The organism is Pseudonocardia hierapolitana (genome assembly GCF_007994075.1).
GTDB classification, from domain to species: domain Bacteria; phylum Actinomycetota; class Actinomycetes; order Mycobacteriales; family Pseudonocardiaceae; genus Pseudonocardia; species Pseudonocardia hierapolitana.
This window is the reverse complement of the sequence record NZ_VIWU01000001.1, coordinates 4,583,329-4,640,999: the sequence shown is the minus strand read 5'-3', so window position 1 is coordinate 4,640,999 and position 57,671 is coordinate 4,583,329. Positions and strand designations below refer to the sequence as shown.

Here is a 57,671-nt window from a genome sequence, read left to right as displayed (position 1 = left end):
TGATGATGAAGAAGTGGAAGTGGGCCTCGATGCTGCCCGAGGTGAGCACCACGAGTCCCGCCGAGCAGAACACCAGGCCGCCCGTCACGCAGAACGACGCGAGCCTGCGGGTGCGCAGCACGTGCCCGAGCACGAGAAAGCCCACCGGCGCGAGCAGCGTGTAGCCGACCACGAGGGGCGTGTTCTGCAGCGCGAGGCCGAGCACGGCCATCGCCGGCACGTGGATCGCCAGTACCCACTTCAGCAGCCGGTGGCGCCGCTGCCAGGACTTGTCGTCCAGCGTGTTGCCGCGCGGCAGGTAGGCGAGCAGGCGGTTCACCGCCCGGCCCGTTCGATCGGTTCCCTCCTCGGGAGGGCCGATCGGCGCACTGGTCTGCATGGAGGTCTGCTCCGTCCGGTCGCCAACGCCATTTCCGTGCTCCTGGAGGGCGGAACGGTACATCGCGATCCGCGCCGCTCGGCGATGGTCATCAGGCCGATGCGCGAAATGGCCTAACCGCTGAACCGCTCGACTCCGACATTCGTCCGTTCGGCTCACTCCGACCTCGGCGAGAGGACGGTTAGCAACCAGGGCCAATTACAGGTAGCAGGCATGCCAGTGCGTTCCGTGACGACCTACTGTCCTTGAGCGCGGAAGAACTGCCGCTGGGCGCGCTGTAGTGAACTGGATGTACTCGATGCCTTCGGAGTAACTGCACTACCCCGAACGGCCGCTTGAGAGCGGCCATTCGGCCCGACGCCATGCCACCACCGGGCGGTTACAGTGCGATCACGCACCCCTTCCCCGCCGATACAACGATCGACCGGCCGGGAGGATGCGCGCGTCAAGGGCCGACGCATCACGAGCGCATCACGCTTGGTTAGCCGCTTCTCGGCGAAACCGTCGTCGCGCTGTGCACGGAAATCGCTACCACGGAGATCGGCGTGAGAATCCTCCTGTTGTGCTCGTCCTTCAACGGCCTCACCCAGCGGGTGTGGACGGAACTGCTGGCAGATGGACACGAGGTGGTGCACCGAACGGCCGACTCCGAAGACGCCATGCGGGCGGCCGTCGCCGCCTTCGACCCGGACGTGATCATCTGCCCGTTCCTCAAGGAGCGGATCCCGGAGGACATCTGGACCTCGCGGCCGACCGTCGTGCTCCACCCGGGCCCGGAGGGGGACCGCGGGCCCTCGTCGCTGGACTGGGCCATCACCGGTGCCGAGCCGGAGTGGGGGGTCACCGCCCTCGGCGCCATCGGCGAGATGGACGCCGGCCCGATCTGGGGCACGCGCACGTTCCCCCTCCCCGCCGAGCCGCCCCGCAAGAGCGCGCTCTACTCGGGCCCGGTCACCGAGGCGGCCACCGCGCTCGCCAGGGAGGTCGCGCTGAAGGTGAGCGACCCCGCGTTCGTGCCGCGACCGCTGGACTACTCCCGTCCCGGTGTCCGCGGCCGGCTCCGGCCCACGATGCGCCAGGCGGACCGGGCCTTCTCCTGGTCCGACCCCACCGAGCACGTGCTGCGGCGCATCCGCGCGGCCGACGGCTCACCGGGCGTCCGCACCGAGCTCGCCGGGCTCCCCGTGTCGGTGTTCGACGCGCACCGCGGGCCTGCCACGCCCGGCGAACCGGGCACGATCGCCCTGCGGCGCCACGGCGCGGTGCTCGTCCGCACCGGCGACGGCGCGCTGTGGATCGGTCACCTCCGCCGGGTCGGAGACGGCCCCCGGATCAAGCTGCCGGCCACCACGGTGCTCAGGGACCGGCTCGCGGGCGTCCCCGAGTCGCTCGAGCCGCTCGGCACGCCGGGCGCCGGCTACCGGGAGATCACCTACCACCGCCACGGCCCGGTCGGCGTCGTCGGCTTCGACTTCTACAACGGGGCGATGTCCACGGCGCAGTGCCACCGGCTCGCCGCGGCGCTGAGGGCCGCGGCGGCCCAGGACACGTCGGTGCTGGTCCTGCGCGGCGGGCAGTTCTTCTCCAACGGCATCCACCTGAACGTCATCGAGGCCCGGCCGGACGCGGCCGCGGAGGCGTGGCGGAACATCAACGCGATCAACGACGTCTGCCGCGAGATCATCACCTGCACGCACCAGCTCGTCGTCGCCGCCATCGGGGGCAACGCGGGGGCCGGCGGCGTGATGCTCGGCCTGGGGGCCGACCAGGTGCTGGTGCGCGCGGGCGTCGTGCTCAACCCGCACTACCGGACCATGGGCCTGACCGGGTCGGAGTACTGGACCTACACGCTCCCCCGCCGCGTCGGGGCCGCCGAGGCCGAACGGCTGACCGGGGAGTGCCTGCCGGTCGGCGCCGCAGAGGCGGCATCCATCGGGCTCGCCGACGCGGTGCTGCCCGGCGCGCCCGACGAGTTCGATGCCACCGTGCTGGAGTACGCGTTCCGCCTGGCCACCGCGGACGGCCTGGCCCAGCGCCTCGCCGCGAAGGCGGCGGTGCGGGCGGCCGACGAGCGGCACCGGCCGTTGGAGACCTACCGGATCCGCGAGCTGGCCGAGATGAGCCGCGACATCTTCGACGACCGCCACGGCTTCGCCGCCGCGCGCAGCGCCTTCGTGACGAAGCAGCGGCCGTCCACCGCTCCCGCGCCGCAGCAGGAGGCCGCGCTCACCCGGAGCGTGGCCTTCTGAGCCCCGGCTCACCACACCTCTGACGCTGCCGCGGCACTGACCTGCATCAAGATCTGCCCAAGAAGCTGGCGACCCTGCTGTGACCGCACCCACACTCCGATGTGGAGCCGGGAGCAGCCTTCCCGGCGCGGGGGGTTCTCGTGGGCGTCGGAGCAGGTGTCCTCATATTGCTGTCCGCGCTGATCGTGGTCGTCGGGCTCGGCCTGGCGACCCGTCCGCCGCGGGCGACGCTTCGTCCCGGGGCGCGCAGGCCACGGCTGGCGGTCCGGGTCCGCCGCAGACGGGACCGGGTGACGACGCGGCTGCGGAGCGGCTGGTACGCGGCGACGACGTGGTCCACCGGCTCGGACGGGAGCGCCGACGGCTCGTCGAACCACGACAGCTCGTCCGGCTACGACGGCTCGTCCGGCCACGACTTCGGCGGAGGCGGCAGCTTCGGCGGAGGGGGCGGCGACAGCGGGGGTGGGGGCGGCGGCGGCTACTGAGGGCCGCGGCCGCCGGGCGGTGGGTCTCGTAGGCTGACCCGCCGTGCGTGTCGTGCTGGCCTCCGCCTCCCCCGCCCGCAGGGCGGTGCTGCAAGCCGCGGGCATCGACCCGCTGGTCGAGATCGCCGACGTCGACGAGGAGGCGCTGCTCGCCGCGATGCCGCAGGCGTCCCCCGCCGAGAAGGTCACCCACCTCGCCTCGGCCAAGGCCACCACCGTCGCCCGGCGCATCGGCGACACCCACGCGGACGCCGTCCTGATCGGCTGCGACTCGATGCTGCACATCGGCGGCGAGCTCGTCGGCAAGCCGGGCGACCCGGACACCGCCCGCCGCCGCTGGAAGGCGATGGCGGGCGGTACCGGCGAGCTCGTCACCGGCCACGCGGTGCTCCGCCTTGCCGACGGGGAGATCGATCGGGTCGCCGAGGGCCACGCGGTCACGACCGTCCGGTTCGCCGAGCCGTCCGACGCCGAGCTGGAGGCCTACCTGGCCACGGGCGAACCCCTCGTCGTCGCGGGCGCGTTCACCCTGGACGGCCTGGGCGGCTGGTTCGTCGAGGGCATCGACGGCGACCCGTCCAACGTGATCGGGATCAGCCTCCCGCTCGTCCGGCGGCTCCTGGCGGCCGTCGGCGTCCGGGTCACCGACCTCTGGCCCCCCACCACCGCCTGAGCCCGCGATCGGCGCGGAACGCAAGACTCGCCGGACCCGAATGCAAGACTCGCCCGTCCAGGGCCTCACGCCCACAGGCGAGTCCGACATCTCGCCACGGCGAGTCCAGCATTCCCACACGGCGAGTCCGACATCTCGCCACGGCGAGTCCGGCGTTCAGCTCGGCTGAGTCTCGCGTGCGGCCACGGCCGGGACTCACGCTCGGGCCGGTCCGGAAGGCGGGGCAGGCTGTGCGGGTGGAGGTCCTGCTGCTCGTCGTCGGGCTGATGCTCGCGGCCGTGCTCCTGGTCGGGGTGGGCGATCGGCTGCGGCTGCCGTGGCCGGTGCTGATGGTGCTGCTCGGCGTGGTGGTCGCGGCCGTACCGGGGCTCCCGGACGCCTTCGACCTCGACCCCGACCTGATCCTCCCGCTGTTCCTCCCACCGCTGCTCTTCGCGACGGCGCAGCGCACGTCGTGGGCGCTGTTCCGGGCCCGCTGGCGCAGCATCGCGCTGCTCGCGGTCGCGCTGGTGGCCGTGACGATCGCGGCGGTCGCCGGCACCGCGCTCGCCCTCGTCCCCGGGATCACGCTCACGGCCACCGTGGCGCTGGGCGCGATGGTCGCGCCGCCGGACCCGGTTGCCGTCGAGGCCGTCGCGGGACCGGTCCGGATGCCGCGCCGGTTGCTGTCCGTGCTCCAGAGCGAGGGCCTCTTCAACGACGCCACGGCGCTCGTCGTGTTCCAGACCGCCGTGCTCGCCACCGTGCAGGGCAGCGAGCTGTCGGCGTCCGGGCTGGTGCTGCGGTTCGTGCTCGGTGCGCTCGCGGCGGTCGTGCTGGGGGTCGTGTTCGCCCGCCTGGCCCGCCACGTCATCGACCGGGTGGCCGACCCGACCGGCCGCAGCGCGCTCACCCTCGTCCTCCCGTTCGCGGTCTACCTCGCCGCCGAGGAGCTGCACGCGTCCGGGGTGGTCGCCGTCGTGGTGGTCGCGCTCGAGCTGCGGTCGGCCAGCGCGGCGGACGAGGCGGCCGATCGCATCGTGCAGCGCTCGTTCTGGAACGTCGTCGAGCTGCTCGTCACGGGTGTCGCCTTCGGCCTGATCGGGCTGGACCTGCGCCAGGTGGTCGAGGCCGCCGGGGCGGACCTGCCGCGGATGCTCGCGCACGCTGCCGCCGTCTGCGCCGTCGTGATCGGGGTGCGAGCGGTGTGGATGACCGGGGCCTGGCTCGTGGTGCGCCGCTCCCCCGATGCATCGGCCGCGCCCCGCACCGGCCGGGAGGCCGTGGTGCTCGGCTGGTGCGGGATGCGCGGTCTCGCGACGCTCGCCCTCGCGCTGGCCCTCCCGGCCACCACCGTCGACGGGGCGTTCCCGGCGCGCGCGGAGCTGGTCGTGATCGCCTGTTCGGTGCTCGTCGTGACGCTGATCGGGCCGGGTCTCACGCTGCCGCTGCTCGTCCGGCTGCTCGGCGTGCAGGCCGACGCGGACGCGGAGCACGCGGCCGAGAAGGAGCTCACCCTGCGGGCCCGCCGCGCCGCGCTCGCCCGGATGACGCAGCGCGAACGCTCCGAGGAGCTGCCGGAGGAGGCGGTCGACGCGCTGCACGAACGCATGGGCCGGCTCGAGGCGCTGCTGCGCGGCGATCCGCCGACGGCCGAGGAGCGGGACCGGTTCGAGGCGCTGTGCCGGGGCCGGCGGCTCATGATGGAGGTGCAGGCCGACGCGCTGGCCGCGGCCCGTGAGGAGGTGCTCGCGGCCCGCCGGCAGCCCGGCGTCGACCCCGAGGCGGCCGACCGGGTCCTGCGCCGGCTCGACCTGCGCACGGTCCTGCTCGACTGATACGAGAGGACTAACCTCTCCGGGTATGGGACTGCCGAACGACCCCGACTCGAAGCTGGCTGCGTACGCGCACCCCGAGCGCCTTGTCACGACGGAGTGGCTCGCCCAGCACCTGGGCGACAGCGGGCTCGTCGTCGTGGAGTCCGACGAGGACGTGCTGCTCTACGACACCGGGCACATCCCGGGCGCGGTGAAGGTCGACTGGCACACCGAGCTGAACGACCCGGTCACCCGCGACTACGTCGACGGCGAGCGCTTCGCGCAGATCTGCGGCGAGCGCGGCATCACCCGCGACACCACGGTGGTGTTCTACGGCGACCGCAACAACTGGTGGGCCACCTACGCGCTCTGGGTGTTCTCCCTGTTCGGGCATCCGGACGTGCGGATCCTCGACGGCGGCCGTGCCAAGTGGGTGGCCGAGAACCGCGAGATGACCACCGAGCAGCCCAAGCCTCCTCAGGTGGACTACCCGGTCGTCGAGCGCGACGACACCAGGATCCGGGCGTTCAAGGAGCAGGTGCTCGCGCACCTCGGCAAGCCTCTCGTCGACGTCCGGTCGCCCGGTGAGTACTCCGGCGAGCTGCTCCACATGCCCGACTACCCGCAGGAGGGCGCGGTGCGCGGCGGCCACATCCCGGGCGCCGCGAGCGTGCCGTGGGCGCGTGCCGCCGCCGAGGACGCCACGTTCAAGCCGCGCTCAGACCTGGAGGCCATCTACCAGCAGGAGCAGGGCCTGTCCCCGGACGACGACGTCGTCGCGTACTGCCGTATCGGCGAGCGGTCGAGCCACACCTGGTTCGTGCTCACCCACCTGCTCGGCTTCTCGAAGGTCCGCAACTACGACGGCAGCTGGACGGAGTGGGGCAACTCGGTCCGCGTGCCGATCGTGCAGGGCTCGGAGCGCGGGTCGGCATGACGGATTCGATGTCGCGCACCCTGCCCCCGCAGCTCGCGGAACTGGTGGACGACTTCGCGGGCGTCGGGCCGAAGGACCGGCTGCAGATGTTGCTGGAGCTCTCGCGGGAGCTGCCCGAGCTGCCGGAGCGCTACGCCGACGCGGCCGACACGATGGAGCAGGTCCACGAGTGCCAGTCGCCGCTGTTCCTGGCGGTCGAGGTCGACTCCGACCCCGAGCGGCGTGTGCACCTGTTCTTCTCGGCCCCGCCGGAAGCACCCACCACCCGCGGGTTCGCGTCGATCATGCACACCGGCCTCGACGGCGAGGCCGCCGACGACGTGCTCGCCGTGCCCGACGACTTCTACACGGCCCTCGGTCTCGGTGAGGCCGTGAGCCCGCTGCGGCTGCGCGGCATGGCCGCGATGCTCGCGCGGATCAAGAAGCAGGTCAGGGCGGCCACCGCCGCCTGAGCGGCATCTCGCCGCAACCTCAAGTCCTTGTGAAGAACGTTCCGTACGCCCGGTGTGGGCCGCGACACTGTGAGCCGTCTCATGAAGACGGCTCAGGAGGTGTTCGATGGCCCTCGCAGCAGCTACCGCTGAGACCTGGGGCATCACCGGCACGACCTTCCTGCCTGCCTACGTCCTGATCGCGTTGACGGTCGGGACGGCTGGCATCTGCACGCGAAGAGCGCTCGCCGAGCCGGGTGCCACGACACCCGTCGACGACATCACCTCCCATCCGCACGACGTCGCGTACCTCGCCGGCGGCAACGAGCTGGCGATCTGGTCGGCGCTGTGCGCGATGCACCTGCGCGGCACGCTCACGGCGGCCGACGGCACGGTGCGGGCGATCGGGCGGCCCGACGCCGACGCCGACACGCTCGAGAAGGCCATCCACGCCACCGCGGGCTCGCCCGTGGGGCACCGGCGGCTCATGTTCCACCGGTCCGTGCGGCCCGCACTGGCCACGATCGAGGAGCGGCTGGTGGCCGCCGGGTTCCTGCTGTCGGAGAACCGCCGCAGGCGGATCCGCCGGGTCGGGTTCTGGATGCTCGCGGTCGCCGTACTCGGGCTCCTCCGGGTGCTCGCCGACGTCGCCGAGGCGCGGCCGGTCGGGCTCCTCGTCACCGCGCTGCTGCTCGTCACCGCCACGGGAGTGATGCAGATCGCCCTGGCTCCACGGCGCACCCGGCGTGGTAACCGTGCGCTTGCGGCGCTGCGTGAGCGGCACCGTGCACTCGCTCCGGAGCGGGAACCGGACTGGCGGTCGCACGGCCCGGCCGGCGCCGCGCTCGGAGTCGGCCTCTTCGGGACGGGGGCGCTCGCGGTCTCCGCGCCCGGTTTCGCCCGGCAGATCGCGCCGCAGGTGACGGGCCCGGACGACGCCGAGGGCTCAGGTCTCGCCGTCAGCGGAGGGGGTGACGGCGGAGGTGGCGGTGGCGGCAACCGGGGGGTGAGCCGCCACCGCCTGACGGATCGGTCGGGGTGATCGCGATCGCCTGACGCAACCGGACAGGGGCGATCGAGGCAATCGCCTCGCCCCCGCAGCGCCGTCTCGAGGGGTGACGGAGCTGCGGGGGCGGGCCCACATCGGTCACACCACGGCCCGGTGAGCAGGCATCGGTCCCTAAACTCCCGGGTAACCACTGCGCCGGGGCACAGGTCCCCCGGGGCACGCCACTCCAGGAGGCTGACCGTGCCGCGCTTGAGCAAGGTCCTCGTCGCCAACCGCGGGGAGATCGCAGTCCGGGTCGTCCGGGCCTGTCGCGACGCCGGGATCGCCAGCGTCGCCGTGTACGCGGACCCGGACCGCGATGCACCGTTCGTGCGGCTGGCCGACGAGGCGTTCGCGCTGGGCGGCAACACGGCGGCCGAGTCCTACCTCGACTTCGACAAGGTGATCGGGGCGGCCCGGCAGGCCGGCGCCGACGGGATCCACCCCGGCTACGGATTCTTGAGTGAGAACGCCGACTTCGCCCAGGCCGTGATCGACGCCGGCATCACGTGGATCGGCCCGACGCCGCAGGCCATCCGCGACCTCGGCGACAAGGTCACCGCCCGCCACATCGCAACGCGCGCGGGTGCTCCGCTCGTTCCCGGCACCCCGGACCCCGTCTCGGGGCCGGAGGAGGTGGAGGCGTTCGCCGAGCAGCACGGCCTCCCGATCGCGATCAAGGCCGCATTCGGCGGCGGCGGGCGCGGCATGAAGGTCGCGCGGGAGAAGAAGGAGATCCGCGAGCTCTACGAGTCGGCGGTCCGTGAGGCGGTGGCCGCGTTCGGGCGCGGTGAGTGCTTCGTCGAGCGCTACCTCGACAAGCCGCGCCACGTCGAGGCGCAGGTGCTCGCCGACACGCACGGCAACGTCATCGTCGTCGGCACTCGCGACTGCTCGCTGCAGCGGCGGTTCCAGAAGCTCGTGGAGGAGGCGCCCGCCCCGTTCCTCACCGGCGAGCAGCGCGCCACGATCCACGAGGCCGCCAAGGCGATCTGCAAGGAGGCCGGCTACCACGGCGCAGGCACCGTCGAGTTCCTGGTCGGGCAGGACGGGCTCATCTCGTTCCTGGAGGTCAACACCCGGCTGCAGGTCGAACACCCGGTGTCGGAGGAGACCTCGGGGCTCGACCTGGTGCGCGAGCAGTTCCGCATCGCCGAGGGCGAAGTGCTCAACCTGCTCGAGGACCCGGAGCCGCGCGGGCACTCGATCGAGTTCCGGATCAACGGCGAGGACGCGGGGCGCAACTTCCTGCCTGCCCCCGGCACGGTCACCGCGCTCACGTTGCCGTCCGGGCCGGGGGTGCGGGTCGACGCGGGCGTCGAGGCCGGTTCCGTCATCGGCGGACAGTTCGACTCGCTGCTCGCCAAGCTGATCGTCACCGGCTCCGACCGCGCCCAGGCCCTCGAACGCTCGCGGCGGGCGCTCGCCGAGTTCCAGGTCGAGGGCATGGCCACGGTGCTGCCGTTCCACCGGCTCGTCGTCGACGACCCGGCGTTCGCCGAGAACTTCACCGTCCACACGCGGTGGATCGAGACCGAGTGGAACAACACCGTCGAGCCGTTCACCAGCGGCGAGGGCGCTGACACCGACGAGTCCCCGCGCCAGACGGTGGTGGTCGAGGTGGGCGGGCGGCGCCTCGAGGTGTCACTGCCCGGCGACCTGACCATCGGCGGTGGCGCCGGTGCAGGCCCGGCCGCCGCGGCCAAGGCCCCTCCGCGGAAGCGGGGCAGCGGCAAGGGCGGCTCAGCGGTGTCCGGCGACGCCGTCACCGCACCGATGCAGGGCACGATCATCAAGGTCGCCGTGTCCGACGGCGACACCGTCTCCGCAGGCGACCTCGTCGTCGTCCTCGAGGCGATGAAGATGGAGAACCCCGTCACGGCGCACAAGGCCGGCACGATCACCGGCATGTCCGCGGTGCAGGGCAGCTCGGTGTCCCAGGGCACCGTCATCTGCGAGATCAAGGACTGAAGGCCGCGTCCTGCGGGTCGTGGCCGCGCTCTTCGCGCCCAGGATCACGAAGCCCATCGACCACGACCCACAGGACACGACCTTTGGACCCCGTAGAGATCAACGCAGGTCTCTGGTACCTGCGCGCCCTGCGCTGCGACGACAGGGTGGACGACCGGCCTGCGGTGGTCGCGTCCAGCCTCGACCCGGAGATCGCACGGTGGCGGCACCGGCCGCCTGCGGACCTCGCGGACGCGGACGCCTACATCCGGCGGCGGGCCGCGGAGTGGGTGCGCGACGAGCGGTACTCCTGGGCCGTGTGCGAGCCGACCACCGGCGAGATGCTCGGCGAGATCGAACTCGCCGAGCTGGACCTCTGCCACGGCGCCGCCGCCGTCGCCTGCTGGGCGCTCCCGGCCGCGCGCGGGCGGGGGATGATCACGACCGCGCTCTCCGCCGTCCTCCGGTTCGCCTACGGCGGGCTGGGCCTGCACCGCGTGACCTACGCGTGGGCCGACGGCAACACCGCGTCCGCGCGCGTCGCCGAGCGGTGCGGGTTCCGGATCGAGGGGCGCCCGCGCGAGGCGTGGGTGGTGGACGGCCGCCGGGTCGACGTGCACATCGCAGGCCGGCTGGCGACGGATCTCTGATCCGACACGGCAGGGAGTGGATCTCTCCCGCCAGTGATGAAAATTTCTTGCTTGGCGTCTAGCGATCAAGCCGCTCAAACAATAATCTCTTGCAGGCCAGGTCGGGGTTCACGGCGGTCGAAGGAGATCGGGTGATCGGACGAGGAAGGGCGGGAACGCCCACGCGGCGGCAGTTCCTGGCGGGGTGCGCGGGGCTCGCGTCGGCCGCGGCGCTGGGTGGGTGCAGCGCAGGCAGCGGGGCGACGCCGCCGAACACGCTCAACGTCTGGGGCGGCGTGCCGCCCGGATCGGGACCGGCCGCGCTGATCGACGCCTTCACCGCGGCGCACCCGGGCACCGAGGTCGCCTACACCCGCTTCGTCAACGACGACCGGGGCAACCTCAAGCTCGACACCGCACTGCAGGGCGGCGTCGACATAGACGTCTACTTCACGTACCAGACGAAAGCGCTCGCGCTGCGGGCCGAGTCGGGCATGACGCTCGACATCACCGACCGCCTCGCGGACGAACCGGAGCTCGCCCCCTTCCTCGATCGCGACAACCCGACCGCCTACTGGGACGGGGACCGCGTGCGGGCGCTCGCCACCGCCGCCGAGCCGTGGTTCGTCCTGTTCAACGAGGCCGCGCGAGAGCGCGCCGGGATCCCGCTGCCGACGCGCTGGACGGTGCAGGAGTTCGAGGAGATCACGCGCGAGATCCGCGCTGACGGCATGTTCGGCACCTACGAGGTGCCCGACTCCGCCCGCATCGCCCTCGGCCCCGACTACTGGTACACGCCCGACGGCGGGTCCAATTTCTCCGACCCGCACTTCCTGGAGTGGCTCGAGCTCGGGCAACGCATGATCCGCGACCGGGTCGCCTACCCCTGGACGGAGGTGCTCGCCCGGAACCTCGACGCCTACCAGCACACCGCGTTCGTCTCCGGCGAGTTCGCCACCTGGGTCAACGCGCCGTACAGCCTGCGCTACCTCTACAACGAGAAGGACTACCCGCACGACTTCCGCGTCGCGGCCGCCCCGTTGCCGACCGCCGCCGACGGCACCGGCTGGAACCAGGGCCAGTTCAACAACTTCATCATGATCAACCCGCAGTCCCCGCGGCAGGACCTCGCCTGGGAGTTCGTGCGGTTCTGGGTCACCGAGGGCTCGAAGCACATGGCCGTCGGCGGCAAGATCCCGACGCTCGGCAACGTGCCCCAGGAGGAGATGCTCACAAGCCTGCTCGGGCCCGATCCGGACCGGTGGTTCGACGTCGGTTCGTTCCGGCGCGTCCTGTTCGAGGAGCGGCCGCACCTGTACGTCGACAGCGACCTCACCGCGCTCCCGGAGATCACGCTCGCCGTCGAGCAGCAGCAGGACCTGTGCTGGATCGGCGAGCGGTCCCCCGCCGACTCCATCGCGTCCATCGACGCACAGGCCGCTGCGGCGATCGACCGCTACCGGAAGGCGGCGTGACCATGACCGTGACCGCTCCGACCGGCATCCCCACCGGCGCTCCCGCCTCCCGTACCGGCCGCGCCACCCCGCCGGCCGCATCCGTCGCCCAGCCACGGGCGTGGGTCGGCTGGCTGTTCATCGCCCCGAACCTGGTGGGCGTCGCCCTGTTCACGCTCGTCCCGCTCGTCTCGGTGGTGCTGCTGTCGTTCACCGAGTGGAACCTGGTGTCCGGCTTCGGCGGGATCGAGTTCGTCGGGCTGGAGAACTTCGTCAACGTCTTCCGCGACCCCGGCTTCTGGAACAGCGTGGTGCTCACGCTGGTCTACGCGGGCGTCAGCGTGCCGCTCACGACGATCCTCGGCCTGGCACTGGGCCTGGCGTTGAACCGCGACATCCCGGGCCGGGCAGCCCTGCGCGCGATCTTCTTCGTGCCCTACATCGTCAGCGTCGTCGCGATCGGCATGACATGGCTGATGTTGATGAACCCGTCGTCCGGCCTGGTCAACCAGGTGCTCGGCGCCCTCGGTCTGCAGGACGCCCCCGCCTGGTTCGCCTCGTCGTACTGGGCGCTCCCGGCGCTCATCGTGATCGCGGTGTGGGGCGGCGTCGGCTACGCCGCGCTCATCTACCTCTCCGCGCTGCAGGACGCGCCCACCCAGCTCTACGAGGCCGCCGACCTGGACGGCGCAGGCGTCTGGACGAAGTTCCGGGTGATCACCTGGCCGTCGCTCGTGCCGACCACGGTGTTCCTGCTGGTGACGCTGTTCATCGGGGCGTCGCAGGGGTTCGGGCTGATCGCCCTCATCACGGCGGGCGGGCCGGGCGACGCCACGACCACGCTGCCGTACTACATGTACCAGACGGGCTTCCAGTTCTACCGGTTCGGCTACGCGTCGGCGATCGGCATGGTGACGTTCCTCGGCGTGCTGGCCCTGACGCTCCTGACCTGGCGCGCGCAGCGCGGGAGGGCCCTCCATGACTGACATGATCCGCTCCTCGCGCGCCCGCCGGCAGCGTTGGCTGTGGGGCATCCCGCTCTGGCTCCTCGCACTCGCCTTCCTCACGCCGTTCGCCTGGATGCTCTCGACGGCGTTCAAGCGCGACGCCGACGCGTTCACCGTGCCGATGGACTGGATCCCGGACCAGGCCACGTGGGACGCCTACGCCGCCGTCCTGTTCGGCGAGTCGTCGATCGTGCCGGCGTTCGCCAACTCCGTGTTCGTGGCGGCGTTGCGGGTGCTCGGCGAGGTGGTGACGGCGACGATGGCGGGCTACGCCTTCGCCCGCATCCGGTTCGCGGGCCGCGACACGGTGTTCCTGCTCTACCTCGCGACGGCGATCATCCCGGCCCAGCTGTTGCTCGTGCCGCGGTTCGTCTACTTCCAGACGTTGGGGCTCTACGACACGCTGTGGGCGCTGATCCTGCCCGGCATGTTCACGGTGCTGGGCACCTTCCTCATGCGCCAGTTCTTCGTGAGCCAGCCCGCCGAGTTCGCCGAGGCCGCCCGTATCGACGGGGCGTCGGAGTGGCAGATCTTCTGGCGGATCTACGTGCCGATGGCCACTCCCGTGATGAGCGCGCTCGGCATCCTCGCCTTCGTCTGGTCGTGGAACGACTACGAGGCGCCGCTGGTGCTGATCTCGAGCCCGGAGACCTACACCCTTCCGCTCAGCCTCTCGAACTTCACCGACGAGCAGGGCTCGCTCTCGCCGAGCCTGTCGATGGCCGCGTCGGTCGTGTCGATCGTGCCGGTGTTGATCGTGTTCCTCGTGCTCCAGAAGCGCTTCGTGCAGGCGATGACCCACACCGGAATCAAGTGAGGGACGAAACCATGATGCAGGTCTCCGGGGTGTTCCCCGCGCTGGCGCAGGTGGGCGACTTCGGCCCGCCGCGCAGCGAGCTCGGCGTGGGGGCGCTGATGCCCTGGAACGGCAAGCTCTACGTGCAGAACTACAACTCGCACCGGGCTGCGAGCGGCGGCGGCGTGAGCCTGCGGCGGATCGACGCGGACCTGTCGATGGAGGTCGTGCCAGAGACGCTCGGCGTCGACGGCACCTACACCAACCGGTTCGTGCACTTCCCCACCAGCACCCTGGTGATCGGCCCGCACGTGGTGTCCGCCGACCACACGATCCGCACGGTGCCGGAGCTGGTTCCGATGCGGGTCTGCGGCACCACCCGGCACCTGACGAAGCCGGACACCCACGTCTACGTCCTCGCGATGGAGGGCGAGGTGTTCGAGCTGGACGTCACGACGCTCGGGTGTCGGCAGGTGTTCGACCTCAACGCCGAGCTGGGCACCGACGGCGAGTGGAAGGTGCACTACAAGGACTGCTACACGAGCTTCGGCCGCTTCGTCGTCTGCTCCAACGAGTACAGCGAGGACGACTGGGCGGGCAAGCAGGCCCGCGGCAGGCTCGCCGAGTACGACGGCGAGCGCTGGACGGTCCTGGCCCGCAAGCCGTTCACCGGGATCGGCGGCCGCCACGAGTTCGGCGGCACGATCTTCGCGACGGGCTGGGATCGGGCCTCCGCGATCCTGGAGGTCTTCACCGACGCCGACGGGCGCTGGACCCGTTACCGGCTTCCCAAGGCATCCCACACGTTCGACCACAAGTGGCAGACCGAGTGGCCGCGCATCCGCGAGGTGGAGCACGAGCGGCTGCTCGTCGACCACCACGGGATGTTCTACGAGCTCTCGCCGTGGGCGTACGGCGGGCGGGTGTGGGGCGTGCGGCCGGTGTCTACGCACCTGTGGGTGCTGGGCGACTTCTGCTCGTGGCGCGGCATGTTCGTCGCCGGGGCGGACAACGCGTCGCCGAGCCACGGCCTGAACCCGACCACTGCGGAACCGCAGTCCGGCATGTTCTTCGGCAAGACCGACGACCTGTGGGGATTCGGCAAGCCGGCCGGCTGGGGCGGGCCGTGGTGGGAGGAGGAGGTCGGCGCCGACGTCCCGTCCGACCCCTACCTGATGACCGGTTTCGAGCACAAGTGCCTGCACCTGGAGAACCAGGGGCGGACCCCGATGAACGTCACTGTGGAGATCGACTTCCACGGGCACGGCCGGTTCGGCGCGGTCGAACGCATCGAGGTCGGGCCGGGCGAGACGCGCACGCACGTGTTCCCCACCGGGTTCAGCGCCCACTGGGTCCGGCTCGTCAGCGACGTGGACACTTCCGCGAGTGCCCAGTTCGTCTACACCTGAGGACCCGGTGACGGTCCCCGTTCCCCACGACGGCGCGCCGCGGCGCGCCGACGAGGCGAGTCCGCTGCAGCAGATCCGCGACGCGCTGGGCTCGCTCAGCGGCGCGACGCGGCGGGTCGCCGAGACGATCCTCGGCTCGCCCGCCGAGGCCGGCCGCAGCTCGATCACCGTGCTCGCCGCGCGGGCGGAGGCCTCGGCCGCCACGGTCACGCGGCTGGCCGCGCTGCTCGGCTACTCCGGCTACCCGGCGCTGCGCGCCGCGATCGCCACCGAGTACGGCCGGGGCGTGCAGGGCGGGTGGGACCGCGACCTCGGCTCGGTGATCCAACCTGCCGACCCACCTGAGCAGGTGCTCACCGTGCTCGCGACCGCGCAGTCGCGGGCGCTGCGCAACGCGATGGGCTCGATCGACCTCGCCGTCGCCGCACGGGTCGCGGACCGGATCGCCGCCGCGCCGCGGATCCACGTGTTCGGCGAGTGGGGCGACGCGATCCCGGCGCGCGAACTCACCATCCGGCTGCTGCGCATCGGGCGCCCCGTGTGGTTCTTCGAGGGGCAACGGGAGTCCCACGTCGGCACGAGCCTGCTGCACCGCGGCGACGTCGCGCTCGCCGTGGACCGCTCGGGGGACGACGCCGTGGCGCGGGCCTTCCTCACCGACGCGGGCGAGCGCGGCGCCTTCACCGCGCTGATCACCGGGATGCCGGACTCGCCGACCGCGGCCGAGGCCGACGCGGTGCTGTTCACCGGCACCCGCGAGACCAGCACCTGGACCGACTACTTCGCAGGCCGCTCCAGCGACACGCTCGTGGCCAGCCTGCTCTGGGTGCTCGTCGCCCAGCGCACCCCGGAGGCGCTCGCCGAGGCCTTCGTGAGCCTGCACGGACCTGCTCCCGAGCCGGAGCGGTAGCACCAGGAGAGGACACGCATGCGCACCGAGCACGTCGAGTCGGACCTCACGGTGATCGGTGGTGGTCTCGCGGGCTGCTGCGCCGCGATCGCCGCCGCCCGCCAGGGCGCGCGCGTCGCGCTCGTGCAGAACCGGCCGGTGCTCGGGGGGAATTCCTCAAGCGAGATCCGGGTGTGGGTGTGCGGGGCCACCGCGCACGGCGCGCAGCGCTACGCCCGCGAGACCGGGATCATGGGCGAGCTCTTCGTGGAGAACCAGTACACGAACCCCGACGGCAACCCCTACTACTGGGACCTCGTGCTGCTCGAGGCCGTACGCGCCGAGCCGAACCTGAGCCTGTTCCTGAACACCGACGTGCGCGACGTCGAGGCCGACGGGCCCGCCGACGCGCGCGTGATCCGCTCGGTGACCGGCTGGACGATGGGCTCGGAGCGGGTGGTCACGTTCACGAGCCCGGCGTTCGTCGACTGCAGCGGCGACGGCCTGGTGGGGCATCTCGCGGGCGCCGAGTACCGCACCGGGCGCGAGGCGCGCGCCGAGTTCGGCGAGTCATGGGCCCCCGAGGTGCCCGACGAGGTCATGCTCGGCAGCACGATCCTCTTCTACTCCACCGACGCCGGGCACCCCGTGCCGTTCGTGCCGCCGTCCTTCGCGAAGGACATCCGGAAGACCTCGATCCTCGACCGCCGCGTCATCCGCGCCGACGCCAAGGGCTGCGCCTTCTGGTGGATCGAGTGGGGCGGCGAGCGCGACATCGTGCACGACAACGAGGAGATCCGCGACGAGCTGCAGGCCGCCGTCTACGGGATCTGGGACCACATCAAGAACTCCGGCGAGTTCGACGCGGACAACCTGACCCTGGAGTGGATCGGCTCGGTACCGGGCAAGCGCGAGTACCGGCGGTTCGTCGGCGACCACGTCCTCATCCAGCACGACGTGCTCGAGCAGACCGAGTTCCCCGACCGGGTCGCCTTCGGCGGCTGGTCCATCGACCTGCACCCGCCCGGAGGCATGTACGCCACCGAGCCCGGGTCCCGGCACTGGCACCCCGACGGCGTCTACCACATCCCGCTGCGCTGCCTGTACTCCCGCAACGTCACGAACATGTGGATGGCCGGGCGCACCATCTCGGCGTCGCACGTCGCGTTCGGCACCACGCGCGTGATGGCGACCTGCGCCGTCGGCGGCGAGGCGGCCGGCACCGCCGCCGCGCTGGCCGTGCAGCGCGGGCTCACGCCCCGCGAGCTGGCCACCGAGCACATCGACGTCGTCCACCGCGCCCTCACCCGCGCCGACGGGCCGCCGCTCGGGGTGCCCGCAGACGACCCTGCCGACCTCGCGCTGACCGCCCGCGTCCGCGCGTCGTCGCAGCTGCGGACACCGGCCGTCGAGGTCTCGGACGGCACCGAGCCGCTCGACGAGGCGCTCGGGCTCGTCCTGCCGGTGCACCCGTCGCTCGGTGCGTTGGAGCTGCTCGTCGACGCCGACCGGGACGCCGAGCTCGTCGCCGAGGTGCACGCGACCGGCAAGCCGCAGAACTACCTGCCCGCCCGCCTCGTCGCGACCGCAACCGCGGCCGTCCCCGCCGGGGAGAAGCAGTGGGTGCGCCTCGACGTCGGGTGGCGGCCCGACACCCCGCAGAACGCGTTCGTCGTGCTGCGGGCCGACCCATCGCTCGCCGTCCACCACAGTGCCACCGCCGAACCGGGCACGCTGTTCTTCCGCCACCGCGAGCCGACCCCCGACGAGCGGTGGACCGAACAGTGGCGGGCGTGGAAGCGGATCCTGCAACGCGAGAGCCTGTGCTTCCGACTGGTCGAACCGACGTCCGCGTTCGCCCCCGCCCGAGTCGTGGGCGGCCATGCGCGGCCGTACGGCGGCCCGCAGATGTGGGTGTCGGAGCGGCTCGACCACGACCGGGAGCCGTGGGTGGAGCTGCGTTGGGACGAGCCGGTGACGGTGGCCGAGGTGGCGCTCGTGCTCGACGACGACGTCGAGGAGGACCTGATCAACCTGCACCACCACCACACACCGTTCCGCGTGCTGCCGACGCTCCTGCGCGACTACGACCTCCAGCTCGATGACGGCGGGGGGTGGCGCACGGTCGCCCGCGTGATGGACAACCGCCGCCGGCACCGGGTGCACACGCTCGACGCGCCGGTCAGCATCGGCGCACTGCGCGTCGTTGCGAGGGCGACGAACGGCGCTCCCCGCGCGCACGTGGTGTCGGTTCGGGCCTACGGCTCGGCGACGGACAGTTGACGATCGACTACACGGCGATTTAACGTCAGCGGGCCAGGTGATTCCACAGCGAACCGCACCGTGCTGAACAAGTGCATAGCGGAAGCAGTGACAACCCGTGTGACAACCGACCACGGGGCCCGGTGATCCCGCCACGCGGAACGCCGCGCCGCGGATCCGTTCACCACGCTGGCTCAGGCCGCGCCGTGAACACGCCAGCACGTCCACATCGGCGACCAGGATCCGTCATGCCCCCCGACACATTCATCACGAGTCACATCCATACCGACGGGCCGATACCCGGCCCCCACTCCCTGCTCACCCTCGTCTCCGCTGCGTACCCGCGCAGCGACGGGCGACCGACCTCCGTGTTCACCACCAACGTCCGAGAGCTGCCCGGAGCCACCCTCCACCCGCTCGCCCTCCAGTCCTGGAGACGTCGGTCGGAGGACTGGCTCTCCACCCGGCGGGCAAGCCGACCCCCTGCCCCTGCGATGAGCGCCTACGCCAGCTGGGTCCACCGGCTGCCTGGGCGTCCGGTGTTCGTCACCGACACCGCTGACCCCGACTACCTGTTCCTCTACTGGTACCTGCAGCGGTTCACCGGGGACTGGCCCTTCGCCAGCACCCGGGGCGATGCGGAGCTCCGCCGCCGCCTCGCCTGCACGACCCTCTGCCCGCTCACCGGGTGCCGCACCGCCGACGCGGCGCTGGCCCGGACGAGTTGACGGAGTTCCCCGACGGCCGGTGCGTGGGCCCCCGCACCGGCCGTCGGTGTGTCCGGGCCGTTCGCACTCGCACACGTTTCGCGTCGAACGGCCCCGCCGGTCCGCGGCCGCGCCATAGCGTCCCGCCCGTGACCGAAACCGTCTCGGCTGTTCTCGACACCCGCCGCCACATCCTCACGACCGCGGAGTTCGACGTGCTGTGGGAGTGGCTCGGGTTGGCCGCCACCCCCGTCGTCCTGCAGCTCGCGTCGCCGGGGCGCACCCACACCGAGCGGCGCGCGATCCAGGCCGACGCGTGGCGGGGCCTTCGGGGGCGGGAGCTCGCCGGGTCCGACGGGCCCGACCCGGAGCTGGCGCGGCTCATGCACCTGCTCGCCCGGCCGGAGGAGCAGCTCGAGCTGCGCGCGTGGTGGGGCCGCGAGGTGCGGGCCCTCGCCGCCGCCCGGCACGGCGCGGGCGCCCTCGCGCTGCGCGAGGCGGACAGCGTGATCGTCACGGCGTGCGGCTCGCTCCCGTCCGCGCTCCTCGGCACGTTCCCCCCGGCCGAGCGCGGCCCGGGACGCGCCTGCACGGTGCCCAGCTCCGTCCTCGCGGCCGCCCCGACCACCGAGCTGCGGCCCGTGCTGCTCGGTGCGGGCGTGCCGTCGGCCGAGGCTGCGCTGCTCGAGACGATGGTGGCCGGCACCAAGCGGCGGGCCCAGGTGGTGGGGCTCGCTGCCGATCGGTGGGGCGTCCTGCGGCGGGCGGGCGGCGTGCTCGGTGTCCTGGACGGGCCGCGCGGCCGCTACCTGCTCACCCGCAGCACGGGCGATGACGGCGTCGAGTGGGCCACGGTCGCCCCGGCCGACGACCGGCAGCTGCGGCACCGGATCTCCGACCTGCTGGCCACCGCGGTCGCGGCCGCCGGCGCCTGAGCGGCTACTTGTCGAGTCGCCCGGTCACCCCGCGACCGGCGACGGCCCCGGCCACCCCTGCGAGCACGGTCAGCCCGGCGAGCAGCACGGTCACCCACCCGAGGCCGGCGACGAGCAGCCCGACCCCCGCCGACACGGCGCCGACGGCGAGCCCGGTGCGGGCCACACCGGCCCCGGTGCGGTCGCGGGTGACGAAGCGAGCGGCGCCGGCCGTGAGCAGCACGGCGAGCAGCCCGCTCAGCGGAGCCAGCAGCGCGGCCGGCGGGAGCACGAAGTAGGCGAGGTCGTCGACGAACTGCGCGCCGACCCCGGCGAGCAGCGCGGCGCCCACGGGCACGCGGGACGTGGCAGGCAGGGTGGTCATGCCCCGATCGTCCGCGGAGCCCCACCCCAGGGCATCGGGGATCCCCCGGACCCACCCCCGACCCCCGCGAGTCCGGCATCCCGCCGGCGAGTCCGACGTCCGAACACGGCGAGTCCCACGTTCAAGCACGGCGAGTCCGACAAACGAGCACGGCGAGTCCGACAAACGAGCACGGCGAGTCCGACAAACGAGCACGGCGAGTCCGACAAACGAGCACGGCGAGTCCGACAAACGGGCACGGCGAGTCCGACGTCGAGCACAGGTCGCGGAGTGAGTTGTCCACATCAGCAGTCGTGCATCCACAACTCGGCCGTTCGTCGGTCCGGGAGCGTCGGGAGGACGCATGGTGCAGGTATGGCTCTTCCGACCAGCGGTCTGCACGGCGCCCACCTCCGCAGCGATCTCGAGCGGGTGCTCGGCCGAAGACGTGTGACCAATGCGGTCACCAGCAAGGAGGTCATGCCGCTGTGGCGCGGGGTTCTCGTCGAGAGCGCCCGGTTGTTGGATCCCTGGACACGCGCCAGCGCGGCGCTGCTGACCGCGGGCCCGCGTGCCGTGGTCTCGGGGGTCACCGCCGCTCACCTCCACGGGTGCCGCGCTGTCGAGTCCCCTGCGGTCCACATCCTCGTCCCGTACGGCTGCGAGACCCGCAGTAGGGACGGGCTGGTCGTCCACCGCGGCAGGGCCTTCGCCGACGACTCGGTCGAGCTAGATGGTGTGCGCGTCCTCCCGCTGGACCGAGTGATCGCCGACATGTTGTGCACGCTGCCGGCCCGTGACGCGCTGGCACTCGCGGACGAGGCGCTGAGACTCGTCGGCGATCCCGCAGACACGTTCCGCAAGCAGGTCGCGCGCCGGATCGAACGACGGCACGACCCTCGGGGCACGGTGCGCGCCGCCGGCCTGCTGGACCTGACGTCCGCTGGCGTCGACTCTCCTGCCGAGAGCTGGATCCGCCTGATGATCGTCGAGCAGGGCCTTCCCGTCCCTGAGGTCAACTGGGAGATCCGGGGTCTCGACGATCGGTTGCTCTATCGCCTCGACCTGGCCTGGCCGCAGCTCCGCATCGCGCTCGAGTACGACGGGTACGCGGCCCACGCCGGGCACGAGGCGGAAGACCGTGCCCGGCGGGCAGACCTCGAGGCACGGGGGTGGATCGTCGTGGTCGTCCGGAAGGAGGACCTACGCGTCTTCACCCCGGTCATCACGGCCTTGCGCGCTGCGTTCGCGCGTCGCGGCTACACCGGGTGATGCTTCGCGCGACTCGCCGCGCCGATACGCCGGACTCGCGGTCAGAGGGACTTGCGGCTGGGGCGGCTGCGCAGGGCGGCGACGTAGTCGTCGGGAGCACCCGCCTGTTCGGCGGCGTCCGCGATGACCCCGAGGTAGCGCGCGCTGGGGAGTCCGCCCTCGTAGGCGTCGAGCACGTACACCCAGGCGAGGACGTCGCCCTCCAGGGTGTGCACCCGTAGCCGCAGCTTCTTGTGCAGGCCGAGCTCACCGCCCTCCCAGCGGTCGAGCTGGGCGGTGTCGAGGTCGGAGACGTCGTAGAGCACGACGAACACCTGCGAGTCCGGGTCCTCGACCACTGTGGAGAGCGCGCCCTCCCAGCCGAAGTCCTCGCCGCCGAACGTCAGCCTCCACCCCATGAGCCACCCGGTACCCGCCATGGGCGAGTGCGGGGCACGCTCCTTCATCTGGGCGGGATCCATGTTCGACCCGTAGGCGGCGTACAGCGGCACCGCAACAGAGTAGAGCGACGCCTCCCGCGTACGGTGCTCGGGGAACGTATCGGACGAGGAAGGGCGTGCTCCGGTGACGCGGATCGTGATCATGGGTGGCGGGCCGGCGGGCTACGAGGCCGCCCTGGTGGCGGCCCAGCACGGCAGTGACGTCACGGTCGTCGAGCGCGACGGCATGGGCGGAGCCTGCGTGCTCGACGACTGCGTGCCGTCGAAGACCTTCATCTCGTCGGCGGGTGTCCGCGTCGACATGCACCGCGCCCCCGACCTCGGAGTCACCACCGACCCGCACGCGATCGGCGTGGACCTGCCCACCGTGCACGCGCGGGTCAAGGGGCTCGCGCTCGCCCAGTCGGCGGACGTCCGGGCGCGGGTCGAGCGGGAGGGCGTGCGGATCATCCGGGGCACGGCCGCCTTCACCGACGAGTCCTCCGCCCATGCGCCCCACCTCGTCGAGGCCCGCACGCCGGACGGCGGCCGGGAGGAGCTCCCCGCCGACGTCGTGCTCATCGCCACCGGAGCCACGCCCCGGGTCCTGCCCGACGCGGTCCCCGACGGCGAGCGGGTCCTCACCTGGCGGCAGCTCTACGACCTGCAGGAGCTGCCCGATCACCTGATCGTGATCGGTTCCGGCGTCACGGGCGCGGAGTTCGTGTCGGCGTACGTCGAGCTCGGCGCCCGTGTCACGTTGGTGTCCAGCCGCGACCGGGTGCTGCCCGGCGAGGACGCCGACGCGGCCGCAGTGCTGCAGGACGTCTTCACCGAACGCGGGGTCCGGATCCTCTCGCAGGCCCGCGCCGACTCCGTCAAGCGTGACGGTGACGGCGTCGTCGTCACGCTCGCCGACGGTCGCACGGTCACCGGTTCGCACGCCCTCATGACGGTCGGGTCGGTGCCGAACACCACCGACCTCGGGCTGGAGAAGATCGGCGTCGAGACCGGACGAGGCGGCTTCATCCCGGTCGACCGAGTGTCACGCACCTCCGTGCCGGGTGTGTACGCGGCAGGCGACTGCACCGGGCTGCTCATGCTCGCCTCGGTGGCGGCGATGCAGGGCCGGATCGCGATGTGGCACGCCCTCGGCGAGGGTGTCGCGCCCATCAAGCTCAAGACGGTGGCGGCCGCGGTGTTCACCCGCCCGGAGATCGCCACGGTCGGGATCAGCCAGCGTGCGATCGATGCGGGTGAGGTGCCGGCCCGCACGATCATGCTGCCGCTGTCGACGAACCCGCGCGCCAAGATGCAGGGGCTTCGCCGCGGGTTCGTGAAGCTGTTCTGCCGCCCGGCCACCGGGGTCGTGGTCGGCGGTGTGGTGGTGGCGCCCGTGGCGAGCGAGCTGATCCTGCCGATCGCCCTCGCCGTGCAGAACGGGTTGACGGTGGCCGACCTCGCCCACACGTTCTCGGTCTACCCGTCGCTGTCGGGGTCGATCACGGAGGCGGGGCGGCAGCTCATGCGCCACGGCGACCTCGACTGAGCAGTAGCGCCAGACTCGCCCTGCACGAACGTCGGACTCGCCGTGCCTGGACGTCGGACTCGCCGCGCTTGAACGCCAGACTCACCGCGCTTGAACGCCAGACTCACCGCGCTTGAACGCCAGACTCACCGCGCTTGAACGCCAGACTCACCGCGCTTGAACGCCAGACTCACCGCGCTTGAACGCCAGACTCACCGCGCTTGAACGCCAGACTCACCGCGCTTGAACGCCAGACTCGCCGCGCTTGAACGCCAGACTCACCGTGCCGGACGTCGGACTCGCCGTGGCAGGACGCTGGACTCGCCGTGCGCGGATGTCGGACTCGGCGTGTGCGAATGCCCGACTCGCGGATGGGTCGGCCCCGCCCGGACCCGGAGTCGCGCGTTGGGGTCCGGGTCCGGGCGGGGTTGCCGGCCGTCAGGTGGTCAGGGCGGTGAGGGCGGCGTGGGTCAGGACCCGGACGCCGAAGGGGAGGGCGCGCTCGTCCAGGTCGAACGTGGGCTGGTGGATGTCGCGCATCGGGCCGTGGCCGGGCCAGACGCCGAGGCGTGCCATCGCACCCGGGACGTGCTCGAGGTACCAGGCGAAGTCCTCGCCGCCGCTGGACTGCTGGGTCTCGGCGGCGGCCTCCGGGCCGCCGACGGTGACGGCCGCGCCGGCGAGCATGCCGGAGCTGACCGCCTCGTTGACGACCGGCGGGACGCCGCGGACGTGCTCGAGCTCGTAGGTGACGCCGGTGGGGGCGAGCACGGACTCCACGAGACGCTGGACGACATCCTCCAGTTCGCCCCAGGTGGCGTGGTCGGCGGTGCGCAGGGTGCCCCGCAGGACGCCGTGCTGCGGGATCGCGTTGGCCGCCTCGCCTGCCTGCACCGCACCCCACACGAGGACGGTGCCGGAGCGGGGGTCGACCTGCCGGGTGAGCAGCAGCGGGATCTGCGTGATGAGCAGGCCGATGGCCTCGACGAGGTCGGCGGTGAGGTGCGGGCGCGAGGTGTGGCCGCCCGGGGAGGTGAGCCGGACCTCGAGCACGTCGCATGCGGACGTGATCGGGCCGACCCTGGTGCCGAGCCGACCGACCTCGAGACGCGGGTCGCAGTGCAGCGCGAAGATCCGGTCGACGCCCTCCATGGCGCCGTCGGCGACCACGTCGATGGCGCCGCCGGGCTGCACCTCCTCGGCGGGCTGGAAGATCAGCCGGACCCGGCCGGGCAGCGCGGGCGCCGCCGCCAGCGCGAGGCCGGCGCCGAGCAGCATGGCGGCGTGTGCGTCGTGGCCGCAGGCGTGCATCACGCCGTCGACGGTGGAGGCGAACGGGAGGCCGGTGTCCTCGCGGAGGGGCAGGGCGTCGAGGTCGGCGCGCAGCGCCACGCAGCGCTCGCCGAACCCGATGTCACAGACCAGACCGGTGCCGCCGGGGAGGGTGCGGGGCTCGAGGCCCGCTGCCATCAGACGCTGGGCGATCATCTGCGTGGTGCGGATCTCGGAGCGGCCGAGCTCCGGTACCGCGTGGAACGATCGACGCCAGCCGACGAGGTCGGCGCGGTGGGCGTCGAGCCAGGCGTCGAGCCACGCAGGGCCGGTTCCCGCACCGATGTCGGGAACGGGGAGATCGGCGACGGCGAGGTCGGGGTTTGCCTCCAGGAGGGTCACCGGGCACCACCGGCCCGGCGGACCCTCGGTCGGCCCGCCACGGCGCGGTGCGTCAGCGGACCGCGCATCGAGGCTGCTCTCACGTGCATCTCCCAATCGTGCTCACCCGGACGGCGGTAGACCAACCAGAACTGGGCCTGATTCCGGTTTCGGCGCCGAGGTGTTGCCGATCTGAGGCGGGCGGGCACGTAGCTGCTGACGAGCGGTCGCCACACCGCGCGCCGAACGGGGACTCGCGCCGTTCGTCGCATGTGTTACGCGCGCGACGGCCCCCCGCCCGAGGGACGGGGCCGCGCCTGCAGAGCCCGTACATGAATGGTCGTTACCCGCTGGAGGCCCTGGAACGCGTGGTGGCACCGACACCACCTGGAGAGGTGATCCGGGGGTCGGAAGCGCAGCGTGAGCCCGGACTGGCCAGAATGGGTGGGTGGGACAGGGTGGCTCGGACTCCGAGCAGGTGCGGCGGATCGGTGGCCGCTACACGCTGTCCGGGCTGCTCGGCGCGGGTGCGATGGGCACGGTGTGGGCGGGCTTCGACGAGGTGCTGCAGCGCCGGGTCGCGGTCAAGGAGCTGAAGGTCCCTCCCGGTGTGCCCCAGCACGAGGCGGCCGAGGCGCGGGAACGGATCATGCGCGAGGCGCGCGCACTGGGCGGCCTGTCCCACCCCAACATCATCACCGTCTTCGACGTGGTCGACGTCGACGGCGAGCCCATGGTCGTCATGGAGCTCGTGCCGTCGCGCAACCTCGCCACGATGATCAGCGAGCACGGCACCCTCACGATGTCGCAGGTCGCGGTCGTCGGGTTCGCGACGGCGGGCGGATTGCGCGCCGCGCACCGCAGCGGGATCACCCACCGCGACGTGAAGCCGGGCAACGTCCTGATCGCCGACGACGGCCGCGTCAAGCTCACCGACTTCGGCATCGCCCGCAACGTGGCCGACGCGCCGATGACGAGCGCGGGCCTCGTGCTGGGCTCGCCCGCGTACATCGCGCCCGAGGTGGCGATGGGCAAGGCGGTCACACCCGCGGCCGACCTCTGGGGCCTGGGCGCCACGTTGTTCGCCGCCGTCGAGGGCCGCCCGCCCTACGACGTGGGCGGTGACCCGGTCGCCACGATCACCGAGGTCGTGGACGGCGACGTGCCGCGTCCCCGCGGGTCCGGCCCGGTCGTGGACGTGATCGCGGCGCTGATGCGCAAGGAGCCCGAGGCGCGGATGTCGCTCGAGGAGGTGCGCCAGCGCCTGCGGCCGCTCATCGAGGACCCGGACGACCCGGTCTACCCGGGCTCACCGGACGCCCCGACGATCGGCGCCGGCATCCACGTGCCTGCCCCGGCCGCGCGCACCGAGATGTCCGGCTCCCGTCCGGCGCCCCTGCCGCCCAGCCCGACGGGTACGCGGGCCCCGGTCGGCGCGGCACCGCTCGCGCCGTCCCCCGGCCCGCTCCCCGGGATGACCTCGCCCCCGGTGCGCGCGCTGGCGCCGGCTCCGCGCGCCACGGTGACCGGTGTGGCGGCACTCGGGTACGTCCTCGCGGGCGCAGCCGTCGTGCTGGCCGGGATCCTGGGCGGCTGGAGCGTCACCCGCGTGCTGGGCGGCCAGTCCCCGGGCACCACGGTGAACGTGACGTCCGCGAGCACCGAGCTCGCGCAGCACACCGACCAGCTCGGCTTCACGATCCCGGTGCCGCGGAACTGGGCCGCCTACCCGCACGAACCCGTCGACGGTGAGCCGTCGATCAGCTTCGTCAGCCCGGACGGCAGCGAGGAGCTCACGGTGCAGCGGGCCGCGTCCGCCGAGGCGGCCCAGTCGGTACCCGGCATCGTGTTGGTTGGCCCGACACCGACCTCGGACGGAGCCGTCGTGCTGATGTACACCGACGCCGAGCGCACCTCGTGGCGGCACGTCGAGCCGGCGGGCAAGGGGGCGTGGACGGTCACCCTGACCGTTCCCCGGTCCGCCGCCGGGGACACGTCCGCCGACCTCTTCGAACTGCTCGTGGACGGGTTCGCACCGACCACCGCTTAGGCTGCCGACCATGAGCGTCGACGACCCCGCCGCCGCCGCGGCGGCCATCGCGAAGGCCACCGGTGTGGACAGCCACGACGTCGCGGTGGTGCTGGGCTCCGGGTGGCGCCCGGCCGCCGACGTCATCGGCGAGCCGGACCACGAGCTCGCGATGGCCGACCTGCCGGGCTTCCGGCCGCCCGGGGTGGAAGGGCACTCCGGCACCGTGCGGTCCGTGCCCGTGGGAGATCGCCGGGTGCTCGTGCTGCTCGGCCGCACCCACCTCTACGAGGGCCACGGCGTCGAGCCGGTGGTGCACGGCGTGCGCACCGCCGCGGCGGCGGGCTGCCGCACGCTGGTGCTCACCAATGCCGCGGGTGGGATCCGCGAGGGCATGCACGTGGGCGAGCCGGTGCTCATCTCCGACCACCTCAACCTGACCAGCCTGTCGCCGCTGTCCGGGCCGCGGTTCACCGACCTGACGGATCTGTACTCGCCGCGGCTGCGCGCGATCGCCCGCGAGATCGACCCGGAGCTCACCGAGGGCGTTTACGTGGGCCTGCCGGGACCGCACTTCGAGACCCCCGCGGAGATCCGCGTGTTCCGCCTGCTGGGCGCCGACCTGGTGGGCATGTCGACCGTGCTGGAGGCGATCGCGGCGCGCGCCGAGGGCGTGGAGGTGTTCGGGCTCTCGCTGGTCACGAACCTCGCCGCCGGGATCACGGGCGAGCCGCTCGACCACCACGAGGTGCTGGCCGCGGGTGCCGCGGCGGCCGGGCGGATGGGCGCGCTGCTGCGCGACCTGATCGAGCGGGCATGACGCTGCGTCCGGATCTGCGCGACGCGGCGATGCGCTGGATCGCCGACGACCCCGACCCGGACACCCGCACCGAGCTGCAGCAGGTGCTGGCCGGGGCGATGGTCGGCACGGCAGGCGCGGTCGAGGAGCTCGCCGATCGCATGTCCGGGATGCTCCGCTTCGGAACCGCGGGGCTGCGCGGCCCGGTACGGGCCGGACCCGCCGGGATGAACGTCGCCGTGGTGCGGCGGGCGACGGCGGGGCTCGCGTCCTGGCTACTTGCAGGCCGGAGCGAAGCGGAGGCAATCGAACACAGCACGGTCGTGGTCGGGCGGGACGCGCGGCACGGGTCGGCGGCGTTCGCGACCGCCGCGGCCCAGGTGCTCGCAGGCGCCGGGTTCGCGGTGCGGGTGCTGCCCGGCCCGCTGCCCACGCCCGTGCTCGCGTTCGCGGTCCGGGAGCTGGGCGCCGTGGCCGGCGTGCAGATCACGGCCTCGCACAACCCACCTGCCGACAACGGCTACAAGGTCTACCTGGCCGACGGCGCGCAGCTCGCCCCGCCGTCGGACGCCGAGATCGAGGCCGCCATCGCCGCGGCGCCCGCCGCCGTCGCGATCCCGACGGCCACCACGGCCACCGAGGTGGACGTCACCGACGCCTACCTGGAACGCGTCGCGCGGCTGCCCCGCGGGACGGAGCGGGACCTGCGCGTGGCGCTCACCCCGATGCACGGCGTCGGCGGTGCCACCGCCGTGCACGCGCTGCACCGGGCCGGCTTCACGAACGTGCACGTCGTCGGGTCGCAGGCCGCGCCCGATCCCGACTTCCCCACGGTCACCTTCCCGAACCCGGAGGAGCCGGGGGCCACGGACGCGCTGCTCGCGCTGGCCGCCGACGTGAACGCCGACCTGGCGATCGCACTCGACCCGGATGCCGACCGCTGCGCCCTCGCCGTGCCGACGGCGAGCGGCTGGCGGCAGCTCACCGGCGACGAGACGGGGGTGCTGCTCGGCGACCACCTCCTGCGGTCCGGCGGTTTCGCGGACCCGCTCGTGGCGACCACGGTCGTGTCGTCGTCGATGCTGCGCCTGATCGCGGCGGGGTACGGCGCGCGCTACGCCGAGACGCTCACCGGGTTCAAGTGGATCGTCCGCGGCGGGCCGGGGCTCGTCTACGGGTACGAGGAGGCGCTGGGGTACTGCGTCGACCCGGACACCGTGCGCGACAAGGACGGCATCGCCGCGGCCGTGCTGGCCTGCGATCTCGCGTCCACGCTGAAGGCGGCGGGGCAGGGCTTGCCCGACCGGCTCGACGAGCTGGCCGTCGCGCACGGGGTGCACCTCACGGAAGGGGTGTCGCTGCGGATGGAGCCCGCCGCGCGCGACGCGGCCGCGGCCCGGCTCCGCGCAGCCCCGCCGGAGGGCTGGACGGGCGAGCTGCCTGCGCCGGACGTGCTGGTGCTGCGGCGCGGCGGCGAGCGCCTCGTGATCCGCCCGTCGGGCACGGAACCCAAGCTCAAGGCGTACCTGGAGGTCGTGGAACCGGTGCCGGACGCCGCCGCGCTCGCCGCGGCGCGGACGACGGCGCAGGCGCGCCTCGACGCGCTGCGGGCCGAGGTCACGACGCTGCTCGGAGCCCCGTGACGTCCAGGATCTGCCGCTCCCACATCGCGGCGATCAGCCGGTAACCCGCCGCGTTCGGGTGCAGGCCGTCGGCCACCTCCTCTGCGTCCAGCAGGTCGGAGGTGTCGGCGTAGCGCATCGAGTGGCCGCGTTCCTGGAAGCCCGCGACGACCACCCCGCTCAGGCGGTTGAACTCCGCGCGGTCCCGCAGGTCGCGGCTGAGCGGCGCCCACACGCCCGCCACGATCACGTGCGCGTCGGTCACCGCCACGATCTGGGAGAGGACTCCCTCGAGGTGACGGGCGGTCTCCTCCGCCGAGCTGCCTTTCAGGAGGTCGTTGGTGCCTGCGTGCAGCAGCACGACGTCCGGGTCGGCGCGGCGCACCCACCCGGCGACCTGAGGCCTCATGTCCTCGAGCGTGAGCCCGCCGTAACCCTCGTGGTCGAGGTCGGCCACCGTGGCGGGCCCGTCGCGCTGCGACCCGACCATGTCGACCGTCACGCCGTCGCGCGCGAGCAGCCCCTGCAACGGCCCTCGATAACCCGCTGTCTCCTGGCTGCCCTTCCCCACGGTGCTCGACGCGCCCAGCGGCATGACCCGCAGAACGACGGGCGCAGGCACCGGCGCAGCGGCGGCGCTGCGCTGCACCGGAACGGCACCTGCGCTGACGCCCGCCAGGACCGTCAGCAGGACCACCATGACGAGCACCCCACGACCGAACCACGATCCGACCCCGGCCATCCCGCCCCTTCGTCCCTCGGCAAGGTCAATCTAGCCGTTGCCGGGGGTGGGAGCATGCTGTTCGTGGCCCGGTTGTTGATCGTCCATCACACGCCGTCGCCCGCCACGGCCGAACTCCTCGACGCGGTCGTGCGCGGGGCGTCCGACCCGGACATCACCGGCGTCGAGGTCGTCCGCCGGGCCGCGCTCGCCGCGACGGCCCCCGACCTGCTCGCCGCCGACGCGGTCGTGCTCGGCACCCCGGCCAACATCGGCTACATGTCCGGCGCCCTCAAGCACTTCTTCGACACCGTGTACTACGTGTGCGGCGACGACACGCGCGGCCTGCCGTACGGCTGCTACGTGCACGGCAACCTCGGTGTGGAGGGCGCGGTGCGGGCCATCGGGTCGATCGCCGAGGGCATGGGCTGGACGCGCGCGGCGGAACCCGTGGAGGTCATGGGCGCGCCGGACAAGGCGGCGCTGGAGGCGTGCTACGAGCTGGGCGCGGTCCTCGCCGCCACCGTCATGGCCGACTGATCCTCAGACCGCCCCGAACTGGCGGTCGCCCGCGTCACCGAGGCCGGGGACGATGAACGCGGAGTCGTTGAGGCGTTCGTCGATGCTGGCGGTGATCACCCGTACGGGCAGGCCGCTGTCGCGCAGGTGGCCGATCCCCTCCGGCGCGGCGAGCACGCAGATGGCGGTGACGTCCGTGGCGCCGCGCTCGGTGAGCAGCCGGATGGTGTGGGCCATCGAGCCGCCGGTGGCGAGCATCGGGTCGAGCACGAACACCGGTCGACGCTCGAGCGAGGCGGGCAGCGACTCCATGTACGGCACCGGGCGGTGGGTCTCCTCGTCGCGGGCGAGGCCGACGAAGCCCATCTGCGCCTCCGGCATGAGGCCGAGCGCCGCGTCCGCCATCCCGAGCCCGGCCCGGAGCACGGGAACCAGCAGCGGCGGGTTCGCGAGCCGGTAGCCCACGGTGCGCGCAACCGGCGTGTGCAGCGGGGCCGTGGCCAGCGGCGCGTCGCGGGTGGCCTCGTAGATGAGCATCAGGGTGAGGTCGGCGAGCGCCGCGCGGAAGGCGGCGTTGTCCGTGCGCGCGTCGCGCAGCTCCGACAGCCGGGCCTTGGCCAGTGGGTGGTCGACGACCTGCACGTCCATGGGCAAGAGGCTAATGCCCGTGGCCCGGAGCGGGTGCGGTCCGCGCCGCCGAGCGGTACAGGCCGACGGCGAGCCGGCCGAGGCCGATCGCGGCGAGCACGAGCCCTGGGCCCAGCGTCGCATCGGGCAGGATGCCGCGCAGCCCGACCGCCACCGCCCCCGTCGCGTACAGCCCGACCGCCACGGGCGGGAGCCCGCCGCGCGCGAGCGCCGCGGCGAAGAGCAACGCACCGGTCAGGAACACGGCCTGGGTACCGGTGAAGACGGCGCCGGCGAGCCCGTCGAGCAGGTCGGCGACGGTCGCCGGCGGCACGTACGGGAGGACGAGGTTCACGATGTACTCGCAGCCGACCAGTCCGGCCAGGCCGAACGAGTTGAGCGCGTACCCGACGAGCCCGAGAGATCCGGTCCGCGCCCGGATGCTCGCGTACAGACCGGTCAGCAGCCACAGCCCGAACAGCTGGGCCAGCGGCGCCGCGGCACGGGCGAGGTCGGTGCTCGGCACCAGACCGCCACGGCGAGCGACGTTGAAGCACAGGGCGAACGCGCACAGCACGCCGGCGGCCGCGGCCAGCCGGTGCAGGGTGGGAACGGGCACTTCGATCTCCTATCCGGATGCGCTCGGAGCGCGCGAGGACGATCAGAGCGCGAGTCGCGCAGGAATCGCCCGTCCCGGGCGGCCGGGCCAGACATCGACAAGAGTTCTTGCGCTTCGGTGGCGTACCGGCCGATGACGCGGGCGCGTCGCCCGCTCGGCCTAGGCTCGGCCGCGTGACCAGCGGGAGTGGCTCGCGCGTGCTCGTCGTCGAGGACGACGCCACGCTCGCCGAGGTGGTGGGCATCTACCTGGGCCGCGCCGGGCTCACCGTCGAGCACGTCGCCGACGGCGAGCAGGCGCTCGTGGCATGCGCGCTGCGGCGGCCCGACCTGGTGGTGCTCGACCTGATGCTGCCCGGCGTCGACGGTCGCGAGGTCTGCCGCAGGCTGCGGGCCACCTGGCCGATCCCGGTGATCATCCTGACCGCCCTCGGGAGCGTCGCCGACCGCGTGTTGGGCCTCGAGCTGGGCGCCGACGACTACGTGACCAAGCCGTTCAGTCCCCGCGAGCTGGTGCTGCGCGCGCAGGCGGTGCTGCGCCGCACCGGAGCGGGCAGCGTGCCTGCCCCGCTGGTCGACGGGGACCTCGACCTCGACGTCGTCGCGCGCAGGGCCCGCCGCGGCGGCCGCGACCTGCCGATGACCACGCGCGAGTTCGACCTGCTCGCGTTCCTGCTGCGCCATCCGGGCCAGGCGTTCACGCGTGACGAGCTGCTGCGACGGGTGTGGGGCTGGACGGTCGGCGGGCACGCGACCGTCACCTCCCACGTCCGGCACCTGCGGGAGAAGGTCGAGGAACAACCGTCCCGGCCGGAGCGGCTCGTCACGGTGTGGGGCGTCGGCTATCGCTGGGAACCGGCCCGCCGTGCGTGACGTACTGGTGTCGGCGGCGATCGCCGCGGGCTACAGCCTGCTGGTCGGCGGCATCGGCGCGCTCACCGTGCCGCTGCTCCGCCGCCGCTCGATCGGCTCGGCGCTCGCCATGGCGGTGCTGACGAGCCAGCTGGCCGTCGTCGTGGCGGTCGCGGGCACCGCCGCCGGGATGTTCGTCGTGGGCTACGACGTCGCGGTGGTCGCGGTGGCGTGCGCCGTCGCGACCCTCATCGGGCTGGCGGTCACCGGAATGCTGGCCCGCCAGGTCGCGGGCGGCGCCGAGGAGCTGCGCTCGGCCGTGCGCGACCTCGCCCGCCACGGTTCGTTCACCGCGCCGCCGGACCCGGCTCCCGAGCTGGCCGCGCTGTCGGCCGAGCTGGCCCACGCCCTCGACGAGCTGGACGCCGTGCGGCGTGCGCGCCGCGAGCTGGTGGCGGGCCTTTCGCACGACCTGCGCTCGCCGCTCGCCGGGATCCGCGCCATGGCGGAGGCGCTGGAGGACGGCGTCGCGCCCGATCCGGCCCGCTATCACGAGACGATCCGCCGCGACGCCGATCGGCTGACGGCGATGGTGGACGACCTCGTCGAGCTGGCTCTGCACGACAGGGCTCTGGCACCTCGGACGGACCTCGTACCGGTCTCGCTGACGACGCTGGCCGCGGACGCCGTCAGCGCGGCCGAGGCCGTCGCCGCAGAGGCGGGGGTGCGGGTGCACGCATCAGGGCCCGCCGTGACGGTCGCCTGCGATCCCGACGCGCTGCGCCGGGCCGCCGGGAACCTCCTGCAGAACGCCATCCGGCACACCCCCGGCGGCGGCACTGTCGCGGTGACCGTCGGCTCCGACGGGCCGGACGCCCTGCTCAGCGTCACCGACGGCTGCGGGGGGATCCCCGCGGAGCACCTGAGCCGGGTGTTCGACACCGGCTGGCGCGCGAGCCGGGCCCGCACCCCGGACGGCGGGGCCGGCCTCGGCCTCGCCGTCGTGCGAGCCGTCACGCGTGCCCACGGTGGCTCCGTCGGCGTCCGGAACGTACCGGGCGGCTGCCGCTTCGAGATCCGGCTGCCCCGCGCTCAGGGGGAGACGGGCTCCGAGGCCCGCGTGTCGTAGGCGCTGCGGGCGGCGGCGATCTCGCGCTGGTGGCTGTCGGTCCAGGTCACGAGGGCCTGCACCGTCTCGTGCAGCGAGACCCCCAGCGGCGTGAGCTCGTAGTCGACGCGGGGCGGCACGACCGGGTGGACGGTGCGGAGCACCAGCCCGTCGCGCTCGAGCTGGCGCAGCGTGACGGTGAGCATCCGCTGGCTCACGCCGTCGATCTGGCGGCGCAGCTCGGTGAAGCGCATCCGCCGCCGGTCGAGCAGCGCGATGACCAGCAGGGACCACTTGTCGGCTATCCGGTCGAGGATCTGGCGGACCTCGCAGTCCTCGCGGGTGTCCCACTGGTAGGCGTCGTCCCACTCGCAGCACGAGTCGGCGGTCACGGTGCCGTGGGAGTGCGTCGGTGACTTCGAAGTGCCTTCTTCCACAGTCGTCGATGGTGACGCACGATGCGGTCGGTTACAAGAAGGAACCGAAAAAGGGAGAAGACGCCGTGTCCGCACCATCCGCCCCGCCGCGCGCCGAACGCATGACCGCGCGCGCGTGGGGCCTGCTGCTCGTCCTGTCCGGGGCGATCTTCCTCGAGGGCATCGACGTCTCGATGATGGGCGTCGCACTGCCGTCCATCCGCGCGGAGCTGGGCATGTCGACCAGCTCGCTGCAGTGGGTCGTCAGCGCGTACGTCCTCGGCTACGGCGGGTTCGTCCTGCTCGGCGGGCGCGCCGCCGACCTGCTGGGCCGACGCAGGATGTTCATCGGCTGGCTGGTCGTGTTCGTGGCGTTCTCCGGGCTCGGCGGGCTCGCCGAGGAGGGCTGGGTGCTGATCGTCGCCCGGTTCGTCACCGGCGTCGCCGCCGCGTTCCTCGCCCCGGCGGGGCTGTCGATCATCACGACGATGTTCGCCGAGGGGCCGGTCCGCAACCGCGCGGTGCTCGTCTACGCGGGGGCTGCCGCCGGAGGCTTCTCGCTCGGCATGGTGACCGGCGGTCTGCTCACCGCCGTGCACTGGCGCTGGGTGTTCTTCGCACCGGTGGTGGTGGCGGCGGCGATCCTCGTGGCGGCGATCGTCCTGATCCCCCGGGAGGAACGGCGCGAGCGCAGGACGGGCGGTTTCGACATCCCCGGCACGCTGACGCTCACCGGCGCGATGCTGCTCCTGGTGATCACGGTGGTGCACGCGCCCGAGGTCGCCATCGGCACCACTCTCGCGACGCTGGCCGGCGCAGCCGTGCTGCTCGCGGCGTTCGTCCGGATCGAGCGGCGCTCGGCCTCCCCGCTCGTCCGGCTCGGGATCCTGCGGTCGGTCCCGCTGCTGCGGGCCAACGCGGGGGCGGTGCTGCTGCTCGCCTCGTTCATGGCGTTCCAGTTCGTCGCGGTGCTCTACCTGCAGGAGCTGCGGGGTTGGTCCACGGTGGAGACCGGGCTCGCGCTCGCGGTGCTCGGCATCGACGCCGTGCTCGCCCCGACGCTGACCCCCGTGCTCGTCGCCCGCTTCGGCAACTCGCGGATCGTGGTCGCGGGGATGGTGTTCGCCGCGCTGGGATACCTGCTGTTCCTGCCGGTCGGGCCGGAGTGGGGCTTCCTCACGATGTTGCCTGCGTTCCTGGCGCTCGGCCTCGCGTTCACACTCGCGTACGGGACGCTGACGATCGCGGCGACCGACGGCGTCGCCGACGAGGAACAGGGGCTCGCGAGCGGGCTCCTGACGACGTCGTTCCAGTTCGGGGCCGCGGTGGGACTCGCCGTCGCCACCGCGGTGATCGTGGCGGCCACCACGGGCGATACGCCGCAGGCCGTGCTCGAGGGCTACCGGGCGGGTCTCGTGGTGCCTCTCGTCGCGGCGGCGCTCGGCACGGTGCTCGTGGCGACGGGCCTGCGCCGCCGCAGCCCGGTACCCCAGGCGTGATCCGACGAGCGGCGCTCTCGTGTCACTGACGGCTGCGCGCGTGCTTCGCGGCGCGCGCAGCCGTCAGACATGCATGGCGTCAGTACCTATCCGACGAACGGGCCGCTCGTCGGAATGGGTGCCTCACGGGACCGCGCGGCCGGGGGTCTCGCTGTGCCACTCCCACCGGCCGTCCGCGGCGCGGACCGCCCGCACGCGGTCCTCGAGCACGGGGTCGAGCTCGTGCTCGCGGCAGCCGGTGGCAGCCCAGCAGGAGATGACGATCTCGTGGCCGGAGACGTCCAGCCGCAGGAAGCTCTTGAACTGCGGCACGGCGTTCGAGTCGAACAGCAGCGACATCAGGTTGTGCGCGGGCGCGGATCCGCGCGCGGGCAGCGGGTGGACGCGGTCGGCGGCGCGGCGGGCGCGGGCGCTCACGGCGCCGGGCGACGGGCGCGGCGGCGTGATCCCGATCCGCTCGGCCATGATCGTCGTGGCCTCCTCTGGGGAGATCACCAACCGGCCGAGCCCGAAGCCCAGCAGCTTGTCGTAGCGGCGGCTGAAATGCGCGAGCGAGTCGCCGCGCAGCGGGTAGCAGCGGAAGTCCTCCTCGTGGACGGCCGGGGCGAGCCGGTCGACGTTCGGGATCTGGTGCGTGGCCGACAGGTAGGCGCCGGACCCGCCTGCCACCACGTACTGGATGGTGCGCCCGTCGCGCTGCAGCACCGGGTAGCGCTGGTAGTTGTGGTCGTCGCCGCCGATGCAGGCCACGTAGTTGAACGCCGGGTCCGTGACGATCTCGTTGACGTCACCGCCGCCCTCGACGGGGCTGTCCTGCCGGTGCGCGTACGTGTAGATGGGGCGGCCCGTGAGCAGGATCTTCGGGCGATCACCGGCGGAGATCTCCCGCAGCCACTCCGCCTGGTCGCGGTCGATGTGCCCGTCGATGCCGGTGTCGATCAGCACCAGCCGCACGGGGCCCGCGTCGATCGCGCAGTAGGGCCCGGGCTGGCCGCCCTGCTGCGACTCGGCGTCGCGGTACCAGCGCATGTCGGCGACGTCCTCGACCGTGGCCGACGGCGCCGGGCGCCAGAGCAGCTTGCACAGCAACCGCCGCCACCACGAGCCGGTGAACACCGGCCTCGGGGCGCCCGCGTCCGGCGGGGCGTCGCAGAAGGCCGTCATGAAGCCGGCGAGCCCGTCGTACCAGTCGTGGTTGCCCGGCAGCGCGTAGATCGGGCCCGGGTAGTCGGCGTACGGGCGGTAGAAGCGGTCCGCGTAGGCACGCACCCCGCCCGCGGGATAGACGACGTCGCTGCACAGCACCGCGAAGTCCGTGTCGCCGGCGACCCGGTCCAGCACCGGCACCACGACGTACTGGGAGGCATCTCCCTCGCCGGGGTCGCCGAGCACGGCCACCGACACGCGCTCGCGGTCGGCGAAGCGGGTGATCAACCGGTCGCGGGGTGGGAGGGGCGCGCCCGCGGCGCGGGCGTACTCGTCGAGGCGACGAAGCCACTCACGGCGCTGCTCGTCGGTCGGGTCGCCGAACCTGCGGGCGAGGATGTCGTTGCGCGACTGGATCAGCGGGCCGGGGCGCAGCCATGAGAAACGGCTTTCCCGAGGCGCGAGCCGGGCACCCAGCCCGGGCGTCCGGCATCCCCAGCCCGCGCCCCTGGTGGAGCTGCGAGAGGGTCCGGCGGCTTCGGAGGTGGGGAGCGGGCGCATGCCGCGATCCTGGCAGCGCGGCCACCCACCGGTCACCCTTCGCAACCAGAGTGACACCATGCGACGGCGTCCGGGACGCCGTCCACGGGCTCCGCGAACGCACTCACGGGACGGTCACACGACGAACTGCACCCCGGGGCCACGAGGCCGCCGAGGGATCACCGAGCGTGCCGCGGACGTGACGGAAACGGCCTACTGATCCCGTGGCCCGTGCCCTCGGTGCCTTTTGCAGCACAAAGGGTGATCAAGTCGAACTTTCACCCTGACCCGAACGGGTGGTCTGGCACGAACACTGTCACGCGGAGAGCCCCGCCGACGCTGTACTTAGTGACTAGGAGGTGATCCGGTGCCGGAGAACACGACTTCCGACGAGGCGACGCTGGTCGCAGCGGCGGAGAAGCTCACACAGTGCGACGGATACGTCGTACTCGCCGTCGACCCCCAGACCGGGGAGGTCGACGCACACGGCCCGTTCGACGGGCTGACGGCCACCGTCAAGGCCGACCAGCTGCGCCGCGACTTCGACCGCGGTGGCCTGGAGGACGTGACCGTGGGTGTCGTGCGGCTGCACAGCTCCACCTGACCAGACAGGAAGAACTGCGCAGCTCCCCGTTGGCGTAGAAGCACGGCCGCATGACAGCACGACAGAATTACGCTCGCTCCCCCTGCACTCATCCCCGCCCGCCGCTCCTCCCGCGCGGCGGGCGGTGTGCTGTCACACGGCCTCCGCTTCGCTCCGGCGGGATCGACGAAGGCCTCTGCGCTGCCCGTCCGCGCATAGACTCGCCCGCGTGACCACGACCGTTACCGCGGGACGCACCGCAGGCGGCCGCGAGGGGGCGTTCGCCGACGCCGTCCGCGACGAAGCGTCGCTGCGACGGTTCCTGCACGGCCTGCCCGGCGTCGACCACGTGGGCGTCGAGCGACGCGCGGCGACGCTGGCCACCCGGAGCATCAAGAAGGAGTCCAAGCTCCAGGCCCTGGACATGGCGGTCTCGATGATCGACCTGACCACGCTGGAGGGCGCCGACACCCCGGGCAAGGTGCGGTCGCTGTGCGCCCAGGCCCGCAGGCCGGACCCGGACCACCCGGACGTCCCGTCCGTCGCCGCGGTCTGCGTCTACCCCGACCTCGCGGGCGTCGCCGTCGAGGCGCTGAAGGGTTCCGGCGTCGCGGTGGCGGCGGTCGCCACCGCGTTCCCGTCCGGACGGTCCTCGCGCGCGGTCAAGCTCGCCGACACCGCGCTCGCCGTCGAGGCGGGCGCGACGGAGATCGACATGGTGATCGACCGCGGCGCGTTCCTCACCGGGCGCTACGGCGCGGTGTTCGACGAGATCGTCGCGGTCAAGGAGGCCTGCGGCAGCGCCCACCTCAAGGTCATCCTGGAAACCGGCGAGCTCGCCGGTTACGACGACGTGCGGCGCGCGTCCTGGCTCGCGCTGCTCGCGGGCGCCGATGTCATCAAGACCTCCACCGGGAAGGTCTCCCCCGCCGCCACCCTGCCGGTGGTGCAGGTGATGCTGCAGGCCGTGCGCGACTGGCACCGCGCCACCGGTGAGCACCGCGGCGTCAAGGCCGCGGGCGGCATCCGCACGGCGAAGGACGCGATCCGGCACCTCGTGGCCGTCAACGAGGTGGCCGGGCCGGCCTGGCTCACGCCGGAGCTGTTCCGCTTCGGCGCGTCCTCCCTGCTCGGCGACCTGCTGCGGCAGCGCCGCACCCAGCTCGAGGGCCACTACACCGACCGCGACCACATCGGAGGGGCCTGATGACCTGGGAGTACGCGCCCGCGCCCGAGTCGGCCGCGCTCGCGAACCTCAAACCGGCCTACCGGCCGTTCGTCGACGGGGAGTTCGTCGACGGCGGCGGCGAGCCGCTCAAGACCCTCAACCCGGCCACGGAGGAGGCGCTCGCCGAGGTCGGCACGGCGAGCCCGGAGGACGTCGACCGGGCCGTCGCGGCCGCGCGCCGGGCGTACGAGCAGGTGTGGGGCCCGATGCCCGGCGCGGAGCGGGCGAAGTACCTGTTCCGGATCGCGCGGGTCGTGGCCGAGCGCGCCCGCGAGCTCGCCGTGCTGGAGACTCTCGACAACGGCAAGCCCATCCGGGAGTCGCGCGACGTCGACGTCCCCACCGCGTCGGCGCACCTGTTCCACCACGCGGGCTGGGCCGACAAGCTCGGCTACGCGGGTCTGGGCCCGGACCCGCGCCCGGTCGGTGTGGTCGGCGCCGTGATCCCGTGGAACTTCCCGCTGCTCATGGCCGCCTGGAAGATCGGGCCCGCGCTCGCATGCGGCAACACGATCGTGCTCAAGCCCGCCGAGACCACCCCGCTCACCGCACTCGTGCTCGCCGAGATCGCGGCCGACGCCGGGCTCCCGCCCGGGGTGCTCAACGTGCTGCCCGGCGCCGGGGACGTGGGCGCCGCCGTGGTGGGGCACGACGGCCTGGACAAGGTGGCCTTCACCGGATCCACCGATGTCGGCAAGGAGATCCAGCGCCGGCTCGCCGGCACCGGGCGCAGGCTCACCCTGGAGCTCGGCGGCAAGGCGGCCAACATCGTCTACGACGACGCGCCGCTCGACCAGGCGGTCGACGGCGTCGTCGACGGGATCTTCTTCAACCAGGGCCACGTCTGCTGCGCCGGCTCTCGCCTGCTCGTGCAGGAGTCGATCGAGCACGAGTTCATGGAGCTCCTGCGGGCGCGGATCGAGACCCTGCGCGTCGGCGACCCGCTGGACAAGAACACCGACGTCGGAGCGATCAACTCCCGCCCGCAGCTGGACCGGATCGTCGACCTCGCCGCGGCCGGTGACGCCGAGGGCGCCACCCGCTGGACCAGCTCGTGCCCGCTGCCCGAACGCGGCCTCTTCTTCCCGCCCACCGTCTTCTCCGGCGTCGAGCAGACGATGCGGGTCGCGCGGGAGGAGATCTTCGGGCCCGTTCTGTCGGTGCTGACGTTCCGCACGCCCGACGAGGCGATCGCGAAGGCGAACAACACCCCGTACGGCCTGTCGGCGGGGATCTGGACGGAGAAGGGCTCCAAGGCCCTGTGGACGGCCCAGCGCGTGCGGGCCGGAGTGGTGTGGACGAACACCTTCAACCGGTTCGATCCCACGGCGCCGTTCGGTGGCTATCGCGAGAGCGGGTTCGGGCGCGAGGGCGGGCGCGTGGGGTTGGAGGCGTACCTGGAGGCGTGAGCACTCCCAGCGCTCGCTGATCCCGGATGGATCGGTCCTACCCGTCGCCGGTGACCGCCAGCAGCTCGCCATCGGCGGCGAGGTAGGCGACGCGGCCATGAGCGGCGATCGGCGTGCCTCCTCCACGGCTCCACAGCAGGACACCGGTCGCGGTGTCGTAGGCGCAGGTCGATCCGTCGCGGAGGGCCATGTACACGCAGTCCTCGGTGATGACCGGAGCGGTGTCCACCCGCGACGGGGGCGTCGTCCAGAGGGCCGTGCCACTCCTCGGATCCAGGCCGCGCACCACCCGACTCTCCCCGTCGCGCCCCTCCTCCTCGAGGAGCACGCCTCCGGCGGCGATCACCGAACGGGCCGGCCAGCCCACCTGCCACCGCTGACGGCCGGTGGCCGACTCGAGCGCAGTCAACGCGCCCAGCAGCACGAGGTCCTCGGTGGCGGCGACCACGGCGGCGGTCGGGGCCGGCGCGGACCAGCGGATGCTCCCCGTGCGCAGCTCCCGGACGACGAGTCGCCCGTCCTGGCAGTAGGCCGCCACTCCCCCGCCTGCGACCACCCGCAGCCCACCCGAGAACTCGTACCGCTCCCCGGTCCAGAGCCGCGCACCCGTGGCGGCGTCCAGGCCGACGACGTTGATCGGCCTCCCGAGCACATCGGAAGGCTCACCCTCCTCGACCACGGCGACGACGGTGCCGTCGCTCACGTCGACCTGGGAGTCGGGCGACGGCCGGCGGCCCATGTCCCAGATCCGGCGGCCGGTCCCGGCGTCGAACCCGGCGAGCATGCCGGCCGCAGCGGTGATCAGCACCCCACCGTGCGGAACCAGCGTGTCCGCCGGGCCGTCGGCGCTCCACCGCTCGGCCCCTGTGGTCGCGTCCAGCGCACGGACGTCGCGGTTCATCCCGGTCGTGTAGAGGGTCCGGTCGTCGGCGGCCCATGCCGTCTGCACCCCGACAGCACCCGAGAAGGGAATCCTCCACCGCACGTGTGGTGCCGGCGGCGCGGGAGCGGGCTGCGGTGCCGTGAGCGCGCTGACGCCCCACGCCCCCGCCACCGCGGCGGTCACGGCGGCGGCCGCCGTGACCAGCACCGTGCGCCGGTTCGTGCCGCGGCGGCCGGCCACCTCCTCCGTCGGCGGCTCGTCCAGCAGGGTCGGCGCGCCCTGCTCCGGCGCGGCGGCGAGCGCGGCAACCGCCGGCGGCAGCCAACCGCCCGGGGAACCCGCCAGCGGCCCGAGCATCCGCCCGAGGGTGGCGGGATCCGGCCGATCCTGCGGCCGCTTGGCCAGGCACACGGCGATCGGATCCCGGAGTGCATCGGGCAGACCGTCGAGGTCGGGCTCGTCCCGCGTGATCCGCAGCATGAGCACGACGGGCGCGACGTCACCGAACGGGCTGCGCCCCGTCGCTGCGAAGAACAGCACCGAGCCGAGCGAGAACACGTCCGATGCCGGTCCGACGTCCTCCCCGGCGATCTGCTCGGGTGACATGAACGCGGGAGTGCCGATGACCACCCCGGTGCTCGTCACCCGGGTGCCGTCGACCGCCCGGGAGATGCCGAAATCGATCAGGCGGGGGTGATCGGTGTCGAGCAGCACGTTCGACGGCTTGAGGTCCCGGTGCACAAGGCCCCCGTCGTGGACCGCGCCCAGCGCGAGGGTGAGCCCGTGCGCGAGCGCGTGCACGGTACCGGCGGGAAGCGGGCCGACCTCCTCCACGACCGTCCCCAGGTCCGGGCCGCGCACGTACTGGGTGGCGAGCCACGGCAGTTCCGCGTCGGGGTCGGCGTCGACGACCGCCGCCACCCAGGGACCGGCCACACGGCTGCTGACCTCGATCTCCCGCCGGAACCGCGTGCGGAAGCGGCCGTCGTGCGCCAGGCCGGGGTGCACGACCTTGATCGCCACCGGCGTCCCGTCACGGGAGGTCCCGAGGAAGACCTGCCCCATCCCGCCCGCGCCCAGCCGCGCCCGGAGCCGGTACGGCCCGATCCACTCCGGATCCCCCGTCTCGAGCGGCTGCACCACGGCCCCCCTGCCCGTGCCGACGCGAACGGCGCGAGTTTATGGGAGTGGCTCGACGCACCGATCGATCAACCGCAGCCGCACGTGCCCCCTCGGCCGGCAGGCCGGGCAACAGCCCAGAGCCGGTCCGCCCACGTCGCGCCCGGGGGCCGCGATCACCACATACGGATCGGCGGGTCGAGGGGTGTGTGTCGTCGGGCCGCGACCGGCCGTCCGTCACGTGATGGTGAACGCCTCGATCTGACTCCCGGCCACCACGTAGACGTCACGCCCGCGAGCGGCGATCACCGCAGCCCTGCTGTCGGCGTGTTGCCCGCGATAGGTCCACCGTGTCGCCCCCGAGGCCGCGTCGAGGGCGACCGGGGTTCCCCCGGACTGCGAGACGTACACGTAGCCGTCGCCGGCGACGATGTCGAAGTCCGGGTCCCACTCCGACGATCCGACGGTCTGTGACCAGCGCACGGAACGATCGGCCAGATCGACACCCTTCACCTCCGCGAAGGTCCACCCTTCCTCGAGGTGCACGAGCACGTCACCGACGACGGCGAAACCGACGGCCCAGGTCTTCGAGAGCCGCCGACCGGTCGCCGCCTCCAACACGAGGCTCCCCTCGGGGGCGCTGGCGACGACGACACGATCGCCGCTCGGCTGGATCCGCATGCCGGCCGAGCCGAAGCTCTCCTCGACATCGGTGCTCGTACTCCACACCGGCTGTCCGGTCCGCAGGTCCCACGAGTCGATCCACGTCATGGAGTGGAGCCCGGATTCCGTCCTGAGGAGGTGAGCGTTCACCACGACGCACATCCCGTTGTGCGCCGCCACGTCGGCCGACGTCTTGGCCGAGTTGTCGGGTGACGTGAGCTTCACGTTCCAGAGCAGGTCTCCCGTCCGGACGTCCAGCGCGATGACACCGTCGGAGGACCTCGTCACGACGACGCCGTCCGCGACGTCCACCGCAGCAGATGCCGGGACCTGCCACCGCAACGTGCCGGTCGCCGTGTCGTGCACCGACACCGTCTCACTCGTACCGACGACGAGGTCCTCACCGGCCGCGATCATGACCACGTCCCCTTCCCGCGGCGTGTCGAGGCGCGTGGTCCATCGTTGCGCGCCCGTCGCGCCGTCCAGGGCCAGCAATGTTCCGGCTCCGCCGTGGTCGCGGACGTGAACGTAGAGCGTGCCGTCGTCCGCTGCGGCCGATCCGTAGCCCGCCGGCGCCGGCAGCGGAGCGATCCACCGCGGTCCCGGAGACCTGAGCCCGGTGGCCAGCGCATACCCACCGACGGACAGGAGTCCCAGGGCCCCGACCATCTTGAGCCACGACCGGCGGCCGAGCCGCCGCGCGTCGGTCGAACCCTCGAGCTGGTTCGGTTCGTGCACTTCGAGCTGATCCATCGCGGCCCCCCGGTTCGAGATGTCCTCGACGGAGAAGACCGCCCAGAAGCCGTGGGCGTTGGGGGCTTGAATCGTCCACTCGTCGGGCGGTGTCGCACAGATCTCCGCGCCCCGACGCACATGTCCGGGCATGTGTGCCGAGTACCGGAGGTGTGTGCCACGGACGGACTGTCAGGCGGGGCCGAACTCCCCGCCTCGCACGCGGCTCGGGAAGGCCGCCCATGCGGCAGCCCGCGCGACAGGGCTGATCTCGGATGGATCTCGTCACCGATCGAGACCCGCTCGCGTTCCGCGGAACGCAGGGTGCGTGCGGATGGAGCCTCGACCTAGCGCGGATCGAACTCCCCGGCGCGCACACCTGCCAGGAACGCGCCCCACGCCGCCGCCCTGTGGACGTGCGGTGCCCGGGAACGGGCCTTCGTGTCCCGCACCGCGACCTCGCCGTCGGGGAGGAAGGCGACCTCGACGCAGTTGTTTCCGTCGTCGCTGTTGCTGAAGCTGCTGGTGCGCCACCGGACGCCGTTGAGGTCCACGGCACACCTCGCTCTGTCCGCTACGTCTCGGCGGCCACTCGCTGGATCAGCGCCACTGACGCGTCGGGGTCCAGCGCGAGCGACCGCAGCCGGTCGAACTTCAGTCTAGCGACCGCGACCTCCTCCTCCTTGCTGATGTGGACCGCGCCTATCGGATGCTCGACATAGACCATGTCGCCGAAGTCGATCCCGCCGAACGTGAGCAGCGTGAACGGGGCCGAGAGCCCTGGGTGGGCGCCGAGGCTCATCGGCAACACCTGCAGCGTCACACGATCCAGGGCCGCCGCCTCAACGAGATGTGCGAGCTGCGTGCGCATCACCGCCGGGCCGCCGACCGGACGGCGCAACACAACCTCGTCGACGACCGCGACCAGTTCGAGCGGATCCTCCAGGGAGGTCAGCCGCTCCTGGCGGATCCGCCGCACAGCGGTGAGGTTGTCGAGCTCGGCGTCGGTCCGTTGGTGAATCGCGAACACTGCTCGCGCATACGCCTCGATCTGCAGCAACCCGGGCACGTAGGCGGTTGTCGCTTCCCTGACCAGGGTGGCCTCCGCCTCCAGCGGGACATACCCCTTGTCGTCCAGACCGAAGGCCCGCCACCAGCCCTTCTCCGACACGGATCGCGTGAGGTCGAGCAGCTCGTCCCACTGCGGCCCGACGACGCCGTAGATGTCCATCATCGTGCGCACGCCGTGCACGTCGACGCCCTGGCGCCCGTTCTCGATCCGGCTCAGCTTGCTGCTCGACCAGTCGAGGGCCGGCGCCGCGACCTCGAGCGACAGACCGGCCTCCTCCCGCAGCTCCCGCAGGATGCGGCCGAGGTGCAGCCGCCGCACTACAGCTCCGTTCGGTCCGGCCACGGCGCTCCGCTTTCATTCGACGACGCCAGGTGATCGCAAGAAGGATGCCAGGTGGGCAGCTGGAAGTGGGTTGCCCACATTTCGGCAGCACGAGGTGTTGATCGCTTCGAGGAGCACACCACGGTCGTCCCCACTGCACTCACGTACTTCTCGGACAGCTCGGCGACGGATGATCGCCACGAGCGGTACATCGGAGCGGCCCGATCAGCGGTGGCGTGCTTCTCGGGTTGATCATGAGTCAGTCGATCAGCCGCAACCGGCCGTCCCAGCCGTCGGCCAGCAGGCCGGGCAGCAGCTCGGCGAGCTGGAACGGATAGATGGTCTCGGTGGTTGCGCGCAGGTCGTCGGTGCTCCACCAGCGGTGGCCGCGGACGGTCCGGTTCTCCAGCTCGGTGAAGCCCGCCGTGTCGACCTCGGCGGCGCCGGTCAGCCTCGCCAGGAAGAACCATTCGTCGCTGTCGTACTCCACGCCCTCGAAGCTGAACCGCACCCGCCGCAACCACACCGGCCCGAGCAGGCGGTCGGGCGGCAGCCGCAGGCCCGTCTCCTCCTGCAGCTCCCGCCGGGCCCCGGCGAGCAGCTCCTCCCCCGGCTCCAGCCCGCCGCCCGCCGTGAACCAGAACGACTCGCCGGGCACGTGCGGGTCGAACCCCTCGAACAGCAGCAGCCGTCGCGCCGCGTCGACGAGGAGCACGCGCGCGGCCACCCGCACGCCGGGCCGAGGGCCCAGATCTGCGACCGACTCCCCCACGGCCCGGACGCTACCCCTGTGATACAGAGCACATTTCGGAGAACATCGTGTCGAGAACCGCCGACCGGCTCCGTCTGCCCCACACACGTTCACCACGACAGGAGGACGACCATGGACCGCAGCGACGTCGCCGAGGTGTTGGACAAGCCGATCTCCCGGGAGCTCCTCGCATCGTCGATCCCGGCACGGCTGGCGTACACCGCCGTGGACGGCGACCCGCGGGTGGTCCCGGTCGCGTTCCACTGGAGCGGCGAGCAGCTACTGGTCTTCACCGTCCCCACCGCGGCGAAGGTGCGGGCGCTGCGGGAGAACCCGCGCGTGGCGATCACGATCGACACTCAGGAGCAGTGGCCGCCTCGGGTGCTGCTGGTCCGGGGCGCCGCGAGCCTCGAGCCCGTCGACGGCGTGCCGGACGAGTACATCGAGGCGTCCCGCAAGGTCACGCCCGCCAAGGTGTTCGAGGACTGGGAGGCCGGGGTGCGCGGGCTCTACGACCGGATGGTGCGCATCACGATCGAGCCGGACTGGGCGAAGCTGCTGGACTTCGAGACCACCATCCCGAAGGCGGTCGAGGACCTGATCCACGCGAAGACGACGCAGCGCTGATCCCTCAGACGTGAACCGCCTGAGTAGTTTCGCGGATCCGCCGCCGGCCGCGCGCGGCGAGTCTGATCGACATGACGAACGCACTGACGTCCCCGCGGAGCACGGCGGGGCTCGCCGCCGCGACCCCGGCCGACCGGGACCGGTACGCCGACCTGCTCCGGCTGTTCTCGATCAGCATGGTCGTGCTCGGGCACTGGGTGGTCGCGTTGCTGACGACGCACGGCGCGGGCGCGGTGACCACCTCGCTGCCGCTGATGCTCTCGACCTGGGTGTGGCAGGTCATGGGGCTGTTCTTCTTCGTCGGCGGGTTCGCGCACGCCCGCGCGCTGCGCCACCGGCCGCCCAGCGGTGAGTTCGTCCGGACGCGCGCGTCCCGGCTGCTGCCGCCTGCGCTGGTCATGCTGGCGGCCTGGACGCCGCTCGCGGTGCTGATGCACGCCGCCGGGCTGACCAGCGGCCAGTTCGCCGTCGGCCTGCAGCTGATCACGGTGCCGCTGTGGTTCCTCGGCGTCTACCTGGTGATCGTGCTGGCGGCGCCCGCGATGATGCGGCTGCACGTGCGGCACGGGTTCTGGCCGGTGCTGGGGGCGCTCGCGGTGGCCGTCGCGGCCGTCGACGCGGTCAGGCTGGCCACGGGCGTGCAGGAGGTCGGGTACGCGAACATGCTGTTCGTCTGGCTCACGGTGCACCAGCTGGGATTCGGTTACGCGGACGGGACGCTGCAGCGCGGCGGTCGCCGGCTGGCGGGGCTGCTCGCGGGCGGCGGACTGGCCGGAGCGGCGCTGCTGGTCTTCGGCACCTCGGCCTACCCGGTGCTGATGGTCGGGCTGCCCGGCAACGGCGCGTCGAACTCCGCGCCGCCCAACCTCGCACTGCTGGCCCAGAGCCTGTTCCTGGTCGGCACCGCGCTGCTCCTCCGCCGGGCGGGCAGCGCGCTGATGGACCGACCGAGGGCGTGGTTCGCGGTGGCGACGGGCAGCTCGATGATCATGACCGTCTTCTGCTGGCACCTCACCGCCTGCTACCTGGTGCAGGGCGCGTTGCTGGTGGCAGGCACGCGGCTGCCGGCCGCCGACTCCCCGCTGTGGTTCCTGGCGCTCGCGGGCTGGCTGACCGCGTGCTCACTGGCCTGCGCCGGTCTCGTCGCGCTGTTCGGCCGGTTCGAGCGGTCGGCAGGCGCGCCGGGGCGCGGCCCCGTCCGGACGCCCGTCGCCGTCGCAAGCGCGCTCGCCGCGGCGGTGGGGCTGTTCGCGGTGTCGGAGGTCGGGCTCGACGGGCTCCTGACCGAGCAGGGCCTCCCCGGCGCCGCGGTGGTGCCGCTCGTGCTGGTCGCGGCGGGCGCGTTGGCCCTCCGCCGCGCCACGAGCCCGGTCACCTGACTGATTCGAGCGGGTGCCCTCCGCTCCTAGCGTCGATCACGTCCGACCGACGAGAGGAGCAACCGATGGAACCGACACCGCTGCGGCTGGTCGTCGTCATCGCCAGCACGCGGGAGGGCCGCTTCGGCCCGACCGTGGGGAACTGGTTCGTCGAGCAGGCCCGCGGGCACGCGGACCTGGACATCGACGTGCTGGACCTGGCCGAAGCCGCCCTGCCCGACCGGCTCACCGGGTACGGGTCGCCCACGCCCGACGCGGTCGCGGCCGTGACGACCCGCCTCGCGGCCGCGGACGCGTTCGTGATCGTGACGCCCGAGTACAACCACAGCTACCCCGCGCCGGTGAAGACGCTGATCGACTGGCACTTCACGGAGTGGCAGGCGAAGCCGGTGGCGTTCGTGTCCTACGGCGGGCTGTCCGGCGGGCTGCGGGCCGTGGAGCACCTGCGGGGCGTCCTCGCCGAGCTGCACGCCGTGACGGTGCGCGACACCGTCAGCTTCCACGGGGCGTGGGACCGGTTCGGGCCGGACGCGCGCCCGGTGGATCCGGCGGAGTGCACCGCTGCTGCGAAGTCGATGCTCGACCAGCTCGCCTGGTGGGCCCGCGCTCTGCGCGAGGCCAGGGCGGTTCGCCCGTACGTCGCGTCTTGACCTCGACCGAACTTCAACTCTTAGCGTCGGTCCGACGCGGCGACGGAAGGTAGGACGATCATGGTCACGGAGGCGGTGACGCCCCAGCGCACGAAGTGGGCGCCGGTGGCGGCACTCGGGCTCGCGATGCTGGTGGTCACGTCGGAGATGACCATCCCGGCGGTGACGCTGCCCGGCATCGGCGCCGATCTCGCGGTCTCGCCGTCGGCGACGGCGTGGGTCCTGCTCGCCTATGCGCTGCCGATGGCGGCGCTCGCGATCCCGGCCGGACGCTGGGCCGACGGGGCGGACGTGCGGGCGGCGTTCGCGCTGTCGATGACAGGGGTCGCGGTCGCGAGCGTGCTCGTCGGCCTGGCGCCGACGTTCTGGCTGGTCGTGGCCGGGCGGCTGCTGCAGGGCGCGGCGGGCGCACTGATCGTCGCGGTCTACATGCCGATCATCACCACGAGCGTGCTGGCCGCACAGCGCGGCCGGGCGATCGGGTTCGTCATCACGATCATGACGGTGGGCGCGATGGCCGGTGTCCCGCTCGGGGGCCTCGTCGCGGACCTCTGGGGCTGGCGTGCGGTGTTCCTGGTGAAGCTGCCGGTCGTCGCCGCGGTGCTGTGGGTGGGGCTGCGCACGATCACGCGCATCCCGGGCCGCGGCCTGCCCCGCCCCGGCGCGGCCCTCCTGCGCGAGGCGGTCCTGCTGGGCGGTGCGGTGGCCGTGCTGCTGCTCGCCTTCGAGGAGGTGGACGGGAACCCGCTCGTCGCCGCGGCGCTGGTGGTCGGCGCGATCGGGCTGGCGACGTGGTGGTCCCGGCTGGCGGCCTCGCGCCCCGTGCTCGGGCTCGTGCGGACCCCCGCGTTCGGCATCACCCTCCTCTCGCTCCTGGCGGTCACCTTCACCGGTGGGTTGGTGGCGTTCCTGCTGCCCTACTACGTGTCGAACGTGCTGCACGCGGGCCCGGACGTCACCGGGGTGGCGCTGCTGTTCTTCGTCGGGGCGATGGCCCCGCTCTCGGCCGCGGCGGGTGCGCTGGCCGACCGGTTCGGGAACCGCGTGCTGGCCGTGGCCGGCAGCGCGGTGAGCCTCGTCGCGATGTCCCTGATGCTGACGCTCGACGAATCGTCCGGGCTGGGCGACATGGCGTGGCGGCTGGTCGTGCTCGGCATCGGAGCCGCGCTCTTCAACCCGGCGATCAACGCCTCGATGCTCGCGGCGGCGCCCGCAGGCTCGGAAGGCGTGGTAGGTGGCGCGGGCATGACGGTCCGGACGATCGCGATGACCGTGGCTCCGGCGGCGTCCGCGCTCGCCTGGACGGTGGCGGGCGGCGGCATCGCCGGCTTCCGCAGCGGGATCGTGATGATCACGATCGCGGTCGCGCTCGGGCTGCTGGTCCAGCTCGTCCCGGTGCGGCGGCCGTGATCCCGATGCCGGAGGCACCGCGGCTCCGCGGCCGCGAGGCCGAGCTGGCGGTCGTGGACCGCCTCCTCGCCGCGGCCCGCGACGGGACCAGCGCGGCCCTCGTGGTGCGGGGAGAGGCCGGGATCGGGAAGTCGGCGCTCCTCGGGCACGCGGCGACGCGGGCCACCGGCATGCGGGTGCTGCTCCAGATCGGCGTCGAGACCGAGATGGAGCTGCCGTACGCCACGCTGCACGCGCTGTTCGCCGAGGACCGCGACGCGTTCGACCGGCTGCCCGGCGTGCAGGCGGACGCGCTGCGCGTCGCGCTCGGGCTGGCGGCCGGTCCGCCGCCCGACCGCTTCCTCGTCGGGCTCGCCGTGCTCAGCCTGCTCGCCGAGCTCGCGGCCGAGCGGCCCGTGCTGTGCGCCGTCGACGACGCGCACTGGGTCGACCGGGCGTCCGCCCAGGCGCTGCTCTTCGCGGCGCGGCGGCTGGGCAGCGAGTCCGTCGTACTGCTGTTCGCCGCGCGCAGCGGGCTGGCCCCGCAGTTCCCGGCCCCCGGTATCGCATCGCTCGACCTCGCGCGGCTGGACGACGCGAGCGCCCGCGAGGTGCTGGACGCCGAGGCGGGCGACCTGCCGCGCCCGGTGCGGGACCAGCTCCTGCGCGAGGCGGCCGGCAACCCGCTCGCCCTGCACGAGCTGCCCGCGGCCCACCGGGCGGGCCGCGCGCCGGTCTACCCGCTCGGTCCGCCCGACGCAGGCCGCGGTGGGATCGCCCCGACGCACAGCCCCGTCGAGCGGGAGTTCGCGGCCCGCATCGCCGCCCTTCCCGAGGCGGCCCGCACCGCGCTTCTCGTGGCCGCCGCCGACGGGACGTGCGACACGCGCGTGGTGCTCGCCGCGGCCGCGCGGCTCGGCGCCGGGCCGGCCGACGTGGAGCTGCTGGAGCGGGAACGGCTGCTGATGTTCAGCGAGGGGTGCATGGGGTTCCACCACCCGCTGATCCGGACCGCCGTCTACGGAGCCGCGACCATGGGGGCTAAGCGGGCGGCGCACCAGGCGCTGGCGGACGTGCTGAACGGCCGGAACGAGGAGGACCGGCGCAACTGGCACCTGGCGGCGTCGAGCCTCGGCCCGGACGAGGCGGTGGCCGCCGCGCTGGAGGAGAGCGCGTTGCGGGCCCGCGAGCGTGGCAGCCACGAGACGGTGGCCGCGGCCTTCGAACGCTCCGCCGCCCTCACCCCGTTCGGCGGGGAGCGGACGCGGCGCATGGTGGCGGCGGCCGAGGCTGCGGCCGAGGCCGGGCACCGCGAATGGGCGGCCCAGCTGGTCGGCTGCACGGCGCCGGTCACCGACGATCCGCAGCTGCGGGCGCGGCTCGCCCTGGTGCGGGCGCAGCTCGCCGACGCGGACGGCGACGTCCCGGAGACCCACCGGCTGCTCCTGGACGCCGCCGGACCTGCGGCGCGCGCGGCACCCGACCTGGCTGCCGAGATGCTGCTGTGGGCGGTCGAGGCCGGGTGGTCGGCCCGCGACCGCGGCATGGTGGAGCGGGTGGCCGAGACCGCGGCCGAGCTCGGTGTGCCCGGTGCCGACCACATCCGCGCCTACGCCGCGCTGGCCGCGGCGCAGCTCCCCGACGACCCGGACGCCCCGCTGCCCACGGCGGCCGCCGCGCTCGCCGAGATGGCCGCGTGCCGGGGCGAGGGCGAGCCGCGCGCCACCGCGAGCCTCGCCGCCTGGTACCTCGTGGCGGGCGAGGACACCACCGCGCTCACCCTCGCCGCGGCCGCAGAGCGGGAGGCCCGCTCCACCGGCGCGCTCGGCGCCCTGCCCCGGGTGCTCGCCGCCCTCGCGACGAGCCGCTGGCACCTCGGCCACTGGCGCGACGCCGCGGCCGCGGCCGCCGACGGCCTGTGCATCGCCCGCGACGTCGGACAGAACCAGGTCGTCGACCAGCTGGCCGGCGTGCTGGCCCACGTCGCCGCGGCGACCGGCGACGAGATGCGGTTCACCGCCGCCCTCGGCGAGCTGGACGGGCGGCGGCCGACCGCGCGCTCCGTCGGGATCACCGGGTCGGCCCGTGGCCTGCTCGACCTCGGCCTCGGCCGGTTCGACGCCGCCGCAGACCGGCTCACGGAGGCGGCCGGCTCGCCGGGGTGGTGGCGCGGGCTTCCCGACCTCGTGGAGGCGGCGGCGCGCGCCGGACGGACCGCGGACGCGCGGCGCGCCGCCGACCGGTACGCGCGGTGGGCCGAGCACACCGGGCAGACGTGGGCGCGTGCGATCGCCCACCGCTGCTGGGCGCTCGTCGCCTCGGAGGACGGCGCGGCCGAGCTGTTCGCCACGGCCGTGGCGCTGCACCGGAGGGCGGGCACGCACGGGTTCGAACGCGCCCGCACCGACCTCCTGCACGGCGAGTGGCTGCGCCGGGCGCGGCGCCGCAGCGAGGCACGCGGGCCGCTGCGGGCGGCGGCAGACGCGTTCGACGAGCTGGGCGCGGGGCCGTGGGCCGAGCGGGCGCGCGCCGAGCTGCGCGCCACGGGCGAGACCCGCTCGACGTCGACCAGGGCGACCGGCCCCGCCCCCGACCAGCTCGGCGAGCTCACGCCGCAGGAACTGCAGGTCGTCCGGCTCGCCGCGGCGGGACTGTCCAACCGTGACATCGCCGCGCAGCTGTTCCTGTCCCCGCGCACGGTCGGCTACCACCTCTACAAGGCGTTCCCGAAGCTCGGAGTGGCGTCCCGCGCGCAGCTCGTCCGGCTCGACCTCCCGGCGTAGATTCCGCGGGGTGACGACCACCGACCGGCTCACCGTCGCCAAGACCTACAAGCTGTACGTCGGCGGCGCGTTCCCGCGCTCGGAGTCGGGCCGCAGCTACGCGGTCACCGGCGCCGGCGGCACGCTGCTCGCCCACGCCGCGCTCGCCTCCCGCAAGGACGTGCGCGACGCGGTGAGCTCCGCCCGCGCGGCCTTCCCCGGCTGGGCGGGAGCCACCGCCTACAACCGCGGCCAGGTGCTGTACCGGGTCGCCGAGATGCTGCAGGGGCGCCGCGCCCAGTTCGTCGACGACGTGGTGGCCGCCGAGGGCGTGCGCAAGGGACAGGCCGCCACGCTGGTGGACACCGCGATCGACCGCTGGGTCTGGTACGCCGGGTGGACCGACAAGATCGCGTCCGTGCTCGGCTCGGTGAACCCGGTGGCCGGGCCGCTGGTGAACTGGTCCACGCCGGAGCCCACCGGCGTGGTGGGGGTGCTGGCGCCCCGGTCGTCGTCGCTGCTCGGGCTGGTCGACGTGCTCGCGCCCGTGCTCGCCACCGGCTGCACGGCCGTCGTCGTGGCCTCCGAGGCCCGGCCGCTGCCCGCGGTGGAGCTGGCCGAGGTGCTCGCCACGTCCGACGTGCCCGGCGGGGTGGCCAACGTGCTCACCGGGCGCACCGCCGAGCTCGCGCCGTGGCTCGCCGCGCACGGCGAGGTGCAGGCCCTCGACCTGGTGGGGGCGCCCGCCGAGCTGGCCGCCGACCTGGAACGCGCAGCAGCCGAGGGGGTCAAGCGGGTGCTGCCGAGGCCCGCCGCCGAGCCCGACTGGACCCGGGTCCCGGAGCTCACCCGGCTGCGGGCCTGGACCGAGATCAAGACCGTGTGGCACCCGGTGGGGCGCTGACCCCGCACTCCGGCCCGCTCGCCACCTTTCGAGGCAGTGCAGCCCGGGCGATCGGGTGAGCCTGATCTCCCGGATGGGCGAGCAAAACGTGCCGAGCCGGGGCAACGTGCTCGTGCACGCGTCGACGACCGCGGGACGAACGGCCGGTGACGCCCGCCCTCGCGCCGCGTATGCCGCACCACCGGCCGGGCGGTCGAGGCGTGGTCCTAGGCTTCCCGCGTGGCCAGCGACATCGTCCCGATCCAGCTCTCCCTGACGGAGGGCGACCTCGTCACGCTGTGGGCGCCCCGGTGGCGTGAGGACGGCGAGGAATGGGAGGCCTTCCTCGGCGACGACGACGCGTTGTTCGCCTTCCCGGAGGTCACCCAGCTCGCGGCGTTCGTCCGCACGGTCACCGAGCACGACCTCGTCGACCACCCGGCGTGGTCCGTGGTGCCCGACCTCACGGTGCCGGAGCTGACCCCGGACGACACCCAGCGGTACGACATCGTCGGCGTCCCCGAGCTCGTCGCCGAGGACCCCGACACCTGGACGGTCGGCGAGCTCGCCGAGATCACCGAGATGGTCCGCTCGATCGCCGAGGTCTGCGAGCTGGACGCGGTCACCGACGTCCTCGGTGCCGCACCCGCGTTCGGTCTCCTGCGCCAGGGCACGCTGCCGTTCGTCGGACGCGAGGGCCAGCGGCTGTGGACGCAGATGGTCGAGACGATCGCCGAGCGCTGGGACGAGGTCATCGACGCGCTCGACGACATCGTCGCCACCCCCGAGGTCGACGCCGTCGCGCTCGCGGCGGCCGAGAAGGAGGTCGTGATCGTCGAGGACACCGACGAGCCCACGGTCACCGAGGCCGATGAGGACGGCGCGGCCGACGAGGATGAGGACGAGGAGACCGGCTTCTGGGAGGAGGTCGGGATCGACCCCGTCCGGATCACCACCCGCGACGGCGACCACTTCACCCTGCGCTGCTACCTCGACGACAAGGCCGTCTTCCTCGGCTCCGACGGGCGCATCGACGTCTTCCGCAGCGAGCGGGCCCTGGCCCGCTGGCTCGCCGAGGACGGAGCCGCCGGGCACGACCTGGCGACCGCGTCCACCTGGCCGGAGATCGTCGAGCGCGCCGCAGTGGGCGAGCTGGACGTGCAGGTCGACGACCTGAACGCCTACAGCCTCACCGGGCTCGCCGACGACCTCGCCGAGGGCCCGCTCGCCGTCGACCCCTCCCACCTGGAGCTGGCCGCCGAGCTGCTGCTCGACGTCGGCGACTGGGCGGGCGACGACGAGGCCCGCCGCGCGCTCGCCGAGTCGCAGGCCCTCGGCTGGCTCGTCTCCTACATCACCAAGCCCGACCCCACCCGGCTCGCCCCCAGCCCGCCCTTCGACGCCGAGGCGGCCCGCTTCCGCGAGCTGGTCGAGGACGTGACGAACCGCTTCCGCACGCACTAGGCCCGGGAAGATCAGTCCCGGCCGTACTCGTCGTGGCGGCGCAGCCAGCTCATGGCCGGGCCGTCCGCGCGGCCGGGCGGTTGCTCCCAGTCCTCCTGACGGCCCCGGGCGGTGAGGTCGAGCCAGTTGTAGGTGCCGTTGAGCTGATCGATGCCGCGCTCGAAGCAGGAGTAGGTGTGGAAGACGCGGTCGCCGTGGCGGAGGAACGCGCTCACGCCCATCTCCGAGCCCGTGTAGCCCTCCCATGCGGGGTTCTTCCGCACGAGCTCGGCGAAGCCGGTGTAGTTGTACTCGACCGGCACGATCGCCGGGTCGAAGCTGACGTGGAAGTCGTAGTTGAAGTCGCTGCCGTGCGACGAGTACCAGGGGATCGTCCAGCCCATCCGCCGCTTGTAGCGTTCGATCTCCTCCAGCGGTGCCAGGGAGACGGCCGCGAAGGAGGTGTCGCGCGCGTGCAGATGGGTGAGATCACCGACGGTGTCGATCCAGAACGAGCAGGCGGGACATGCCTCGCCCGCGCCGGGATCGAGCATGAGGTGGTAGATCACCAACTGGCCCCGGCCCTCGAACAGGTCCCGCAGTCCGGCGCTGCCGTGTGGTCCGTCGAAGGTGTAGGCCTTCGTGATCTCCACCATCGGCAGCCGGCGCCGGGCGGCGTTGACCTCGTCGCGGTGGCGGGTCAGCTCCTTCTCCTGCGCGAGCAGCGCACGTCGGGCCACGAGCCACTGCTCGCGTGTCGTGATCTCCGGGTCGGACATGGTTGTCTCCTCTCTCGGGTGTGTCACTTCTTCGCGGGTCGGCGCTATCCGGCCACCGCTACCGGCTCGCCACTTGCGACCGGCGCGGAGTCCTCGATCACGGGCGGCTCGAGCCGACTGGTGGCCCACGCGACGGGAACGGCGACGATGGCGATCACGAGACCGGTGAGGATCGCGGCGGAGGCGGTGAAAGCTCCGAGGGCCACGCCACCGGCGAAGGAGCCGAACGCGATGCCCACGTTGATCGCGGAGGCCGGCAGTGACTGGGCCAGCTGGCCGCCGGGGCCGGCCAGGGCGACGACGCGGTACTGCAGCGACGGGCCGCTGCCCATGACGAACGCGCCCAGTGCCAGCAGTAGCAGCGCCACGAGGAACGGGTTCGTGCCGAAGAGGTACAGCGCGGCCAAGGACCCCGTGGCGCCGACGGCCGCCACGATGAGGGTGCGCCCGGCGTTCCGGTCGGCGAACCGGCCGCCGCCGAACGAGCCCACCGCGGTGGCCACGCCGTACGCCAGGAGGAACACGCTGATCAGCGCGCCGGATACTCCGGTGACCTCCTGCAGGAACGGCACGATGTAGGTCATGGCCGCGAAGGCGGCCCCGAACACCAGCGCGCACAGGGCGAGCACGGCGAGCACCCGTGGTGCGAAGGCGTACCTGACCTGGCCGTCGACGCCGCCGCCGGTGCTGGGCACGGACGGAACCAGCGCCACCGTGGCGATGAGCGTGATCGCGAGGAGCACGACTATCGCGGTGTAGGAGCCGCGCCAGCCGAGCGCGTGGCCGAGCAGGGTGCCCAGCGGCACGCCGACCGCGGTGGAGACGGCGAAGCCGGAGATGACCACTGCGAGCGCCCGGCCGGCCCGCTCCCGCGGGACCACGGCGATGCCCGCCGCGAACGCCGCGGCGTCGAACAGCCCCGCGAACGCGCCGGTGAGGGTCCGTGCCACGAGGGTGAGGTCGTAGCTGCTGCTCAGCACCACGACGAGGTTGCACGCGATGGCCAGCACGAGCGTGCCGCACAGGATCGTGCGCCTGTTCAGCCTGATCGTCAGTGCGGTCAGGATCGGACCGCCGATGGCCAGCCCCAGCGCGAAACCGGTCACCAGCGTGCCCGCCGTGGAGACGGAGACCCCCAAGTCGCCGGCGACGAGGTCCAGCACCCCGACGACGAGCATCTCCGAACTGCCCATGACGAACGCTCCCAGGAAGAGCATGGCCAAGGCGCGGGCGGCGCCGCGAGGGCTCACC

52 protein-coding genes (2 of these 52 only partly in view) are annotated in these 57,671 nt (G+C 73.0%); 36 read left to right on the top strand and 16 right to left on the bottom strand.

The window, feature by feature from the left end:
• Positions 1-379, bottom strand: partial view of a sensor histidine kinase gene (locus tag FHX44_RS22060; RefSeq protein ID WP_147257533.1) — the 5' portion only. The gene continues 1,679 nt to the left of window position 1, outside the view; only the first 379 of its 2,058 coding nucleotides appear in the window; it begins with the start codon at positions 377-379; its stop codon lies off the left edge, out of view.
• Positions 380-924: 545 nt separating this feature from the next.
• Between FHX44_RS22060 and FHX44_RS22055 the strand changes: the two genes are divergently transcribed.
• The 17 genes from FHX44_RS22055 to FHX44_RS21980 all read left to right on the top strand — a co-directional run bounded on the left by FHX44_RS22055 (position 925) and on the right by FHX44_RS21980 (position 20,036).
• Entirely contained in the window at positions 925-2,628 is a 1,704-nt protein-coding gene (locus FHX44_RS22055; RefSeq protein ID WP_147257532.1) for a hydrogenase maturation protein, read from the top strand.
• A gap of 140 nt (positions 2,629-2,768) precedes the next feature.
• A complete protein-coding gene (locus tag FHX44_RS22050; protein ID WP_147257531.1) occupies positions 2,769-3,113 on the top strand; it encodes a hypothetical protein in 345 nt (114 codons plus the stop codon).
• A gap of 43 nt (positions 3,114-3,156) precedes the next feature.
• The gene (locus FHX44_RS22045; protein ID WP_147257530.1) at positions 3,157-3,786 is read left to right on the top strand and encodes a Maf family protein; all 630 of its coding nucleotides are present in this window, start codon (positions 3,157-3,159) and stop codon (positions 3,784-3,786) included.
• 236 nt (positions 3,787-4,022) lie between these two features.
• Positions 4,023-5,603 carry a Na+/H+ antiporter gene (locus tag FHX44_RS22040; RefSeq protein WP_147257529.1) on the top strand — a complete coding sequence of 527 codons (1,581 nt, stop codon included), beginning with the start codon at positions 4,023-4,025 and terminating at the stop codon, positions 5,601-5,603.
• Between the two features lie 25 nt (positions 5,604-5,628).
• Entirely contained in the window at positions 5,629-6,519 is an 891-nt protein-coding gene (locus FHX44_RS22035; RefSeq protein ID WP_147257528.1) for a sulfurtransferase, read from the top strand.
• A complete protein-coding gene (locus FHX44_RS22030; RefSeq protein ID WP_147257527.1) occupies positions 6,516-6,971 on the top strand; it encodes a SufE family protein in 456 nt (151 codons plus the stop codon). Before FHX44_RS22035 ends, FHX44_RS22030 begins: the two co-directional genes overlap by 4 nt.
• Before the next feature lie 106 nt (positions 6,972-7,077).
• Positions 7,078-7,992 (top strand): TIGR04222 domain-containing membrane protein, encoded by a 915-nt coding sequence (locus FHX44_RS22025; RefSeq protein ID WP_147257526.1) that lies wholly within the window; start codon positions 7,078-7,080, stop codon positions 7,990-7,992.
• A gap of 207 nt (positions 7,993-8,199) precedes the next feature.
• On the top strand, positions 8,200-9,969 hold the full coding sequence (locus FHX44_RS22020; protein WP_170308989.1) for an acetyl/propionyl/methylcrotonyl-CoA carboxylase subunit alpha: 1,770 nt from the start codon (positions 8,200-8,202) through the stop codon (positions 9,967-9,969).
• An 83-nt stretch (positions 9,970-10,052) separates the two neighbouring features.
• The gene (locus FHX44_RS22015; RefSeq protein ID WP_147257525.1) at positions 10,053-10,598 is read left to right on the top strand and encodes a GNAT family N-acetyltransferase; all 546 of its coding nucleotides are present in this window, start codon (positions 10,053-10,055) and stop codon (positions 10,596-10,598) included.
• A gap of 131 nt (positions 10,599-10,729) precedes the next feature.
• Positions 10,730-12,052 (top strand): ABC transporter substrate-binding protein, encoded by a 1,323-nt coding sequence (locus FHX44_RS22010; protein ID WP_147257524.1) that lies wholly within the window; start codon positions 10,730-10,732, stop codon positions 12,050-12,052.
• 2 nt (positions 12,053-12,054) lie between these two features.
• Positions 12,055-13,017 carry a carbohydrate ABC transporter permease gene (locus FHX44_RS22005; protein WP_147261364.1) on the top strand — a complete coding sequence of 321 codons (963 nt, stop codon included), beginning with the start codon at positions 12,055-12,057 and terminating at the stop codon, positions 13,015-13,017.
• The gene (locus FHX44_RS22000) at positions 13,010-13,855 is read left to right on the top strand and encodes a carbohydrate ABC transporter permease (RefSeq protein ID WP_147257523.1); all 846 of its coding nucleotides are present in this window, start codon (positions 13,010-13,012) and stop codon (positions 13,853-13,855) included. The genes FHX44_RS22005 and FHX44_RS22000 overlap by 8 nt, the downstream gene beginning before the upstream one ends.
• An 11-nt stretch (positions 13,856-13,866) precedes the next feature.
• Positions 13,867-15,243: a hypothetical protein gene (locus tag FHX44_RS21995; protein WP_147257522.1), complete on the top strand. Its 1,377-nt coding sequence runs from the start codon at positions 13,867-13,869 to the stop codon at positions 15,241-15,243.
• Between the two features lie 7 nt (positions 15,244-15,250).
• Positions 15,251-16,153, top strand: a complete 903-nt coding sequence (locus FHX44_RS21990) for a MurR/RpiR family transcriptional regulator (RefSeq protein WP_212612591.1) — start codon at positions 15,251-15,253, stop codon at positions 16,151-16,153.
• Positions 16,154-16,171: 18 nt separating this feature from the next.
• Entirely contained in the window at positions 16,172-18,415 is a 2,244-nt protein-coding gene (locus FHX44_RS21985; RefSeq protein WP_147257520.1) for an FAD-dependent oxidoreductase, read from the top strand.
• 227 nt (positions 18,416-18,642) lie between these two features.
• Positions 18,643-19,122, top strand: coding sequence for a hypothetical protein (locus tag FHX44_RS42245; protein ID WP_170308988.1), 480 nt, complete (start codon positions 18,643-18,645; stop codon positions 19,120-19,122).
• A 128-nt stretch (positions 19,123-19,250) separates the two neighbouring features.
• Positions 19,251-20,036 (top strand): ESX secretion-associated protein EspG, encoded by a 786-nt coding sequence (locus FHX44_RS21980; RefSeq protein WP_170308987.1) that lies wholly within the window; start codon positions 19,251-19,253, stop codon positions 20,034-20,036.
• A 4-nt stretch (positions 20,037-20,040) separates the two neighbouring features.
• On the opposite strand, the gene FHX44_RS21975 is transcribed toward FHX44_RS21980, so the two are convergent.
• Entirely contained in the window at positions 20,041-20,400 is a 360-nt protein-coding gene (locus FHX44_RS21975; RefSeq protein WP_147257518.1) for a hypothetical protein, read from the bottom strand.
• Between the two features lie 354 nt (positions 20,401-20,754).
• Here FHX44_RS21975 and FHX44_RS21970 point away from each other — a divergent pair, with 354 nt between their 5' ends.
• A complete protein-coding gene (locus FHX44_RS21970; RefSeq protein ID WP_147257517.1) occupies positions 20,755-21,651 on the top strand; it encodes a hypothetical protein in 897 nt (298 codons plus the stop codon).
• A gap of 41 nt (positions 21,652-21,692) precedes the next feature.
• On the opposite strand, the gene FHX44_RS21965 is transcribed toward FHX44_RS21970, so the two are convergent.
• Entirely contained in the window at positions 21,693-22,142 is a 450-nt protein-coding gene (locus FHX44_RS21965) for a gamma-glutamylcyclotransferase family protein (protein ID WP_147257516.1), read from the bottom strand.
• Between the two features lie 73 nt (positions 22,143-22,215).
• Here FHX44_RS21965 and FHX44_RS21960 point away from each other — a divergent pair, with 73 nt between their 5' ends.
• Positions 22,216-23,619 carry an NAD(P)H-quinone dehydrogenase gene (locus tag FHX44_RS21960; RefSeq protein ID WP_147257515.1) on the top strand — a complete coding sequence of 468 codons (1,404 nt, stop codon included), beginning with the start codon at positions 22,216-22,218 and terminating at the stop codon, positions 23,617-23,619.
• A gap of 417 nt (positions 23,620-24,036) precedes the next feature.
• Here the strand turns inward: FHX44_RS21960 and FHX44_RS21955 are convergent, their stop codons facing one another.
• Positions 24,037-25,272, bottom strand: coding sequence for an amidohydrolase (locus FHX44_RS21955; RefSeq protein WP_147257514.1), 1,236 nt, complete (start codon positions 25,270-25,272; stop codon positions 24,037-24,039).
• A gap of 427 nt (positions 25,273-25,699) precedes the next feature.
• Here FHX44_RS21955 and FHX44_RS43370 point away from each other — a divergent pair, with 427 nt between their 5' ends.
• The 3 genes from FHX44_RS43370 to FHX44_RS21940 are packed head-to-tail and all read left to right on the top strand — an operon-like array spanning position 25,700 to position 29,722.
• The gene (locus FHX44_RS43370; protein ID WP_147257513.1) at positions 25,700-27,301 is read left to right on the top strand and encodes a serine/threonine-protein kinase; all 1,602 of its coding nucleotides are present in this window, start codon (positions 25,700-25,702) and stop codon (positions 27,299-27,301) included.
• 10 nt (positions 27,302-27,311) lie between these two features.
• On the top strand, positions 27,312-28,100 hold the full coding sequence (locus tag FHX44_RS21945) for a purine-nucleoside phosphorylase (RefSeq protein ID WP_147257512.1): 789 nt from the start codon (positions 27,312-27,314) through the stop codon (positions 28,098-28,100).
• Positions 28,097-29,722, top strand: a complete 1,626-nt coding sequence (locus FHX44_RS21940) for a phospho-sugar mutase (protein WP_147257511.1) — start codon at positions 28,097-28,099, stop codon at positions 29,720-29,722. The genes FHX44_RS21945 and FHX44_RS21940 overlap by 4 nt, the downstream gene beginning before the upstream one ends.
• Here the strand turns inward: FHX44_RS21940 and FHX44_RS21935 are convergent.
• Entirely contained in the window at positions 29,697-30,401 is a 705-nt protein-coding gene (locus FHX44_RS21935; protein WP_170308986.1) for a GDSL-type esterase/lipase family protein, read from the bottom strand. The genes FHX44_RS21940 and FHX44_RS21935 overlap by 26 nt on opposite strands.
• A gap of 105 nt (positions 30,402-30,506) precedes the next feature.
• On the opposite strand from FHX44_RS21935, the gene FHX44_RS21930 reads away from it, so the two are divergent.
• Entirely contained in the window at positions 30,507-30,962 is a 456-nt protein-coding gene (locus FHX44_RS21930) for a flavodoxin family protein (protein WP_147261363.1), read from the top strand.
• A gap of 3 nt (positions 30,963-30,965) precedes the next feature.
• Here FHX44_RS21930 and upp read toward each other — a convergent pair whose 3' ends face one another.
• Positions 30,966-31,589: a uracil phosphoribosyltransferase gene (upp, locus tag FHX44_RS21925; protein WP_147257509.1), complete on the bottom strand. Its 624-nt coding sequence runs from the start codon at positions 31,587-31,589 to the stop codon at positions 30,966-30,968.
• A 10-nt stretch (positions 31,590-31,599) separates the two neighbouring features.
• On the bottom strand, positions 31,600-32,187 hold the full coding sequence (locus tag FHX44_RS21920) for a hypothetical protein (RefSeq protein WP_147257508.1): 588 nt from the start codon (positions 32,185-32,187) through the stop codon (positions 31,600-31,602).
• Between the two features lie 173 nt (positions 32,188-32,360).
• On the opposite strand from FHX44_RS21920, the gene FHX44_RS21915 reads away from it, so the two are divergent.
• On the top strand, positions 32,361-33,059 hold the full coding sequence (locus FHX44_RS21915; RefSeq protein WP_246170513.1) for a response regulator transcription factor: 699 nt from the start codon (positions 32,361-32,363) through the stop codon (positions 33,057-33,059).
• Positions 33,052-34,167, top strand: coding sequence for a sensor histidine kinase (locus tag FHX44_RS21910; RefSeq protein ID WP_212612590.1), 1,116 nt, complete (start codon positions 33,052-33,054; stop codon positions 34,165-34,167). The genes FHX44_RS21915 and FHX44_RS21910 overlap by 8 nt, the downstream gene beginning before the upstream one ends.
• On the opposite strand, the gene FHX44_RS21905 is transcribed toward FHX44_RS21910, so the two are convergent.
• Positions 34,131-34,583: a winged helix-turn-helix transcriptional regulator gene (locus FHX44_RS21905; protein ID WP_147257506.1), complete on the bottom strand. Its 453-nt coding sequence runs from the start codon at positions 34,581-34,583 to the stop codon at positions 34,131-34,133. The two genes, FHX44_RS21910 and FHX44_RS21905, sit on opposite strands and share 37 nt — an antisense overlap.
• A gap of 101 nt (positions 34,584-34,684) precedes the next feature.
• Here FHX44_RS21905 and FHX44_RS21900 point away from each other — a divergent pair, with 101 nt between their 5' ends.
• Positions 34,685-36,061 (top strand): MFS transporter, encoded by a 1,377-nt coding sequence (locus tag FHX44_RS21900; protein WP_147261361.1) that lies wholly within the window; start codon positions 34,685-34,687, stop codon positions 36,059-36,061.
• Positions 36,062-36,184: 123 nt separating this feature from the next.
• Here FHX44_RS21900 and FHX44_RS21895 read toward each other — a convergent pair whose 3' ends face one another.
• A complete protein-coding gene (locus tag FHX44_RS21895) occupies positions 36,185-37,768 on the bottom strand; it encodes a metallophosphoesterase family protein (protein ID WP_147257505.1) in 1,584 nt (527 codons plus the stop codon).
• A 346-nt stretch (positions 37,769-38,114) separates the two neighbouring features.
• On the opposite strand from FHX44_RS21895, the gene FHX44_RS21890 reads away from it, so the two are divergent.
• The 3 genes from FHX44_RS21890 (at position 38,115) to FHX44_RS21880 (ending at position 40,967) form a co-directional block, all read left to right on the top strand.
• On the top strand, positions 38,115-38,351 hold the full coding sequence (locus FHX44_RS21890; protein ID WP_075940218.1) for a hypothetical protein: 237 nt from the start codon (positions 38,115-38,117) through the stop codon (positions 38,349-38,351).
• A 208-nt stretch (positions 38,352-38,559) separates the two neighbouring features.
• On the top strand, positions 38,560-39,537 hold the full coding sequence (gene deoC / locus FHX44_RS21885; RefSeq protein ID WP_147257504.1) for a deoxyribose-phosphate aldolase: 978 nt from the start codon (positions 38,560-38,562) through the stop codon (positions 39,535-39,537).
• A complete protein-coding gene (locus tag FHX44_RS21880) occupies positions 39,534-40,967 on the top strand; it encodes an aldehyde dehydrogenase family protein (RefSeq protein WP_147257503.1) in 1,434 nt (477 codons plus the stop codon). Before deoC ends, FHX44_RS21880 begins: the two co-directional genes overlap by 4 nt.
• A gap of 37 nt (positions 40,968-41,004) precedes the next feature.
• On the opposite strand, the gene FHX44_RS21875 is transcribed toward FHX44_RS21880, so the two are convergent.
• The 5 genes from FHX44_RS21875 to FHX44_RS21855 form a co-directional block, all read right to left on the bottom strand.
• Entirely contained in the window at positions 41,005-42,993 is a 1,989-nt protein-coding gene (locus FHX44_RS21875; RefSeq protein ID WP_147257502.1) for a protein kinase domain-containing protein, read from the bottom strand.
• Positions 42,994-43,206: 213 nt separating this feature from the next.
• Positions 43,207-44,385, bottom strand: coding sequence for an outer membrane protein assembly factor BamB family protein (locus tag FHX44_RS21870; protein WP_170308985.1), 1,179 nt, complete (start codon positions 44,383-44,385; stop codon positions 43,207-43,209).
• 326 nt (positions 44,386-44,711) lie between these two features.
• A complete protein-coding gene (locus FHX44_RS21865; protein WP_147257500.1) occupies positions 44,712-44,918 on the bottom strand; it encodes a DUF397 domain-containing protein in 207 nt (68 codons plus the stop codon).
• A gap of 20 nt (positions 44,919-44,938) precedes the next feature.
• Positions 44,939-45,778, bottom strand: a complete 840-nt coding sequence (locus FHX44_RS21860; RefSeq protein ID WP_212612588.1) for a helix-turn-helix domain-containing protein — start codon at positions 45,776-45,778, stop codon at positions 44,939-44,941.
• Positions 45,779-46,016: 238 nt separating this feature from the next.
• Positions 46,017-46,529 carry an NUDIX hydrolase gene (locus FHX44_RS21855; protein WP_246170511.1) on the bottom strand — a complete coding sequence of 171 codons (513 nt, stop codon included), beginning with the start codon at positions 46,527-46,529 and terminating at the stop codon, positions 46,017-46,019.
• A gap of 111 nt (positions 46,530-46,640) precedes the next feature.
• Here FHX44_RS21855 and FHX44_RS21850 point away from each other — a divergent pair, with 111 nt between their 5' ends.
• From FHX44_RS21850 to FHX44_RS21820, 7 genes are all read left to right on the top strand, one after another.
• A complete protein-coding gene (locus tag FHX44_RS21850; protein WP_147257498.1) occupies positions 46,641-47,135 on the top strand; it encodes a pyridoxamine 5'-phosphate oxidase family protein in 495 nt (164 codons plus the stop codon).
• A 71-nt stretch (positions 47,136-47,206) separates the two neighbouring features.
• Positions 47,207-48,514, top strand: a complete 1,308-nt coding sequence (locus FHX44_RS21845; protein ID WP_147257497.1) for an acyltransferase family protein — start codon at positions 47,207-47,209, stop codon at positions 48,512-48,514.
• Between the two features lie 65 nt (positions 48,515-48,579).
• Complete coding sequence (locus tag FHX44_RS21840) at positions 48,580-49,164, top strand: NADPH-dependent FMN reductase (RefSeq protein ID WP_147257496.1); 585 nt, start codon at positions 48,580-48,582, stop codon at positions 49,162-49,164.
• 60 nt (positions 49,165-49,224) lie between these two features.
• Entirely contained in the window at positions 49,225-50,574 is a 1,350-nt protein-coding gene (locus tag FHX44_RS21835; RefSeq protein ID WP_246170510.1) for an MFS transporter, read from the top strand.
• Positions 50,575-50,579: 5 nt separating this feature from the next.
• Positions 50,580-53,336 carry a LuxR family transcriptional regulator gene (locus tag FHX44_RS21830; protein WP_212612586.1) on the top strand — a complete coding sequence of 919 codons (2,757 nt, stop codon included), beginning with the start codon at positions 50,580-50,582 and terminating at the stop codon, positions 53,334-53,336.
• Positions 53,337-53,346: 10 nt separating this feature from the next.
• Positions 53,347-54,219, top strand: coding sequence for an aldehyde dehydrogenase family protein (locus tag FHX44_RS21825; protein ID WP_212612585.1), 873 nt, complete (start codon positions 53,347-53,349; stop codon positions 54,217-54,219).
• 219 nt (positions 54,220-54,438) lie between these two features.
• A complete protein-coding gene (locus FHX44_RS21820; protein ID WP_147257494.1) occupies positions 54,439-55,662 on the top strand; it encodes a primosomal protein in 1,224 nt (407 codons plus the stop codon).
• Between the two features lie 11 nt (positions 55,663-55,673).
• Here FHX44_RS21820 and FHX44_RS21815 read toward each other — a convergent pair whose 3' ends face one another.
• Both FHX44_RS21815 and FHX44_RS21810 read right to left on the bottom strand, forming a co-directional pair.
• Positions 55,674-56,420: a DUF899 domain-containing protein gene (locus FHX44_RS21815; protein ID WP_147257493.1), complete on the bottom strand. Its 747-nt coding sequence runs from the start codon at positions 56,418-56,420 to the stop codon at positions 55,674-55,676.
• A gap of 44 nt (positions 56,421-56,464) precedes the next feature.
• Positions 56,465-57,671, bottom strand: partial view of an MFS transporter gene (locus FHX44_RS21810; RefSeq protein ID WP_246170509.1) — the 3' portion only. The gene runs 20 nt beyond the window's last position; the window shows 1,207 of its 1,227 coding nt (coding positions 21-1,227); its start codon lies beyond the right edge, outside the window; the stop codon is at positions 56,465-56,467.

Bases quoted from the DNA above. Each gene is read 5' to 3' on its own strand.
- FHX44_RS22035 (WP_147257528.1), top strand. From the start codon at position 5,629: ATGGGACTGCCGAACGACCCCGACTCGAAGCTGGCTGCGTACGCGCAC.
- FHX44_RS22030 (WP_147257527.1), top strand. From the start codon at position 6,516: ATGACGGATTCGATGTCGCGCACCCTGCCCCCGCAGCTCGCGGAACTG.
- FHX44_RS22025 (WP_147257526.1), top strand. From the start codon at position 7,078: ATGGCCCTCGCAGCAGCTACCGCTGAGACCTGGGGCATCACCGGCACG.
- FHX44_RS22005 (WP_147261364.1), top strand. From the start codon at position 12,055: ATGACCGTGACCGCTCCGACCGGCATCCCCACCGGCGCTCCCGCCTCC.
- FHX44_RS22000 (WP_147257523.1), top strand. From the start codon at position 13,010: ATGACTGACATGATCCGCTCCTCGCGCGCCCGCCGGCAGCGTTGGCTG.
- FHX44_RS21995 (WP_147257522.1), top strand. From the start codon at position 13,867: ATGATGCAGGTCTCCGGGGTGTTCCCCGCGCTGGCGCAGGTGGGCGAC.
- FHX44_RS21985 (WP_147257520.1), top strand. From the start codon at position 16,172: ATGCGCACCGAGCACGTCGAGTCGGACCTCACGGTGATCGGTGGTGGT.
- FHX44_RS42245 (WP_170308988.1), top strand. From the start codon at position 18,643: ATGCCCCCCGACACATTCATCACGAGTCACATCCATACCGACGGGCCG.
- FHX44_RS21975 (WP_147257518.1), bottom strand. From the start codon at position 20,400: ATGACCACCCTGCCTGCCACGTCCCGCGTGCCCGTGGGCGCCGCGCTG.
- FHX44_RS21970 (WP_147257517.1), top strand. From the start codon at position 20,755: ATGGCTCTTCCGACCAGCGGTCTGCACGGCGCCCACCTCCGCAGCGAT.
- FHX44_RS21945 (WP_147257512.1), top strand. From the start codon at position 27,312: ATGAGCGTCGACGACCCCGCCGCCGCCGCGGCGGCCATCGCGAAGGCC.
- FHX44_RS21940 (WP_147257511.1), top strand. From the start codon at position 28,097: ATGACGCTGCGTCCGGATCTGCGCGACGCGGCGATGCGCTGGATCGCC.
- FHX44_RS21935 (WP_170308986.1), bottom strand. From the start codon at position 30,401: ATGGTGGTCCTGCTGACGGTCCTGGCGGGCGTCAGCGCAGGTGCCGTT.
- upp (WP_147257509.1), bottom strand. From the start codon at position 31,589: ATGGACGTGCAGGTCGTCGACCACCCACTGGCCAAGGCCCGGCTGTCG.
- FHX44_RS21900 (WP_147261361.1), top strand. From the start codon at position 34,685: ATGACCGCGCGCGCGTGGGGCCTGCTGCTCGTCCTGTCCGGGGCGATC.
- FHX44_RS21895 (WP_147257505.1), bottom strand. From the start codon at position 37,768: ATGCGCCCGCTCCCCACCTCCGAAGCCGCCGGACCCTCTCGCAGCTCC.
- FHX44_RS21870 (WP_170308985.1), bottom strand. From the start codon at position 44,385: ATGGATCAGCTCGAAGTGCACGAACCGAACCAGCTCGAGGGTTCGACC.
- FHX44_RS21850 (WP_147257498.1), top strand. From the start codon at position 46,641: ATGGACCGCAGCGACGTCGCCGAGGTGTTGGACAAGCCGATCTCCCGG.
- FHX44_RS21845 (WP_147257497.1), top strand. From the start codon at position 47,207: ATGACGAACGCACTGACGTCCCCGCGGAGCACGGCGGGGCTCGCCGCC.
- FHX44_RS21840 (WP_147257496.1), top strand. From the start codon at position 48,580: ATGGAACCGACACCGCTGCGGCTGGTCGTCGTCATCGCCAGCACGCGG.
- FHX44_RS21835 (WP_246170510.1), top strand. From the start codon at position 49,225: ATGGTCACGGAGGCGGTGACGCCCCAGCGCACGAAGTGGGCGCCGGTG.
- FHX44_RS21830 (WP_212612586.1), top strand. From the start codon at position 50,580: ATGCCGGAGGCACCGCGGCTCCGCGGCCGCGAGGCCGAGCTGGCGGTC.
- FHX44_RS21815 (WP_147257493.1), bottom strand. From the start codon at position 56,420: ATGTCCGACCCGGAGATCACGACACGCGAGCAGTGGCTCGTGGCCCGA.